General features: G+C 62.9%; 52 protein-coding genes. 24 read left to right on the top strand and 28 right to left on the bottom strand.

All coding sequences use genetic code 11. From position 1 onward, the window contains the following. Positions 1–502 precede the first annotated feature (502 nt). Positions 503–2,584, top strand: a complete 2,082-nt coding sequence (locus JQ600_RS34885; RefSeq protein ID WP_212490338.1) for a methyl-accepting chemotaxis protein — start codon at positions 503–505, stop codon at positions 2,582–2,584. A gap of 122 nt (positions 2,585–2,706) precedes the next feature. Beyond that, positions 2,707–3,354 (top strand): DapH/DapD/GlmU-related protein, encoded by a 648-nt coding sequence (locus JQ600_RS34890; RefSeq protein ID WP_212392013.1) that lies wholly within the window; start codon positions 2,707–2,709, stop codon positions 3,352–3,354. Here the strand turns inward: JQ600_RS34890 and JQ600_RS34895 are convergent. The 4 genes from JQ600_RS34895 to JQ600_RS34910 form a co-directional block, all read right to left on the bottom strand. Next, a complete protein-coding gene (locus JQ600_RS34895; protein WP_212392014.1) occupies positions 3,351–3,734 on the bottom strand; it encodes a cupin in 384 nt (127 codons plus the stop codon). The genes JQ600_RS34890 and JQ600_RS34895 overlap by 4 nt on opposite strands. An 84-nt stretch (positions 3,735–3,818) precedes the next feature. Beyond that, positions 3,819–4,694 carry an MBL fold metallo-hydrolase gene (locus JQ600_RS34900; protein WP_212467312.1) on the bottom strand — a complete coding sequence of 292 codons (876 nt, stop codon included), beginning with the start codon at positions 4,692–4,694 and terminating at the stop codon, positions 3,819–3,821. An 88-nt stretch (positions 4,695–4,782) separates the two neighbouring features. Continuing rightward, positions 4,783–6,405, bottom strand: coding sequence for an ABC-F family ATP-binding cassette domain-containing protein (locus JQ600_RS34905; RefSeq protein WP_212392016.1), 1,623 nt, complete (start codon positions 6,403–6,405; stop codon positions 4,783–4,785). Positions 6,406–6,544: 139 nt separating this feature from the next. Continuing rightward, positions 6,545–7,249: a hypothetical protein gene (locus JQ600_RS34910; protein ID WP_212392017.1), complete on the bottom strand. Its 705-nt coding sequence runs from the start codon at positions 7,247–7,249 to the stop codon at positions 6,545–6,547. A gap of 186 nt (positions 7,250–7,435) precedes the next feature. On the opposite strand from JQ600_RS34910, the gene JQ600_RS34915 reads away from it, so the two are divergent. After that, positions 7,436–7,888, top strand: a complete 453-nt coding sequence (locus tag JQ600_RS34915; RefSeq protein ID WP_212392018.1) for a hypothetical protein — start codon at positions 7,436–7,438, stop codon at positions 7,886–7,888. 28 nt (positions 7,889–7,916) lie between these two features. Here the strand turns inward: JQ600_RS34915 and JQ600_RS34920 are convergent, their stop codons facing one another. The 4 genes from JQ600_RS34920 to JQ600_RS34935 form a co-directional block, all read right to left on the bottom strand. Then, a complete protein-coding gene (locus JQ600_RS34920; protein WP_409363351.1) occupies positions 7,917–8,075 on the bottom strand; it encodes a hypothetical protein in 159 nt (52 codons plus the stop codon). Between the two features lie 48 nt (positions 8,076–8,123). Beyond that, entirely contained in the window at positions 8,124–8,810 is a 687-nt protein-coding gene (locus JQ600_RS34925) for a substrate-binding domain-containing protein (RefSeq protein WP_212392019.1), read from the bottom strand. A 4-nt stretch (positions 8,811–8,814) separates the two neighbouring features. Beyond that, positions 8,815–9,522: a GrlR family regulatory protein gene (locus JQ600_RS34930; protein WP_212262214.1), complete on the bottom strand. Its 708-nt coding sequence runs from the start codon at positions 9,520–9,522 to the stop codon at positions 8,815–8,817. 194 nt (positions 9,523–9,716) lie between these two features. Then, the gene (locus JQ600_RS34935) at positions 9,717–10,754 is read right to left on the bottom strand and encodes a glutamine synthetase beta-grasp domain-containing protein (RefSeq protein WP_212392020.1); all 1,038 of its coding nucleotides are present in this window, start codon (positions 10,752–10,754) and stop codon (positions 9,717–9,719) included. Positions 10,755–11,311: 557 nt separating this feature from the next. Here JQ600_RS34935 and JQ600_RS34940 point away from each other — a divergent pair. Continuing rightward, positions 11,312–11,509: a DUF2735 domain-containing protein gene (locus tag JQ600_RS34940; protein WP_212262220.1), complete on the top strand. Its 198-nt coding sequence runs from the start codon at positions 11,312–11,314 to the stop codon at positions 11,507–11,509. A 110-nt stretch (positions 11,510–11,619) separates the two neighbouring features. On the opposite strand, the gene JQ600_RS34945 is transcribed toward JQ600_RS34940, so the two are convergent. Next, complete coding sequence (locus JQ600_RS34945; protein ID WP_212392021.1) at positions 11,620–11,946, bottom strand: MliC family protein; 327 nt, start codon at positions 11,944–11,946, stop codon at positions 11,620–11,622. Between the two features lie 121 nt (positions 11,947–12,067). On the opposite strand from JQ600_RS34945, the gene JQ600_RS34950 reads away from it, so the two are divergent. Further along, entirely contained in the window at positions 12,068–12,814 is a 747-nt protein-coding gene (locus JQ600_RS34950; RefSeq protein ID WP_212262226.1) for a tyrosine-protein phosphatase, read from the top strand. Between the two features lie 75 nt (positions 12,815–12,889). On the opposite strand, the gene JQ600_RS34955 is transcribed toward JQ600_RS34950, so the two are convergent. Then, complete coding sequence (locus tag JQ600_RS34955) at positions 12,890–13,093, bottom strand: hypothetical protein (RefSeq protein WP_192733344.1); 204 nt, start codon at positions 13,091–13,093, stop codon at positions 12,890–12,892. A gap of 103 nt (positions 13,094–13,196) precedes the next feature. Continuing rightward, on the bottom strand, positions 13,197–13,880 hold the full coding sequence (locus tag JQ600_RS34960) for an SGNH/GDSL hydrolase family protein (RefSeq protein ID WP_212392022.1): 684 nt from the start codon (positions 13,878–13,880) through the stop codon (positions 13,197–13,199). A gap of 125 nt (positions 13,881–14,005) precedes the next feature. On the opposite strand from JQ600_RS34960, the gene fabG reads away from it, so the two are divergent. Then, positions 14,006–14,686, top strand: a complete 681-nt coding sequence (fabG, locus tag JQ600_RS34965) for a 3-oxoacyl-ACP reductase FabG (protein ID WP_212262232.1) — start codon at positions 14,006–14,008, stop codon at positions 14,684–14,686. 4 nt (positions 14,687–14,690) lie between these two features. On the opposite strand, the gene JQ600_RS34970 is transcribed toward fabG, so the two are convergent. After that, the gene (locus JQ600_RS34970; RefSeq protein WP_212392023.1) at positions 14,691–15,392 is read right to left on the bottom strand and encodes a hypothetical protein; all 702 of its coding nucleotides are present in this window, start codon (positions 15,390–15,392) and stop codon (positions 14,691–14,693) included. 70 nt (positions 15,393–15,462) lie between these two features. Continuing rightward, entirely contained in the window at positions 15,463–15,807 is a 345-nt protein-coding gene (locus JQ600_RS34975) for a GrlR family regulatory protein (RefSeq protein ID WP_212262237.1), read from the bottom strand. Positions 15,808–15,930: 123 nt separating this feature from the next. On the opposite strand from JQ600_RS34975, the gene JQ600_RS34980 reads away from it, so the two are divergent. From JQ600_RS34980 to JQ600_RS34990, 3 genes are all read left to right on the top strand, one after another. Then, a complete protein-coding gene (locus tag JQ600_RS34980; protein WP_212262240.1) occupies positions 15,931–16,605 on the top strand; it encodes a DUF2161 domain-containing phosphodiesterase in 675 nt (224 codons plus the stop codon). A 33-nt stretch (positions 16,606–16,638) separates the two neighbouring features. Continuing rightward, positions 16,639–16,938 carry a putative quinol monooxygenase gene (locus JQ600_RS34985; RefSeq protein WP_212262243.1) on the top strand — a complete coding sequence of 100 codons (300 nt, stop codon included), beginning with the start codon at positions 16,639–16,641 and terminating at the stop codon, positions 16,936–16,938. A gap of 86 nt (positions 16,939–17,024) precedes the next feature. Next, positions 17,025–17,327 carry a hypothetical protein gene (locus tag JQ600_RS34990; protein WP_212392024.1) on the top strand — a complete coding sequence of 101 codons (303 nt, stop codon included), beginning with the start codon at positions 17,025–17,027 and terminating at the stop codon, positions 17,325–17,327. Positions 17,328–17,521: 194 nt separating this feature from the next. Here JQ600_RS34990 and JQ600_RS34995 read toward each other — a convergent pair whose 3' ends face one another. Beyond that, positions 17,522–18,154 carry a GNAT family N-acetyltransferase gene (locus JQ600_RS34995; RefSeq protein ID WP_212392025.1) on the bottom strand — a complete coding sequence of 211 codons (633 nt, stop codon included), beginning with the start codon at positions 18,152–18,154 and terminating at the stop codon, positions 17,522–17,524. 232 nt (positions 18,155–18,386) lie between these two features. Between JQ600_RS34995 and JQ600_RS35000 the strand changes: the two genes are divergently transcribed. The 3 genes from JQ600_RS35000 (at position 18,387) to JQ600_RS35010 (ending at position 21,644) form a co-directional block, all read left to right on the top strand. Continuing rightward, positions 18,387–19,340: a helix-turn-helix domain-containing protein gene (locus JQ600_RS35000; RefSeq protein ID WP_312011155.1), complete on the top strand. Its 954-nt coding sequence runs from the start codon at positions 18,387–18,389 to the stop codon at positions 19,338–19,340. Positions 19,341–19,543: 203 nt separating this feature from the next. Next, entirely contained in the window at positions 19,544–20,557 is a 1,014-nt protein-coding gene (locus JQ600_RS35005; protein ID WP_212490339.1) for a carbon-nitrogen hydrolase family protein, read from the top strand. Positions 20,558–20,597: 40 nt separating this feature from the next. Continuing rightward, on the top strand, positions 20,598–21,644 hold the full coding sequence (locus tag JQ600_RS35010; RefSeq protein ID WP_212392027.1) for a phenylacetaldoxime dehydratase family protein: 1,047 nt from the start codon (positions 20,598–20,600) through the stop codon (positions 21,642–21,644). 18 nt (positions 21,645–21,662) lie between these two features. Here the strand turns inward: JQ600_RS35010 and JQ600_RS35015 are convergent, their stop codons facing one another. Then, complete coding sequence (locus JQ600_RS35015; RefSeq protein ID WP_212392028.1) at positions 21,663–22,061, bottom strand: PaaI family thioesterase; 399 nt, start codon at positions 22,059–22,061, stop codon at positions 21,663–21,665. A gap of 124 nt (positions 22,062–22,185) precedes the next feature. On the opposite strand from JQ600_RS35015, the gene JQ600_RS35020 reads away from it, so the two are divergent. Together JQ600_RS35020 and JQ600_RS35025 are read left to right on the top strand one after the other, a co-directional pair. Beyond that, a complete protein-coding gene (locus JQ600_RS35020) occupies positions 22,186–22,974 on the top strand; it encodes a cobalamin-binding protein (RefSeq protein ID WP_212392045.1) in 789 nt (262 codons plus the stop codon). Positions 22,975–23,084: 110 nt separating this feature from the next. Further along, on the top strand, positions 23,085–24,023 hold the full coding sequence (locus tag JQ600_RS35025) for a hypothetical protein (protein ID WP_212392029.1): 939 nt from the start codon (positions 23,085–23,087) through the stop codon (positions 24,021–24,023). 114 nt (positions 24,024–24,137) lie between these two features. On the opposite strand, the gene JQ600_RS35030 is transcribed toward JQ600_RS35025, so the two are convergent. Next, a complete protein-coding gene (locus JQ600_RS35030) occupies positions 24,138–25,415 on the bottom strand; it encodes an ArgE/DapE family deacylase (protein WP_212392030.1) in 1,278 nt (425 codons plus the stop codon). Between the two features lie 56 nt (positions 25,416–25,471). Next, positions 25,472–26,197: a pyridoxamine 5'-phosphate oxidase family protein gene (locus JQ600_RS35035; protein WP_212392031.1), complete on the bottom strand. Its 726-nt coding sequence runs from the start codon at positions 26,195–26,197 to the stop codon at positions 25,472–25,474. 74 nt (positions 26,198–26,271) lie between these two features. On the opposite strand from JQ600_RS35035, the gene JQ600_RS35040 reads away from it, so the two are divergent. From JQ600_RS35040 to JQ600_RS35050, 3 genes are all read left to right on the top strand, one after another. Next, positions 26,272–27,792, top strand: coding sequence for a PLP-dependent aminotransferase family protein (locus JQ600_RS35040; RefSeq protein WP_212490340.1), 1,521 nt, complete (start codon positions 26,272–26,274; stop codon positions 27,790–27,792). 71 nt (positions 27,793–27,863) lie between these two features. Next, entirely contained in the window at positions 27,864–28,016 is a 153-nt protein-coding gene (locus tag JQ600_RS35045; RefSeq protein WP_212392033.1) for a hypothetical protein, read from the top strand. Between the two features lie 20 nt (positions 28,017–28,036). Then, on the top strand, positions 28,037–28,297 hold the full coding sequence (locus JQ600_RS35050) for a DUF6719 family protein (RefSeq protein WP_212392046.1): 261 nt from the start codon (positions 28,037–28,039) through the stop codon (positions 28,295–28,297). Positions 28,298–28,331: 34 nt separating this feature from the next. Here JQ600_RS35050 and JQ600_RS35055 read toward each other — a convergent pair whose 3' ends face one another. The 7 genes from JQ600_RS35055 to JQ600_RS35085 all read right to left on the bottom strand — a co-directional run bounded on the left by JQ600_RS35055 (position 28,332) and on the right by JQ600_RS35085 (position 32,497). Continuing rightward, a complete protein-coding gene (locus JQ600_RS35055; RefSeq protein WP_212392034.1) occupies positions 28,332–29,297 on the bottom strand; it encodes a tetratricopeptide repeat protein in 966 nt (321 codons plus the stop codon). Between the two features lie 209 nt (positions 29,298–29,506). Beyond that, positions 29,507–29,752 carry a hypothetical protein gene (locus JQ600_RS35060; RefSeq protein ID WP_212392035.1) on the bottom strand — a complete coding sequence of 82 codons (246 nt, stop codon included), beginning with the start codon at positions 29,750–29,752 and terminating at the stop codon, positions 29,507–29,509. Then, the gene (locus JQ600_RS35065) at positions 29,753–29,935 is read right to left on the bottom strand and encodes a hypothetical protein (RefSeq protein ID WP_212262279.1); all 183 of its coding nucleotides are present in this window, start codon (positions 29,933–29,935) and stop codon (positions 29,753–29,755) included. Positions 29,936–30,049: 114 nt separating this feature from the next. Beyond that, complete coding sequence (locus tag JQ600_RS35070) at positions 30,050–31,303, bottom strand: serine hydrolase (protein ID WP_212392036.1); 1,254 nt, start codon at positions 31,301–31,303, stop codon at positions 30,050–30,052. 110 nt (positions 31,304–31,413) lie between these two features. Next, entirely contained in the window at positions 31,414–31,821 is a 408-nt protein-coding gene (locus JQ600_RS35075) for a hypothetical protein (RefSeq protein ID WP_212262285.1), read from the bottom strand. Positions 31,822–31,866: 45 nt separating this feature from the next. Continuing rightward, entirely contained in the window at positions 31,867–32,031 is a 165-nt protein-coding gene (locus JQ600_RS35080) for a hypothetical protein (RefSeq protein ID WP_192733364.1), read from the bottom strand. Positions 32,032–32,335: 304 nt separating this feature from the next. Further along, entirely contained in the window at positions 32,336–32,497 is a 162-nt protein-coding gene (locus JQ600_RS35085) for a hypothetical protein (RefSeq protein ID WP_212262287.1), read from the bottom strand. 234 nt (positions 32,498–32,731) lie between these two features. On the opposite strand from JQ600_RS35085, the gene JQ600_RS35090 reads away from it, so the two are divergent. Then, positions 32,732–32,959 (top strand): hypothetical protein, encoded by a 228-nt coding sequence (locus tag JQ600_RS35090; protein WP_312017276.1) that lies wholly within the window; start codon positions 32,732–32,734, stop codon positions 32,957–32,959. A 29-nt stretch (positions 32,960–32,988) separates the two neighbouring features. On the opposite strand, the gene JQ600_RS35095 is transcribed toward JQ600_RS35090, so the two are convergent. Beyond that, on the bottom strand, positions 32,989–33,549 hold the full coding sequence (locus JQ600_RS35095; protein ID WP_212392037.1) for a CreA family protein: 561 nt from the start codon (positions 33,547–33,549) through the stop codon (positions 32,989–32,991). A gap of 257 nt (positions 33,550–33,806) precedes the next feature. On the opposite strand from JQ600_RS35095, the gene JQ600_RS35100 reads away from it, so the two are divergent. From JQ600_RS35100 to JQ600_RS35115, 4 genes are all read left to right on the top strand, one after another. Beyond that, entirely contained in the window at positions 33,807–35,600 is a 1,794-nt protein-coding gene (locus tag JQ600_RS35100; protein WP_249136240.1) for a L,D-transpeptidase, read from the top strand. An 82-nt stretch (positions 35,601–35,682) separates the two neighbouring features. Then, positions 35,683–36,276, top strand: coding sequence for a glutathione peroxidase (locus tag JQ600_RS35105; protein ID WP_212262296.1), 594 nt, complete (start codon positions 35,683–35,685; stop codon positions 36,274–36,276). A gap of 198 nt (positions 36,277–36,474) precedes the next feature. Beyond that, positions 36,475–37,446, top strand: a complete 972-nt coding sequence (locus JQ600_RS35110) for a polysaccharide deacetylase family protein (RefSeq protein ID WP_212392039.1) — start codon at positions 36,475–36,477, stop codon at positions 37,444–37,446. A gap of 25 nt (positions 37,447–37,471) precedes the next feature. Beyond that, positions 37,472–38,026, top strand: a complete 555-nt coding sequence (locus JQ600_RS35115) for a dihydrofolate reductase (RefSeq protein ID WP_212392040.1) — start codon at positions 37,472–37,474, stop codon at positions 38,024–38,026. A 21-nt stretch (positions 38,027–38,047) separates the two neighbouring features. Here the strand turns inward: JQ600_RS35115 and JQ600_RS35120 are convergent, their stop codons facing one another. Together JQ600_RS35120 and JQ600_RS35125 are read right to left on the bottom strand one after the other, a co-directional pair. Then, positions 38,048–38,497, bottom strand: coding sequence for a DoxX family protein (locus JQ600_RS35120; protein WP_212262303.1), 450 nt, complete (start codon positions 38,495–38,497; stop codon positions 38,048–38,050). A 126-nt stretch (positions 38,498–38,623) separates the two neighbouring features. Beyond that, positions 38,624–40,933, bottom strand: coding sequence for an NADP-dependent malic enzyme (locus JQ600_RS35125; protein WP_212392041.1), 2,310 nt, complete (start codon positions 40,931–40,933; stop codon positions 38,624–38,626). Positions 40,934–41,195: 262 nt separating this feature from the next. Between JQ600_RS35125 and JQ600_RS35130 the strand changes: the two genes are divergently transcribed. Next, a complete protein-coding gene (locus JQ600_RS35130; protein ID WP_212392042.1) occupies positions 41,196–43,175 on the top strand; it encodes a hypothetical protein in 1,980 nt (659 codons plus the stop codon). Positions 43,176–43,182: 7 nt separating this feature from the next. Here the strand turns inward: JQ600_RS35130 and aspS are convergent, their stop codons facing one another. Beyond that, positions 43,183–44,958 (bottom strand): aspartate--tRNA ligase, encoded by a 1,776-nt coding sequence (gene aspS, locus JQ600_RS35135; protein WP_212392043.1) that lies wholly within the window; start codon positions 44,956–44,958, stop codon positions 43,183–43,185. Between the two features lie 216 nt (positions 44,959–45,174). On the opposite strand from aspS, the gene JQ600_RS35140 reads away from it, so the two are divergent. Further along, positions 45,175–46,650 carry a YdiU family protein gene (locus tag JQ600_RS35140; RefSeq protein ID WP_212392044.1) on the top strand — a complete coding sequence of 492 codons (1,476 nt, stop codon included), beginning with the start codon at positions 45,175–45,177 and terminating at the stop codon, positions 46,648–46,650. Positions 46,651–47,251: the final 601 nt, after the last annotated feature.

The raw sequence follows: 47,251 nt of genomic DNA on the forward strand, positions 1-47,251 counted from the left end.
GCGTACGGCGAAAGCGTGTGGTCCTGGCGCCCGTAACGGCGTCAAGTCTTTCGGGAGCTAACGCTTCCGAGGGACGACGGTGGCAATAGAGACCGTCTCACCGGGGAGAGCGCGCCATAAGCCGTAAAGCCATTGCGCAGGGAATGTCGGATGCTCTCCGCTGCCCTGTATGCTCGTGTGCACCATCTTGTTGCACAATCGCACACGAGACCGCGGGTGCAGCGCGCATCCGGCATTCCCTGCGCCCTCTAATTTTTCTGGGGGGCGGCGAGATTTGAACAACCCGGGCGAAATGAGCCGCGGGAATGCGCAAGTGTGTTTTCCCGCCGCGCGATGCCGGAACCGCTGCTCTTAAACGCGCTGGTTGCAGGCGTCAGGTAGTTCGCGCTGCGGATCGGCCACGACGGCTGGTGGATCGGCCAACTGCCCGCACCGTAACCCAAGATTAAGGCGCACCACTTAGGATGGAGGCCACCATACCATCGTGAATGGCCCAAATCCCATGAAAATCGGTACCCTCCTGACCGCCGCTATCGTCTCGCTTTCCGCCGTGGGCGGTGGCCTCGCCGTCTATGTGGCTGTCACGAAATACCAGACCATGGACAAGGTGTCCGTCGCCCAGAGCCGGCTTGAAGTGGTGCGGGCCGTCGGCGACATCCCGCGCTACATGAACCCCGAACGCGGCTTCTCCACCAACATCCTGTATGGGCCGGCGGTGGTGGAGCCGAAGATGCTCACCGACCTCGACAAGTACCGCAAGGATACCAACGGCGCGCTGGCGAAGATGAACGCAATCCGCAAGGCGCTGCCCGGCTCGCTCGACGATGGCGCGTTGGTCGGCAGCGGCATCGATGCGCTGAACGCGAAGTTCAATGCCTTGCGCGAATCCATCGACAAGGCGATCGCCGGCCCCGCCGATGCCCGCAAGGACGCCGCCAGAAAGATCGTCGCCGATAACGCAGCCTTCAACGCCGCCATCACCACGTTGCTCGAAGAACAGGTCCGCCGCATGGCGCTGCTCGACGGCGACGCTTACCGCCAGGCGACCTACGCCAACATCACCTGGGCGCTGCGCGATGTCGGCGGCTACAACGCCAGCCTGCACAAGAACCTGGTCGGCGCCAACCGCGTCGCGACCGACGCCGAGAAAATGGAACTGAGCCGCGCGCAAGGCCGCGCCGACCAGATCCTGATGTCGCTGCAGGATTTGCGCGGCAATCCCGCAACGCCAGCCAATGTGGCAGCCGCCCTCGGCAAGATGAACGAGGCCTATGTCGATCGGTTCGGCAAGGAGCTGAAGCTCGTCAAGGACGGCGCGATCAGCGGCAAATACGAGCACGACGTCGACGTGTTCTTCGCGGAATCGCAAAAGGGCCTCGGCGCGGTCATCACGCTGCGCGACGCGTTCTACGACAATGCCGAGGAGGTCCTGGGCGCCGCCTACTCCTCGGCGCGCCTCAGCTTCATCATCGCGCTCGCAGGCCTGATCGCCGTTGTCGGCGCCAGCGCCGGCCTGATCCTGATGGTCTATCGCCGCGTCTGCAAGCCGATCGTCCAGCTTACCGCCACCATGACGCGTCTTGCCAGCGGCAACGTTTCCGACGAAATCTCGGGCGCCGAGCGCGGCGACGAGATCGGCGCGATGGCGGCTGCCGTGCGCGTCTTCAAGGACAACATGATCGAGGCCGAACGCCTGTCGGCGGAAAAGGCCGCCGAGAACGACGTCAAGATGCGGCGCGTCCAGGTGCTCGACGAACTCACCCGCGGGTTTGAAGCCAAGGTGACCGAACTCGTCGGCGGGCTGTCCGCGGCGTCATCGGTGATGGAGGACACCGCGCAGTCGATGTCCTCGACCGCGGAAGCCACCAACCGTCAGGCCGGTATTGTGGCGGCCGCCTCCGAGCAGACCTCGAGCAACGTCCAGACCGTTGCGAGCGCCACGGAAGAACTCACCTCCTCGATTTCGGAGATCGGCCGCCAGGTCGCACAGTCCACCGAGATCGCGGCCCGTGCCGTCGACAACGCGCGCCGCACCGGCGACACCGCCCGTTCGCTGGCTGAGGGCGCGCAGAAGATCGGCGACGTCGTGACGCTGATCCAGAGCATCGCGGCCCAAACCAACCTGCTCGCCCTCAACGCCACCATCGAGGCCGCGCGCGCCGGCGATGCCGGACGCGGCTTTGCGGTCGTCGCTTCCGAGGTCAAATCGCTGGCCGGCCAGACCGCGAAGGCGACCACCGAGATCTCCGAACAGATCGCCGCCATTCAGGCCGCGAGCGACGAGACGGTGACGGCCATCCAGAACGTCGCCAATGTCATCGCCGAGATCGACCAGATCGGCATTGCGATTGCGTCCGCCATCGAGGAACAGGGTTCGGCCACGCAGGAGATTTCCCGCAGCGTCCAGGAAGCCGCGCGCGGCACCCAGGAAGTCAACGCCAACATCTCGGGCGTGCAACGGGCGGCCGACGAGACCGGTTCAGCCGCCACCCAGGTGCTGGGCGCTGCCGAGCAATTGTCGTCGCAGTCCAAGGACCTCGCCGGCCAGGTCAACCGCTTCCTCAGCGAGGTTCGCGCCGCCTGACGACGGGATCGCTGCAGCCAGCGCATGCTTGCCAGTTCGAACCTTTGCGCGCGGTCGTCTGCCAGCTGTGGTAGACGACATCAGCGGCACTGGGCCGCCTGATTGAGGACGAGCAAGTCGCTATGCACCAACCGGCACCGCCGCGCCCAAAACTCGCCGAAACCGTCGTTGAATCATCCGTCAAATTACGCGAAGTAAGCATCGGCGTTTGCTGCGAAATTCTCGGCGATACCGCCATCGAATACACCGAACTCGGCGATTACTCTTATCTCGGCCCGGGCTGCATGGTCGCCGACGCACAGATCGGAAAGTTTTGTGCGATCGCGGCGCAGGTGCGGATCGGGGCGCCGAACCATCCGCTCGACCGCCCGTCACAGCATCGCTTCACCTATTGCGCCGAATATTACACGGCGGATGCGCAGCGCGACCACGGCTTCTTCCGACAGCGCCGCGCCGACCGTGTCGTGATCGGGAACGATGTCTGGATCGGTCACGCCGTCATTGTGATGCCGGGCGTAACGGTGGGCGATGGCGCCGTGCTGGCCGCGGGCGCCGTCGTCACCCGCGATGTGGCACCCTACACGATTGTCGGCGGTGTTCCGGCAAAGCAGATCAGGGAGCGCTTCAACCGCGAAATCGCCGTGCAGCTCTCGCGGATTGCGTGGTGGAATTGGCCGGCGGAAACCATCTTTCATCGCCTGCCGGAATTTCAATCCGGCGACGTCGAGGCGTTCTGCGCGCGGTGGGCTCAATCTGCGGGTACCGCCTAGTAGAAAAACGATGTTTCAAGCAGCAAACAGCCTTCCGGACCTGCCTTGAAGGGGCCGTGTTTGGCATGCGGAGGGCGGCAGGCGAAAGCCGGAGCGTGGAACGCCTCGAAATGATGTGGCGGCTCCTGCGAGGCCACAAGGAGCGTTCCTTGGACAACCACGACCTCCTCGTAAAACTCGTGCACGCGCACAGCGTCGATCTCGGCATTCGGCGCCCAGCGAGCGAGGCGATTGAGATGCCCCTTGCCGGCAGCTTCATCGAGCGATCCAGCTAGCGTCTTCGCTTCGATACCCGGTGCGATCGTTTCCCAACCCGAGGAAAGATCTATGTTGAAGAACTCTCGGTGCTCCTTACCGGTCCTTGGGTCGCGCTGATCCATGATGCTGTCCTGTGTTGCTGGTCTAGTCGTCGAACCCGACATAGCGCACGAAGTCGCCATTCGGTGAGCGATCAGTCAATAGCGCTAATCCCGTTTGAAACGATAATCGAAGCGATCGCCATCGGCCGTGATCAGGCCGACCGTCGGATTCGGGAAATGAACCGGCAGGATCAGCGTATCGGTGCCGGCAACGGAGGCAAAGAACGTGCGGCGCGACACCGCCGACTGTTTTGGGTCCCAGTCGACACCCGGCGACCAGTCGGGCTCGCGGCACTGGATCGCATGATGCATCAAGTCGCCGGCCACCACGGCGTGCTGACCTTTCGAGAAGATGTTGACGCAGCAATGGCAGGGCGAATGCCCGGGCGTCGGTGTCAGCGTGACGGTATCGTCGAGTGCGTAGTCGTCGTCGACCAGCAGCGCCTGCCCGGCCTCCACGATCGGCAGGCAATTGTCGCGAAACACCTTGCCGGGCGGCTCGGCTCCCCTGGCGTATTCGGCTTCCCACACCGCGTATTCCTTTTTGTGGAATATGTACTTCGCATTCGGGAAAGTCGGCACCCAGCGCCCGTCGCGCAGCATGGTGTTCCAGCCGGTATGGTCAATGTGCAGATGGGTGCAGAACACGTAATCGACCTGCTCGAAGCCGACGCCGAGCGCGAACAGCTCGTTGCGCCAGCGCGCCTTGCCGGGGAAATCGAACGGCGGCGGATGCCCCTTGTCCTCGCCGGTGCAGGTGTCGACCAGGATGGTATGGCGCGGCGTGCGGACCACAAACGTCTGGTAGGTGATGAACATCTTGCCGGACGCCGCGTCGAAGAATTCCGGCTCCATCTTTGGCAGATGCTGCTTGAAGACCGCGTCGTCATAGGCCGGGAAGAAATCCTGCGGCCGCCGCCACGGCCCCTCGCGCTCGATCACCGCGTCGATAGTGATGTCGCCGATCCTGATCTGCCGCATCGTTTCCCCCGATTTTGCAAGAAGCGTATCGGGCAGATCATGATGGCTCAAGCAGCCCGCGGCGCGTGCCCCATGTGCGTCCCGCGCATCAGCTCCGCAGGCCCGGCGCCTCGTGGCCGGTGCGCGCGACGTATTCCGTATAGCCGCCGCCGAACTGGTGGATGCCCTCGGGCGTCAATTCCAGCACGCGGTTGGAAAGCGCCGCCAGGAAATGACGATCATGCGAGACGAACAGCATGGTGCCCTCGAATTCGGAGAGCGCGTTGATCAGCATCTCCTTGGTCGCGAGATCCAGATGGTTGGTCGGCTCGTCCAGCACCAGAAAATTCGGCGGGTCGAACAGCATCTGCGCCATCACCAGACGCGCCTTCTCGCCGCCCGACAGCACCCGGCATTTTTTTTCGACATCGTCGCCGGAAAATCCGAAGCAGCCGGCCAGCGCGCGCAATGAGCCCTGGCCTGCCTGCGGGAAGCAATCTTCCAGCCACTGGAAGACGGTGCGTTCGCCGTCGAGCAAATCCATCGCGTGCTGGGCGAAATAGCCCATCTTGACGCTGCCGCCGACCACGACGGCGCCGTCATCAGGCTCGGTCGAGCCCGCCACCAGTTTCAGCAACGTCGACTTGCCGGCGCCGTTGATGCCCATCACGCACCAACGCTCGCGGCGGCGGATCATGAAGTCGAGCCCTTCATAGATGCTGCGGCTGCCGTAACCCTTGTGGACGTTCTTCAGGCTGACGACGTCCTCGCCGGAACGCGGCGCCGGCAGGAAGTCGAACGCGACCGTCTGGCGCCGCTTCGGCGGCTCGACGCGCTCGATCTTGTCGAGCTTCTTCACGCGGCTCTGCACCTGGGCCGCGTGCGAGGCACGCGCCTTGAAGCGCTCGATGAACTTGATCTCCTTGGCCAGCATCGCCTGCTGGCGCTCGAACTGCGCCTGCTGCTGCTTCTCGTTCAGCGCACGCTGCTGTTCGTAGAATTCGTAGTTGCCGGAAAAGGTCGTCAGCGTGCCGCCGTCGATCTCGACCACCTTGTTGATGATGCGGTTGATGAACTCGCGGTCATGCGAGGTCATCAGCAGCGCGCCTTCATAGCCTCGCAAAAACTGCTCCAGCCAGATCAGGCTTTCCAGATCAAGATGGTTGCTCGGTTCGTCCAGCAGCATCACGTCCGGCCGCATCAGCAGGATGCGCGCCAGCGCCACGCGCATCTTCCAGCCGCCCGACAGCGCGCCAACGTCGCCATCCATCATTTCCTGGCTGAACCCGAGGCCCGAAAGCGCCTCGCGTGCCCGGCCGTCCAGCGCATAGCCGTCGAGTTCCTCAAAGCGGTGCTGGACCTCGCCATAGCGGGCGATGATGTCTTCCATCTCATCCGCCTGGTCCGGATCGGCCATCGCGGCCTCGAGCGCCCTGAGTTCGGCCGCCACGACGCTGACGGGGCCGGCGCCGTCCATCACCTCGGCAACCGCGCTGCGGCCTGCCATCTCGCCGACATCCTGGCTGAAATAGCCGATGGTAATGCCGCGATCGAGCGACACCTGCCCCTCGTCGGGCAGTTCCTGGCCTGAGATCATCCGGAAAAGCGTGGTCTTTCCAGCCCCGTTCGGGCCGACAAGGCCGATCTTCTCGCCCTTTTGCAGGGCTGCCGAAGCTTCGATGAAGAGGATCTGGTGGCCGACTTGCTTACTGACGTTATCGAGACGGATCATTGTTGCCCAAACATGAAAATTGTTGGCCGCTCTTATTCCATGTGGGGCGCAGGGGAAAGCCTATTCCGGGGGCTAGGCATAGCGTTTTCGAGCGAAGCGGGCACCGGTTCGCGTCAAGAAAACGCGTCAAATAAAAAGATTATGCGGCCCGCATCAGCTTCAAGGTGGCGACCAGCCGCAGGCTGCGCTTTCCCGCCAGCGCGATGGCTTCCAGTTCCGCGCCCTCGTCGGCGCAGGTGCCAGCAAAGCCGATGCCGACCTCATGGCCGCCAAACACCAGATTTTCGCCCTTCGCCGGCGTGTGCTCCTGGTTGAGGATCTCGCCTTTCCAGCGGCCATCGGCCGAGTTGTAGGAGCCGAGGTAATAGAAGAACGCGTCGCCGCCGAGGATGCGGCCATTCATCAGCAGCATAACGCCGGACAGGCCGGCATCGACGCCGTCGAGCGCGCGGATGTGAATGGAATAGAGCCCGTTCACGATGCCCCCTGGCCCGACTTCACCGACAGGCGGCAAGGCCTCGTCGTCGAGCCGGGTCAGATTGGCCCAGAACAGCGCACCCGGCCGCTGCGCGGCGCTGCCCTCGAAGCGCAGCATGTTGCCGTTGACCCGGCCAATCACGCTGGCTGAGGCGACGTCGGTGTCCATCAGCGGCTTGTAATGGGGATCATGATTGTGACGCTGGGTGATGAGCTCGGCGAGGATCTCCTCGCCGCTCTCCTGATAGGTCCCCAGATGCGCGAAAGCGGAATTGCCGCCCAGCAGCTTGCCCTCATGCATGCACATGATGCTGCGACCGAACGCGTCGTTCACGCCGTACTCAGCCTTGTAAAGCCCGTCCAGCAAGGAAGATTTCCAGCTTTATTGAACCATCTCGCGGCGGCATAGCACCAGCGGGGAAGCAGTACCAGCGGTCGTTTCAGCGCAGGTTTTGGACGTTCCGTGTCATACCTCACGCAACCGGTGCCGGCGACGTGAACCGGCTGGCCACGGCAGCCGACCAATGGGCGATTTCCATTGCGGGTGATACCGATGACCGAAGATGAAGAGACCATTGCCCGAACCATCGCCGAGGCCAGCGAGCTGCCGTTGAAGGACGCAGCCTATTTGCTGTGGCGGGAGTGCTCCAAGCTCGACTTGCTCGCGTGGCGCGCGATGCCGCCGAACGTGCGTGACGTGTTCCGGTCGCGGCCGTCGGGAGAAAATTCCATCGAGGTCAAATTCGAGCACGATCATCCCGAAGACGGTCTGACCTTCGACCGCTTGCAACTCACCCATCCCGGTATGGATGAAGCGGAAGTGAAGCAGGCCATCATTGCCGCGGTGAGATTCGACGATGCCTGTTTTGGTTACTTCGACAAGATCAAGGGCGAGTTCGGCGCACGCTACAAGCGCGCGGTCGAACTGGCGGCAAGAGATTATCCCGGATATCTGGAACTGACCTATCAGCGGGCGCGATACTACATCAGCTATTACATGAAGTGATGGCGGCCTGAACGACGCGCCCCTCACCTCAAAAGCACAGATTGGTCACGTCGGCCGGCTTGTCGAGATCGGACGGATCGGCGGCGACGCGGTCGCAGAGCACGAGATCGGCCGATTGCGCGCGCGCCGGAACGGGCAACACCAACACACCCATCGCAACCGCGACCCCGTGAAACAGCGTCCTCATGGGGCGACAGGTTGCGTCGACCGGCAGGCAAATTCAAGGCTCGCAAATTCAAGGCTCAAGCCCGCTCTCGCGCAGCACCGGCGCAACCTCGCGCGAGGCGAGAAACCGCAACAGCCGGTCCGCTTGAGCAGCCTTGCCAGAGGCCGCCACGCGGCCGGCGGAAAACACCGCGGGCGTTTGCAGCTCGCGAGGAATCGGGCCAATAACCTCGATACCCCCGACCTGCTTCAACTCGCTAATCTGCTGCACGGCCAGATCGGCCTCTCCGGTGACCAGCCGCTCGGCCGTGAAACCCGACGGGATGATGCACGCTCTCGCATTGATCTCGGATGCAATACCCAAGCGCTCGATCAACTGCGCGAACAAAATGCCGCTGGCGCCGATCCGCGAATAGGCCACCGAACGGGCGGCAAGCAGCGCCGCGCGCAGCGCGGGCTCGGTTGCGATGTCGGGATGGGCAAAGCCCGCTTTCACCGCTAGGCCGACATAGGACCGCGCGAGATCCACGCAGCTATCCGCCACCACGCGCCCCTCGCGGGCCATGTCGTCGAGCCCCTCGCGGGTCAGGATAACGACGTCGGCGCCCTCGCCGCCGCGCAGGCGATCCAGCAGCGCCAATGTCGGCGCGAAGTCGGCATCGATGCGCACACCGCCGGCTGCCTCATAATGCCCAGCCAGATTGTGAACCGCGCCCTTCAGGGCCAGTGTCGAGAGCACGCGCACGGCATTGTCCATGGCGTTACGCCCGATGCATCAGCTTGAGCACGGCCGTCAGGCGGAGGCTACGCTTGCCCGCAAGCGCGGTGGCCTCCAGCAGCGCGCCCTGGTCGTCGCAGGTGCCGGCAAAGCCAATGCCGACCTCATGGCCGCCGAACACCGGGTTCTCGCCCCTTGCCGGCGTGTGCTCCTGATTGAGGATCTGGCCCTTCCAGCGGCCCTTCTCCGAGGTGTAGCTGCCGATGTAGTAGAACGACGCGTCGCCGCCGAGGATACGGCCCTCATTGAGCAGCATCACGCCAGTCAGGCCGCCGTCGACGCCGTCGAGCATGCGGATGTGAATGGAATAGAGGCCATTGACGATACCATCCTGGCCGACGCCTCCGGCGATCGGGATCTCCTCCTCCCCGATCGGCGTCATGACTGAGCTGAATTTCGCACCCGGCAATTCCTTGAGGCCGCCTTCAAACCGGTAAAGATTGCCATCCGGCTTGCCCCGCGCCAGCAGGGTGGCGTCGTCGGTGCCGGCCATCGCGCGGTAATTCGGGTCGGGATTATGGCGAACGGTCTTGATCTCGATGGCAAGCTCGCCATCGGCTTCTTCCCGGTAGGTGCCGATATGCGCAAAGGCGGAATTGCCGCCGAGCATCTTGCCGGCGCGCACATACATCACGCTGCGGCCGACCGCGTCGTTGAGCTGAAACCGGATCTTGTAGAAACCCTCGAGCAATGGCCGTGTCCCCGGCAAGCGCATCCGCTATCTAGCGCGGTTCATAACGCAGGGGAACGGCTTGAATCGGGCAAAGGGCTTGAATCGATTCATTTGAGGCAACGTCATCGCAATGCAATGACCCGCCAAAGCGGGCACGCTTTGGCGGGTCAGGGTTGTAATCCGGACGCCCCCGTCCGGGTCTGCGGCGTGGTTTAGGCCGCGGCCGACTTGGCAGCCGTCGGAACTTCGGCGATCGTCTTCAGGATCTGCGAAGCGATGGCGTAGGGGTCGCCTTGCGAGTTCGGGCGGCGGTCTTCGAGATAGCCCTTGTAGTCGTTCTTCATGAACGAGTGCGGCACGCGGATCGAGGCGCCGCGGTCAGCCACGCCGTAGCTGAACTTGTTCCAGGGAGCGGTCTCGTGCTTGCCGGTCAGACGCTTGTCGTTATCCGGCCCGTAGACGGCAATGTGGTCCATGAGGTTCTTCTCAAAGGCCGCCATCAGCGCCTCGAAATAGGCCTTGCCGCCGGTCTCGCGCATAAGTTTGGTCGAGAAGTTGGCGTGCATGCCCGAGCCGTTCCAGTCGGTGTCGCCGAGCGGCTTGCAGTGATACTCAATGTCGATGCCGTAAGTTTCAGTCAGGCGCTGCAACAGGTAGCGAGCCATCCACATTTCGTCGGCGGCCTTTTTGGAGCCCTTGCCGAAGATCTGGAATTCCCACTGGCCTTTCGCCACTTCGGCGTTGATGCCCTCGTGGTTGATGCCGGCGGCAAGACAGAGCTCGAGATGCTTCTCGACGATCTCACGCGCGACCGAACCGACATTGCTGTAACCGACGCCGGTGTAATACGGGCCCTGCGGCGCAGGATAACCCGAGGTCGGGAACCCGAGCGGCCGGCCGTCCTTGTACATGAAGTATTCCTGCTCGAAGCCGAACCACGCGCCTTCGTCGTCAAGAATGGTGGCGCGCCGGTTGGTCGCGTGCGGGGTGACGCCATCCGGCATCATGACTTCGCACATCACCAGGACGCCGTCCTTGCGCGCGCCGTCGGGATAAACCGCAACCGGCTTGAGCACGCAATCCGAGCTTCTGCCTTCGGCCTGCATGGTCGATGAGCCATCGAAGCCCCACAGCGGGAGCTGATCGAGCGTCGGGAACGAAGCGAATTCCTTGATCTGTGTTTTGCCGCGCAGATTCGGTGTCGGCGTATACCCGTCGAGCCAGATATACTCGAGCTTGTACTTGGTCATTGAGCCTCTCTTGAGTTTAATGCTGCTAGGTGCGGAAGCCTCGGACTTTGGAGGTTAGAAGCCCTGCAGTCCCCGCACACGTGTACCCGGCCACGTCAGGCCGCTTCTTACCAAGCAATTAAAGTGCCAATCGCTGCAGCGCGGCACCGGACGGCTTTGGGATGTCCACCCTCGTGCGTGCATTTTTTGATGCGACATAGAAGCGCGCCTGACATGCGCGGCGGGCGGCCAAAAGGCGCTTTCGCGCCCGTCTGACGCCCGATTCTACGGCAGTTTCGGCCCGCAACTCCCGGCCCGATTAAAGCTGCAGCAGCCTCTTGCGCCATTCGGCGGGAGGTTCGGTCGCGGCCGGCAACCATCTCCCCGGCTCAAGCGTTAGTCACCTGCCCATTGCCTCACACGAAGCAAAACAGGAAATGCCTACAAAATGCACAGCAGCTGACTTTTTTTGAGCAATTTGCATTCCGGGAGGGCGCGAACGATATCGCAGTCTCGGTAACTAACGGAGAACGAGTCGGGCGCACCATGGTGGTTCGCTCGATCCAGGAGAGACCAGGATGATCAATACAGGTGTGAATGAGGGATCTGCCAAGATCTATCAATTCCCAGCCGGGGGCCGGTCGGCCTTGGCGGGACGTCGCTTTGGCGAGACCAAGCCCGACTTTGCCGCGCCGACGGTCGATGTCGCGGACTGCAGCGGCAGCTGGTACCACGCAGCGGCCATCGAGGAAACCAAGCCTGGGCGTGACCACTGATGCCAGCCCAATGTTCGGCAAATCCGCGTCAAAGAGTTCAGGCGCGGTCGGTGAAGTAGAAAAGGGTCGGAACGAAATCGTTTCGGCCCTTTTTCATGCAAACCCTGTTTTTACGTCACTTCGCATGCCGTTACCGGCCGTTTGGCGTGCTTGAGCGTGGTGAGCCCGGCCTTTGTGACTTTCAGAGTAATCCCGCGGCCCGAATAGCGCGCCCCCGACAACGCCACAGCCTTTTTCAGCGTCACCGCCTTGCCATCGAGCTGCAGATGGGCGCGTGAATCGTACCGAAAAAACCCGGCGATGAATTGCGTGCCGTCGGCGCAACGATAGTTTTTGAAGGTCGCCTGTGCCAACGCGGCCGTCGAGCCGCCCGCTCCCAAAAACATCGTTCCCAGAAGCAACGCCGCCGCGAAACCAGCGATCTTGCGATTATTCATATTCTCCTCCTGACGGCCCGAGTATAGACCAGAGGGCAAGACGCGACACACCCCGGCTCGATCGCCACACAAGAATTGCATCTCCCAAGAATTCTACCAAGAATTCCGCAAGGCAGCCCCGATGTCAGATTCCCCTGCCCGTCATCTCAATCTTGCTGGCGCCAGCAATTTCCGCGACCTCGGCGGTTATCTCACCCGGGACGGCCGCACGGTACGCTGGCGGCAGATGTTCCGGTCCAACCACCTCGGCCATCTCACCGATGATGACGCTGCGGTCTTGCGCTCGCTTGGCGTCAAGCGCGCGTTCGATTTTCGAGGCACGACGGAGCGCGCCGAGGCGGTGTGCGGCCTGGCCGATATCACCGTGCATTCGCTGCCGGTCGAGCCAACGGTGGTCGCCGCACTTCGTGCCATCGCCGCCAGCGGTACGGCGCTGTCGACTGACCACGCCGTCGAGGTGATGCGCGATTCCTACCGCAGCTATGTGCAACAGAACACGCCGCGCTTCCGGGCGCTGTTTGCGCATCTGCTGGAGGACCGCGCGCCACTGGTAATCCATTGCACCGCCGGCAAGGATCGCACCGGCTTCGCCTGTGCGCTGATCCTGCATACGCTCGGCGTTCCCGACGAGGTGATTGCGGAAGATTATCTGTTGACGAACCAGTTCTACCGCAGGGATCCCGCTGCCAGCAGCGACCTGCCTGATCACGTCAAGCAGGTGCTGGGTTCGGTGCAGCCCGCGTTCCTCAGCGCTGCGTTCGAAGCCATTGACGCCGACTATGGCAGTCTCGAAGCTTATCTCCGCGACGGCATCGGTCTTGGCGAAAAGGAGCGCGCGGCGCTCGCGGCGCGCTATCTGCAATCCTGATCTAATCGGGTTCACCCGCCGCATCGAAGCGATCCGCGCGGCCGACTTTCGGGCGCGAGCGTGTCTCGCGATCGCTCAGGCCGCGGCTTCCATTTCCATTTCAGCATCGAGATCGGCGATGACGTCCTCGAACGCCTGGATCGCCTGCTGGATCGCCGCAATCTGCATCAGCTCCCAGTCCTTGATCGGACCGTTGCGGTTTTGCAGCGCGACCACCAAGTCCCGCCGCTGCTCCTTAAGCTGAACAAGCGGTAAACCGTGATCGGGTAGAGATCCCATCGTGATGCCCCTGCCAGGATTGGACTCCCCTTGTAGGGAACGGAACCTGCAATCGACTTGCGCAACTCAGGCAAATTTTAGCTATCGGCCTTGATCCGTATTCTTACGTAGTACCCGCCGCCTTCACGGCCCGCTCGATCGCATCGCTCAGGGCTTCTGCCAAGCAACCGGTCGCCCACTCGCTAATGTGAAGATGATTGTCGGCACCGTCTTCCAGGGCACTGATCGGGATCTTGTCATCGACCCAGCGTCGCATCAGGGCGAAGCGTTGAAAGACGTTGACCTTCGCGATCTCAGCGGCTGCGGCGATGAACGCCACCATTTCTTCCGATGCCTTGAGCTTGTCGGTCATCGCCCTGGTGTATTGCAGGTCCATCAGGATCACATCCGCCGACAAGTCGGCGAGTTGTCTTAACCCGCTCTCGATGGCTCTGGCGACCTCCCTGCGATCCATGTCATGAAAGATTGCGTTGGTACCCACCTGCCAGATTACCAGAGCGGGCGCCTCATCGAACACGTCGGATCGAAACCGCTCTAACTCTTTCGGCGCCTCTTCGCCGCTGATACCGCGGTTGACCACATCGATCGTGCGCCGCGCAAGTTTCTGCCGCAACAGCATTTCCAGACGAGGCGGATAAGGTGCGACCGGCGCAACGCCCGCCGTCGATGACGAGCCGATCGCCACGATCTTGACCTTTTCCGGACGCTGGAGCGCCGCCGTCAGATACGGCAGTTTGTATTTGAAGTTGGCGACGTCCGGATCGCCGGTACGTGACACGTCGTTCATTTCATCACCCTCAACGGGAATATTTTGTTCGACACCCGCATTTGGATGCGAAATTCGCCGCATTGCAAATGAAAAACTGCCGGCGCTAGTGTGTGCTCCCTTTTATCGGCCCGCGGAGGCCCATTATGGATGGAAAAGTCATTGTCGTGACCGGCGCCCTCGGCGCGCTCGGCAGCGTCGTCGTTGACCAGGCGCTGGCGGCCGGTGCCAGGGTCGCAAGCGTGGACCACGCGCCGACGCAGGTGCCGGCGACGTCAAACCAGTTCGAACTCGGCGGCGTCGACCTGACCGATGCGGCGGCGGCGAAGAAGGCCATCGATGCCGCGGTGTCGCACTTCGGCAAGCTCGACGCGCTGATCAACATCGCCGGCGGTTTTGCGTTCGAGACGGTCATCGAGGGCGATCCGAAGACGTGGCAGCGCATGTACGCGCTCAACGTCACGACCGCGCTCAACGCCTCGCGTGCGGCGATCCCGTATCTGACCGCGTCCGGTGCCGGACGGATCGTCAATGTCGGCGCGCTTGGCGCGCTGCAGGCGAGCGCCGGCATGGGCGCCTATGCCGCGTCCAAGGCCGGCGTGCATCGCCTGACCGAAGCGCTCGCCGCCGAATACAAGGGCAGGATCACGGTGAACGCCGTGCTGCCGTCGATCATCGACACCGCGGCCAATCGCGCCAGCATGCCGAAAGCCGATTTCAGCAAATGGGTAAGACCAACAGAGCTGGCCGACGTGATCCTGTTCCTCGCCAGCGACGCCGCCTCCGCCGTCACCGGCGCGCTGCTGCCGGTAAGCGGGCGGGTTTAAGTCCTCAATCTGCAAGCCAGCGCAGCACCGCCTTGAAGCGGATGCTGCGCTTGCCGGCCAGGGCGGTGGCTTCGCCTTCCGCGCCATCCTCGTCGTAGGTGCCGGAAAAGCCGATGCCGACCTCACGGTCGCCGAACAGCGGACGTTGGCCCATCGTCGGCGTATGCGTGTGGTTGATCAATTCGCCCTTCCACCGCCCCTGCGCGCTGCTGTAGGCGCCGACATAGTCGAAATGGGCGTCGCCGCCGCGAATGGTGCCGTCATGCAGCACCATCAGGCCGGTATTGCCGGAGTCGATGCCGTCGAGCATGCGGATGTTGAGCGAATAGAGTCCGTTCCGGACGCCGTCCGGCGCGTTCGCGCCCGCCGGCGGCGCCGCCTCCTCGCTGATGGCGGTTACGTCAGCCGTGCATGGCCCGCCCGCGAGCAGCGCGGTGCCATCCTCAAATATGTATCGGTCACCCCCTCTGCGCGTTCCCCGCAGCGTGATGTTATCGGCACCCGATACCCGCTTGAAACCCAGATTGTCGTTGCGCTGGACCGTCGTGATGTCGACCGCGATATCGTGACCGGATTCGAGGTAGCGGCCGGCGAACGCAAAGGCGGCATTGCCGCCGAACAAACGCCCGTCGCGCGCCACCATCACGCCGCGGCCGGAGCCACCATGCGTGGTGTGAATCTCGACCTTGTAAAGTCCCTTGAGCATGACCGCTCCGGCTGCAGCCGGTCCTTGTTGTTTTTCTGAATCCAGACGGTGGAGATGTCGCCGTGCGCGTTCAGTCCGGGATCAATATCCGCAGCATCGACTTGAAGCGGATGCTCTGCTTGCCGGCGAGCGCGATACCGTCGCTCTCGGCGGTGTCGTCTGTATAGGTTCCGGTAAATCCGATGGTGACGATCTTGCGTTCCCAGACCGGCCGCTCGCCATAGGTCGGCGAATGCTCCTGGTTGGTCAGTTCGCCTTTCCACTTGCCGTTCGCTGCCGTGTAGGTGCCGTAGGCATAGAAGAACGAGTCGCCACCCCGCAACTGGCCATCACGCACGACCATGACGCCCTGGTTGCCGCCGTGGACGCTGTCCAGCATTTCCACGGTAATGTGATAGAGGCCGTTCCTGATCATGGATTGGATCGCGCCCGTTTGCCTGTCCCGCCGGCCAAGATAGCCACTTACGCGCGATTTGGCCAAATCCGGGCTAAACTCGTGACACTGAGTCGCGGCCGCTTTTGCCGCCGGAGCCTGTCGTTGGAAACCGCGCTTTATCTGCCCGTCAAACGCTTCCTTGAAAAGCTCGGCTTCACGGTCAAGGGCGAGATCGGCGGCTGTGACCTGGTGGCGCTGAGCGGCGACGATCCGCCGGTCGTGGTGATCGGGGAATTGAAGCTCACATTCAATCTCGAACTGATCCTGCAGGCGGTCGATCGCGCCGGCGCCTGTGACGAGGTGTGGCTCGCGGCCAAATTGTCGGCACGCGGCAAGGGCCGCGAAAGTGACGCCCGCTATCGCAACCTCTGTCGGCGGCTCGGCTTTGGCATGCTCGCGGTCACCAACACCGGCGACGTCGAGGTGATCGTCAAACCCGCCACGACAGCCCCTCGCCGCAATCCCAAGAAACGCTCGCGGCTGATCAGGGAGCATGAGCGACGCAAGGGCGATCCGGCGATGGGCGGCAGCACGCGCGCGCCGATCATGACGGCCTACCGCCAGCAGGCGCTGGCCTGTGCAGCGGCACTTTCGGGTGGCCCGCGGCGCGTGAAGGATTTGCGGATCGAGATGCCGGACGCCGGCAAGATTCTACTGCACAATGTCTATGGCTGGTTCGATCGCGCCGAGCGCGGCATTTACGTCCTGACCGATGCCGGACACGCCGCGCTGAAACGCTGGCCTCAACAACCGCTGGATCTGACCGCCGCCGAATAGTCCCGACAAGGACGGTGAAACCGGGAGGACAACATGATCGTGGTTACCGGCAGTGTGACGGCACGCCAGGACAGTTTCGACGAGGTCCGCCGCCTGAGCCTCGAGCACGTCCATCGTTCGCGCAGCGAACCCGGGTGCATCTCGCACGCCGTGCATGTCGATTGCGAAAACCCGCTGCGGCTGGTGTTTTTCGAGCAATGGGCCGACCGCGCGGCGCTGCTTAACCATTTCGCGGTCCCCGCTTCGCGCGATTTCGTCAAGTCGCTGCAGTCGCTGGCCGCGGCCGCCACGTCCATCGAACTGTACGACGCTACCAGACTGGAGAAATTGTAGGTGCATGGCTGTAATGCCACGCCAAATTCATATTGCAATGCAACATAAGGGCACTTAGGTATCTCCGCATCAGATGCGAGGCCCCGATGAGCGAAGACTGGAACACGAAATACGGCACCCGGCGCGTGCGACGCGATCCGCCGACGCTGGAAGAAGCGATCTTCGCCGCCGTCGGCATTACCGACGATCAGCAGCAGCAGGCGGAAATCGCCGCAGCGCTGATGGGGCTGCCGTACGAAGAAGTGCTGGCTGAGGTGAAGAAGACCGGCCGCGCCGTTGCGCGATCCGCCACCCGCGTCATCACGGGCGAGCAAGGCGCCCAGCGCTCGGTTGTGGTCGAACGCAAGGTGATCAGGCGCTTCGGTAACGACAAGCGCACCGGTACCTGAAGTCCATTCCTGAAGATCATGGTGTTAAAGGCCCCCCGGGCAATTCGCGTGATCCAGGAGATCCGCGAATTGCCGCTAAAGCGTTTTTCAAGCGAAGTGGGCACCGGTTCGCGTCAAGAAAACGCGTCAAATCAAAAAATACAGAGCCCCGTTCCGATGCAAGCGGAACGGGGCTCTGTCGATGGGCCTTCCGGTCAGGCCGTCCGGCCCCAGCCAGACATTCTCAGCATCATGGCCCAATAAGCGCGATTGAAGTTCGTAATCGCCCGTGCGGCCTCGAGCGTCGTCGCCATTGCGGACGGCGCCCCTTCCGGCAGGTTCTGCTTGGCCAGATCGATGCTGCCGGTGGATTCGCCGTAGCGGAACGTCAGGTGTGCGCCAAACTTGTTGGCGAGCGCCCGCATCGCTTCATTCTGCGCGCCGGTGGTGATCCGCAGGCTTTTATATGCTTTGGCCCGCGCCTCCGCGATCAGCTTCCTGAACAGGATGCTGCCGACGCCCTTGCGCCGTACCGAACTCTCCACGCTGAAGGCGATCTCCGGCAGTGCGTCAGGCGATTGCTCCGGCGGATGCAATTCGGCGGCACCGCGCACCACGCCATCCTCGAAATAGCCAATGATCACCGTGCCGTCGTTGGCGCATTTTTCGGCGTAGCGTTCGATGAAACTGTCGTCCATGAAGCCATGAAAGCGATCATGGCGGCTGGTGCGGTCGAGCCGCAAAAGGTGATCGCGCAGAAGCGGCAATTCCTCTTGCTGGCTTAGAATCCGAACGGTGCCCTTGACCGTACTCTTGGCGCGGCTCGGAACGGTAGTCTGGTAGTTCATAGTCATAACTCCTCGTGGTGGCCCTCGAGGAGGCGTCGAATCCCTAGACCACCTATATTGTGCATCGCAACATGAAGTTCAACCCCTTCAAATGCCTAATAAAAAGCCATTCTCTGCTTAACAATTCGGTAACCAAATCGACGCCAGTCGCGGCGCTCGGCAAGCTATTTTCACACACTGGATTTGAGCCGGGCTTTGGCCCACACTTATCCCGGTTCCCGGAGGTCCCATCGTGGCTGTCGTGCTCGACACGAGTTCTTCAGTTCCAGATCGACGCCTTGCGGTCTGGCAGGACATCGTCTGCGATACCTTTGTCGGTCTCGATTGCCACTCCGATATGCGGGAGGGGTTTTGGGGCGCGGTTTCGCAATCCGCGGTCGGCCGCGCGACGTTTACCCGCGTCGATTCCTGCGCCCAGCGGGTGTTCCGCACGCCATCCCGGATCGCACGCGCCAGCGAGGATTACGTGCTGCTGGCGCTGGGCAACCGCGGCGTCAACGGCGTGTATCAGGACGGCCGCGATGCCGTCGTCTGCGCGGGACAGTTCGTCATTTACGACACCACCCGCCCCTACGAGCTGCGCTTCGATGACAGTTTTTCACAAACGATCCTGCAGATGCCGCGAAAACTTCTGCAGCAACGCATCGGCGCCTTCGACGCGCTGACCGCGACCACCTTCTGCAGCAGTCGGCCCCTGGAAGGCCTGGCCTACGAGTTTCTGGTTAGCACCAGCAAGGTCGTCGACCACGTCGATCCCGCCACAGCATCCCGCCTCTTGGATCAGGGACTGGATCTCATTGCCATGGCCTTCGCCGATCGGATGCATGCGCGTTCGTCGGATCAGTCGTTTCACCGCTCTGCGCTGCTTTATCGGCTCAAGAATTACATCCTGACGCACCTGAGCGATCCCGACCTGTCGATCTCGCAGGTTGCCGCGGCCACCGGAATCTCGCCGCGCTATGCCAGCGACCTGATGGCCGACGAGCAGCACTCGTTCCGCAGCTACGTCCAGATGCAGCGCCTGGAGCGATGCAAGCGCGATCTGTCGGACCCGGCGCATGCGGCCCGGCACATCAGCGACATCGCATTCGCGTGGGGCTTCAACGACCTCGCCCATTTCAGCCGGATCTTCAAGCAGAGGTACGGTGCCTCGCCGCGCGAATGGCGAGACCACCCGACGCAATAAATTCTCCTCGATCGCTCTGGCCTCCCGCGGCGGCACAACGCCCGCCTGCGGACGCGCCGGGTTCTCCGCCGTCACGGCTGACAATTGCAAGTTAAAACAAGTTTTCGTTCTGCCACGGACAAGCGCCGCAGCCAGGGGCGGCGGTAGGCTTTCGACCCAGCGATTGCCTTTGCCTTATCTCCCAACGCAGAAGGATGATTTCAATGGGTCTCGTGCACCAGAAGTACAAGGTAGCGGTGGTTCAGGCTGCGCCGGTCTTTCTCGATCTCGATGCGACTGTGGACAAGACGATCGCGCTGATCGAACAGGCCGCCGCCCAAGGCGCCAAACTGATCGCGTTTCCCGAAACCTTCATACCCGGATATCCATGGCAGATCTGGCTCGGCGCCCCCGCCTGGGCGATCGGCCGCGGTTTTGTGCAGCGCTATTTCGACAACTCGCTGGCCTATGACAGCCCGCAGGCCGAAAAAATTCGCAACGCCGTGAAGCGTGCCAAGCTGACCGCGGTCCTCGGCCTCTCCGAACGGGCCGGCGGCAGCCTCTACATCGCGCAATGGCTGATCGGGCCCGACGGCGAGACCATCGCCAGGCGCCGCAAGCTGCGGCCGACCCATGCCGAACGCACCGTGTTCGGCGAAGGCGACGGCAGCGACCTCGCCGTCCACGACCGCGCCGATGTCGGCCGGCTCGGAGCCTTGTGCTGCTGGGAACATCTGCAGCCGCTGTCGAAATACGCGATGTACGCCCAGAACGAGCAGGTTCATGTCGGCGCCTGGCCGAGCTTCTCGCTGTACGACCCGTTCGCGCATGCCCTCGGCCATGAGGTCAACAACGCCGCGAGCAAGATCTACGCTGTCGAGGGCTCATGCTTCGTCCTCGCTCCCTGCGCCGTGGTCTCGCAGGCCATGATCGAAGAGCTCTGCGACTCCCCCGAGAAGCACGCGTTCCTGCATGCAGGTGGCGGTCACGCTGTCATCTACGGACCGGACGGCAGTTCGCTGGCCGAAAAACTGCCGCCCGATCAGGAAGGCATTCTCTATGCCGATATCGATCTCGGCATGATCGGCGTGGCGAAGAACGCAGCCGATCCCGCCGGGCATTATTCCCGGCCCGACGTCACGCGCCTGCTGCTCAACACGTCCCGCGCCAACCGCGTCGAACATTTTACCTTACCGGTCGATGCCGAGGTCATGAGCGAAATCAGGCTGCAGGCCTGAGAGCTTTAGAAGGTTCTGCCAGCTGACGAGGAGCGAGCCCATGGAATCCGCGATCCCGGACCATCTGCGAAGCGCGCGCACACGCCACCGTCGCGTCCCGGACGACTACGCACCGCCCTACCCATCGTTCGTCGCGCGCCACAAGCCCGCCGTGGTGCGGGTGGTGATGGCCTATTTCGGTGTCCAGACCCGTGGCGAGCCGTCAGAAGCCGCCGAGCAAGCGCTGGCGTGGATCGTCGCCGCTTTCGGGCAGAATGGCGGCCCAACGCATTGGGACCGGGCGCGCTATATTGACGAAGCCGGTTTCACCAGTGTCGTCACGGTGGCCTATTGGGACGATCGCGCCAGGTTCGACGGCTGGTTCCCGGCGGCGCGCGAGGGCTGGACCGGCGAGCGACGAAACGCCGGCGGTGTGGGCACGTTCATCGAGGTGCTGCATCCCAGCGTGGAAGGCTATGAGACCCTGTTCTCGTCCCTCGGAAGACCCGAAGGCGTCGCGGTTCTCGCCGACGGCATGAGCGGCGAGATTCAGGAGCACGCCTATTGGGGCGGCATGCGTGATCGCATTCCAAAATCCCAGACCAGCGACATGGCGCCATCAGGAACGATCACCGCTGTCCGTGATGGCGCCCGCATCAGAGTCATCCCTTCAGACAATGTCTGCCTGATCCGCTCGGGCCAGGATTGGGGCGATACCGAAGCCTCCGAACGCAAGATGTACCTGGAGGATGTCGAGCCGGTGTTGCTGGAAGGCATGGACTTCCTGCGCGATGACGGCCGCTCGATCGGCTGTTACGCCAACCGATATATGACCGTCGTCGCGCCCGACGGCACACGCACCGAAAAATCCTACGGCATGAGCTGGTGGAAGAGCCTCGCCGCCCTGGAGCGATGGGCGGAATCGCATCCGACCCATGTCCGGATTTTTGGCGCCGCGATGAAATATCTGTCGACCTTGGGTCCTGCCGCGAAGCTGCGGCTCTATCACGAGGTCACGGTGGCGCGGGCCGACGAAGCCTTCTTTGAATATCTGGATTGTCACCCGCAAACCGGGATGCTGAACGCCCTGCCGACGGACGCTGCGTAGCGGGCACTGTCCGCGCGCCTACAGCACCATCTGGGTCTGGGTGACGATCGCGACCAGCTTGCCGTCCTCGGTCTCGAGCCGGGTCTGCCAGACCTGGGTGCGTCGTCCCCGGTGAACCGGGGTCGCGGTCGCAATCACCGTGCTGCCTTCCTTGGCCCCGCCGATGAAATTGGTCTTGCTCTCGATCGTGGTGGTGCCCTTGGCATCTTCAGGCAGATTGATGACGGTCGCGGCCGCCCCAACCGAATCCGCAAATGCCATCACTGCGCCACCGTGAATCGTGCTGCGCAAGGTGCAGAGCTCGGGGCGCACCAGCATCTTCGCGACCACACGGTCCTTCTCGGCCTCGACAAAGGTCACGCCTTTCAATTCCGCAAACGGCATCTTCATCGATTGGATTTTTTCCAGCGGCGTCATGAGGCCCTCCCGTAATTCTTTCAATCGATTCCGCAGGAAGCATGGAGGAGCCAGGTAAATCAGGCAATGACCTCGGAGGTAATGGCGCCGTGACAAGAGGCCGGTAATTCTGCATATGTCCCCCATGCGCCAGTTCCCGCCCCGCCGGATCGTCTGCCTCACCGAAGAGACCGTGGAGACGCTGTATTTGCTCGGCGAGCAGGACCGTATCGTCGGCGTCTCCGGCTATGCGGTGCGGCCGCCGCAGGTGCGCCGCGAGAAGCCGCGGGTATCGGCCTTCATCTCGGCGGACATTCCGAAGATCCTGGCGCTACAGCCGGATCTGGTGCTCGCCTTCTCCGACCTGCAGGCCGACATCGTCGCCGACCTCGTGCGCGCCGGCGTCGCCATCCATGTCTTCAACCAGCGCGACGTCGCGGGGATACTCGCGATGATCCGCACGCTCGGTGCGCTGGTCGGAGCTGGGGAGCGCGCCGAGCAGCTTGCCACCAGCTTTGAGCAGCGCCTTGCCAGCATCGCTGCGACACCCCGCCCCTCACCCAAACCAAAAGTCTATTTCGAGGAGTGGGACGATCCCATCATCAGCGGCATCGGCTGGGTGTCCGAACTGATCGAGATTGCCGGCGGCGAAGACGTTTTGCCAAAGCTGCGGTTTCAGCAGGCCGCCAAGGACCGGATCATTTCGGCGGATACGGTGCGTGACACCGCGCCCGACGTGATCCTGGCCTCATGGTGCGGAAAGAAAGTCGTGCCCGAGCGGATCAGGCAACGGCCGGGCTGGAGCGATATCCCGGCGGTGCGCAACAACCGCATCGTCGAGATCAAATCACCGCTGATCCTGCAGCCGGGCCCCGCCGCATTGACGGACGGGCTGGATGCGATCGTGAAGGCGCTCTGGCCACAGCGAGACTGACAGCCGACACTGAACCCGCGCGGTCACTTGAGAAACAAACCATCTCAGGATTATCGCGGTGAATGAGACGTATAGAGGGCTGTGCAAGCATGTGGCGACTATCGATAGGGATGCGACTTCTTGCTGTCGGCGTGGCTCTCGCCGGCGGCCTCTCCGCCGGCCTCGCCCACGCTGCCGATCCGGTTACGCCACCGGGCAGCCGCATCAGTCTCGCGCCGCCGAAGGGCTTTGTCGTCGCCACCACATTCACAGGCTTTCAGGATCAGGCGCACCATGCATCGATCTTGTTGGCGGAGTTCCCTCCGGTCGCGTTCACACAGTTCCGCAACGGCCTCACAGCGGATGCGATGGCCAAGCGTGGCATGCGGCTGCTGTCGACGGAGACGATCGAGGGGGTGCCCTACGAGCAGATCACCGTGCGTGCAGAGCAACGCGCCGGCAATCAGGTTTTTGACAAATGGCTGATGGTCATCAACGGCCCCGACATGACCGGAATGTTGACCGTCTCGATCGCAAAGCCTGCGCCAAAGCAGCTGTCGGATGCCGTGATCCGCGCCGCACTTGCCAGCGTCCGGATCAATGCGACGGCCTCGGGCGATCCGATCGCTGCGCTACCGTTCTCGATCGAGCCGACAGCGCGCTTTGCGTATCGCAAGCCGCTGGCCGGCAGGGGACTGTTGCTGAAGGAAACGCCGCCTCCGCCGGAGGGGAAGCTGGACGACGTCGGCTTCATCGTCAGTCTCGCCACCGAAGCCACCATTGCGCCCTCTGATCAGCAGCGCTTCGGCGAGCAGCAATTTCTGGCGTCGAGAACAATCAGCGACCAGAAAATCCTGAGCACCAAACCGTTGACGACGTCGAACACGGCCGGCTTCGAATATCTTGGCGAGGGCAAAGGGGCCGGTGGCCGCCCGCTCCGCTACCTCGTCGTTGCCCTCTATCCGTCGGGACGCCCCTTTGTCCTGCTGGGCATGGCGCCGCCGGAGCGGTTTGACGAGGCTTTGCCGGAATTTCGAGCGATGGTCGAAAGCTTCAAAGCAAAGCCGTAGAGCGTTTTCGAGCGACGTGGATACCGGCTCGCACAGCAATCAAGTTTACGCAGATTGCGTAGACTTATCTGCGGTAGAAAACGCGTCAAAATAAGCGTCTAGCTCTAGGCACGGTTACAGCTTCTCCACCCCGCACCATTCCGCGATGAACAACGCGGTGGCCTTGGTCGATTTGCGCAGCGAATCCAGATCGACATATTCATTGAAGCCGTGGATCGCCGCGCCGCTGGCGCCGAAGCACAGGCTCGGGATGTTGTAGTTCAGGCCGTAGAACCGCGTATCGGTCAGGGCCGTGAAGACGAGGTCCTCGACCTTGCCGCCATAGACGGCGCCAAACGCCTTGCCGAAGGCCGCTTCCGGTGCGGCGGAGTCCTTCAGCTCGTAGCCTTCCGACAGGAAGCCCGACCATTGCACCTCGGGCGGATTGTTGGAGAGGAAGCGGTGATCGCGCGAGGCCGCGGAGACGCATGCCAAAATCTCCTTCTGGCAATCCTTGATCGACCAGCCCGGCAGCACGGCAATACGGCAATCGACGTCGCACCACGCCGGCACGCTGGAGGCCCAGTCGCCACCCTTGATGATGCCGGGGTTGAAGTTGATCGGATGCGTCAGCGTCTTGAAATGCGGATCGGCCTTGGCGCGCTCGTTCCATTCGGCCTCGAGCTTGCCGATCGCGTGAACGAGATGATAGGCCGCCATGATCGCATTCGAGCCGGAGCCCGCGTAAGCCACATGCACGGGAACGCCGCGCACCCTCAACCGAAACCAGATCACGCCGACCTGCGAACGCACCATCTTGCCGCCCGTCGGCTCCGGAATGAAGCAGGCGTCGGCACGGTAGCCGCGCTGCAGGGTCGAGAGCGCGCCGACGCCGGTACTCTCCTCCTCGATCACGGACTGAAAGTGAATCCGCGCGGTCGGCCGCAGGCCGGCGGCCTTGATCGCATCGAGCGCATAGAGCGCGCCGATGGTGCCCGACTTCATGTCGCAGGCGCCGCGGCCATACATCTTGCCGTCCTTGATCACGGGCGAGAACGGCGGCGTCTCCCACATGTCGAGCGGGCCGGCCGGCACCACGTCGCAGTGCCCCTGCAGGATCAGCGATTTGCCGCCATTGGTCGGCGGACGGTAGGTGCCGACCACGGTGCGCGCCTTGGAGAAATCATGCTCGATCGGCCCGAAGCCGCGCAGGTCCTTCAAATCCTCGACCTCGATATGCCAGTCGTCGACCTCGTAGCCCCGCGCGCGCAGGAGATCGCCGATCATGTCCTGGCACGGCCCCTCGGCGCCGCGGGTCGAGGGGATCGCGACAAAGTCGCGGGTCGTCGCAAGCTGCGCATCAAAGCCGGCATCGACGGCGTCGAGAATCCTTTGTTGCGTATCGGTGGTCATGCGGCGGCTCCAATCGAAGATTGCAGGTCACGAGAACGAGCCACCCTAGCCCGATCTCAGCCGCCGGGGTAATGCAGAAGATGGGCCTCCCGCAAGGCATCATCGAGCAGACGACCTTCCGAATAGACGCCCAGCGATTCCGGGCGCTCGACACCGTCGAGAAGCCGCGGGCAAGGTTCCGGCGCGCCGATCACGGTGCGTACCGGAATGCGTTCGGCATAGACAGGCAATGCATAGTCCTCGTCATCGTCGGCGACGCCCTTGCTGCGGACCTTGGCCGACGCCTGCTCGATCTCCATCGCGATTACAGCGCTTGCCTTGATTTCCTGCTTGGTGCTTTGCCGCAAGGAAGCGGTGCGGTCGGGAAAGAACCGGTCGACCATCGCAACCAGCGCGCGCGCTTTCTCGTCCGGGTCGGTGACGATGTAGGCGGTGCCGAAGGCCATCACGGCGCGGTAGTCGGCCGAATGGTTGAAGCCGCACCGTGCGAGCACCAGGCTGTCGAGATGCGCGACCGTCAGGCACACCTTCTGCCCGTCCGACTGGTTCTCCAGCATGCGGCTGGCGCTGCTGCCGTGCCAGTACAACTTGCTCCCTTCCCGCCAGAAGAACGTCGGCGTGCAATAGGGCTGGCCGTCGATCACGTAGGAGACGTGACACAGCATCGACGCGTCCAGCAGGCTGTGGACCGTCGCGTGATCGTAGCGGCCGCGCTCATGGAGGCGCTTGACCCGGTTGCGCGGCGACACGGGATAAGAATCGGCGGTTTCGACTTCGGTCACGGCAGTTCCTGTCAAATCAATCAATGATGACAAGAGTTGTAGCGGCGAATTTGGTCTGCGATAGTGCCAATTCCATGCGAAAAATTCCGACCAATTCTCCTGTGCCGCCGCGAAAGACCGAGCTGCCGCTCGACCTTTCCGGACCGCATGTGACGCCGCGGGCCTCTTCGCCGCACCGGCTCTATCAGGCGCTTTGCCACGCCATCGTCAGCGGCATCGTGAAGCCCGGCGAACCGTTGCCGCCTTCGCGCACCCTGGCAAGCCAGACCGGTTTTCGCCGCAACGCGGTTACGACGGCCTATGAGCGGCTGATCGCAGACGGGTTTGCGGTCGCGATTGTCGGCTCGGGCACCTTCGTCGCCGCGCGCATCCCCGCGCAGGTGAGCGGCGCCGGCAAGGCCAGGATCGTCATCGAGACGCCGCCACAAGGCACCCTGTCGCTTGGCTGCACGCATATCGACGACCGGGCCCTGCAGCGCTTCCGGTCCTTTGTCGGGCGGCGGATGCGCGCCTTCGGCACCGACCACCTGCACTACGGCGATCCCCGCGGCAGCCGCGAACTTCGCACCGCCATCGGCGATCATCTGTTGTCGGCACGCGGGCTGCGCTGCGATCCGGACCAGATCATGCTGGCCTCGGGAACCCAGCACGCCCTGCGGATCGTGCTCAGCGCCATTCTCAAGCCGGCCGATCAGGTCTGGTGCGAGGACCCCGGCTATCCCGCCGCGCGGCGCGCCATCGAGCATTGCGGCTACCGCCCGGCCCCGGTTCCAGTCGACGCATCAGGTTTGATCGTCGCCAAAGGCCGCACGTCAGCGCCATTGGCGCGCGCGGCCTATGTGACGCCCTCGCACCAGTTTCCACTCGGCGTGCAGATGTCGATGAGCCGCCGCCTGGAACTGCTCGATTGGGCCAGGGATGCCGATGCCTTCGTGCTGGAAGACGATTACGACAGCGAGTTCAGGTATGACGGCGCGCCATTGCTGTCGCTTGCCGGCATCGATCATTTGCAGCGCGTGATCTACATGGGCACGTTTTCAAAGACGCTGTTTCCCGGCTTGCGCATCGGCTATTGCGCGCTGCCCGAGAAGTTGATCGGGCCGGTGACGACGGCGCGCGCCGCGCTCGACCGCTTTCCCGGCACGCTGCTGGAAGGCGCTGTCGCTGATATGCTGAACTCCGGCGCGTTCGCTGCCAATCTGCGCAGGGTGCGCGGGCTCTACCGCGAGGCCCGCGACGTGCTGGCCTCGACACTGTCGTCGGCTTCGGAAGGCCGCCTCTCCGTGCCGGTGCCGTCGCAAGGCCTGCATCTGGTGGCGCGGTTCGATCCGTCGGTCGACGCGCAGGTTGCAGCCCACGCCAAATCCGCGGCCGGCGTCGAAGGCTGGCTGCTGGCGGACACCTATGCGCGCGCGCGGCCGCTGCCGGGATTTGTGCTGGGATTTGCCGGCCACCCGCTTCCGCAACTGAAAGCGTCGGCCGAGAAACTGGCCAAGGCATCGCTGGCGGCGATGCGGGACAACCGGAAGCCGGACATCGGCGGAACCGGCAAATCGCGAAGGCCGGCGTCGGCGCGATCCCGATCGGCGCGCTAACTTAGCACCCTAGGAGAATCGCCGCCGCATCCGCTAAATGCATTGCATAGTCGTCACGATGGAGAAACCCGATGCTTGGCAATCGCAACGTCATGTACCTGATCATCGGTGTGCTGGTCGTTGCCGTCGGCGTGCTCGGCTACAATCTCTATCAGGCCAAGAAACAGCCCGAGGGCGTGCAGATCAATCTCGGCCCCGACGGGTTGAAGATCCAGAGCAAGTGAGGGAGGCCAATTTGGCGATCATGAAGGCCGTGACGGCCGCGGCTCTTGCACTTCCCGCCGGCCTTGCCCTGTGCCTGCTCGCCTCACCGGCCGCCGCGCAGCAGGTCGTCCCCAATGAGCGCAACATCTTGGATCTGCGGCTGGGTCAGCGCATCCTTGTCGACGACGGAACATGCCCGGCTGGACAGATCAAGGAAGTCTCGGGCTCGCAGATGACGACGTCGGGCGTGCTGCGCGTCCGCAAATGCATTGCGCGCCTGGGGACGAAGCAGAGGCGGTAGGGCGTGCACTCATTAAACCGCGATAGTCGCTATCTCAGGTAGGCGAGCCTGCCTTCGCGCGAATGGCCATCGACCGCTTGAAAAGCGCGTTGGCATCGGCGTAGCGGCTCTGATACTTGTAGAGACGGGCCAGGTTTTCCAGGACATCCGCGAGGTCCGGATGGTTTGGGCCGACCGTCTTTTCGAAGGTGGCCACCGACCGCTTGTAAAGCCGCTCGGCGTCGGCGTTACGGCCCTGTCGCCCATAAACAGCGGCCAGATTGTTCAGCGCCTGCGCAACATCAAGATGGTCGCGACCGAACGCTTTCTCGGTCACGGCTATCGACCGCTTGAGCAGCCGCTCGGCATCGGCATAACGATGCCGGTTGGTGTAGACATCGGCCAGGTTATTCATCAAAACCGTGGCGTTCGGATCGCTCGGACCGTGCGACCTCTGGAGAACGGCCAGCCCGCGCTTGAACAGCCGCTCGGCCTGGTCGTATCGACCCTGATTGCTATAGAGAGCGGCCAGGTTGCTCAGCGCCAGCACGATGTCCGGATCGTCAGGACCGACCGTTTTCTCACGAATGGCGATCGACCGCTTGAGGAGCGGCTCCGCCTCGGCAAAACGCTCTGTCGTGCGGTAGAGTTCGCCGAGATTATTCAGCACGCTTGCGACTTCGGCATGGTCCGGACCGAGTGTCTTCTCCTTGATAGCCAATGAGCGCTTGTACAGTGGCTCGGCAACGGCGTATTGACCCAGATTGTAGTGGATCGTGCCCAGGTCATTCAGCGGCATCGCGACCATTGCATCATCGGTACCAAACTCCTTCTCGCGAATGGCCAGCAACTGCTGGGCCAGCGGAAGCGCTGCCGCGTACTTTCCGACCCGATAAAGTTCCTTGGATTCCTGGTTGAGACGGCTTGCCTCATCCTGCTCGGCGTAGGATGGCACGATGACTGACAGGCTCAGGGCCAGCGCGGTGACCGCAATGCGGATAGATGCTTTCATGGCCTTCATCACATATGCCTCCGTCGCGGTTCTTCCGCGACATACGCGCCTTTTGTGTCTTCAGAGGCCAGAGAGGTTCATACTGACGGGTCACCGCGCAGTTGTCGCCATACTGAAACCGACGACGGCAACAGGAGCACGGGCCTGCTTTCAGGCTATTGCGTTTGCACGCCTCGCCGTCCAGCGAAGCTTGAATCAGGAAATTGTAAGCGACTTGTTTACGTGGCAGCGGCTCGGTTGAAAGACTTGAGAACGAAGAAGGCGCCCGCGCCGTAGACGACTGCATTCACAACCCACGCAACAGCGACGCCCCAGGCAGACTCCCCTACTATTCCCCAGAAAACGATCGCTGCGGTCAGGCCTGCAAGTCCTAAGCCTGACCAGCCGCTTGTGCTTGGTATGGCCAGAAGTACCGACGAGATAACCGCGCCGATCGCCATTGCGATGATAAGCTTCTTCTTCATTCAGACGCCTAGCAATCCGGAAACAATTGCAACGAAGAAAATTGATGCAAGCCCGAGTACCATGCCTATGGCGACCTTCACCGTAGGCCCGTCGATTTTCTTATCGAGCCAGGTGCCCACCTTCATGAACACGGAATGTGCCCCCGCCCACAGGAGGTCTTTTATGAATTCGGACAGCAACATGTCACTTAGTCGCGCCGGCCCTGCCGGGGTTCAACTGCCGCCGTCGTAAGCATTCCTGTTGCAAGTTCCCATACGCGACCATCGATTCGCGCCGTCTCGCCAGCCCGCCGAACCTTACCAACTGCCGTATTTGCCGACGATTCCACGCCAAAGGGCGTCGCGCTCGCGAGCAAATGATTCTTTTCCGACACTGGCGTTCTTGGCCACGGCGGTGATCACCATCACGAGCTTGAGCTCGGGGTCGACAAAGATCGACTGGCCGTAAACGCCCAGCAAGGCAAACCTTCGCTTATCGCCGGGGTAAAGCCAGAACTGATAGCCGTATCCGAAATACGGCGTGGCCTTTGCCGGCGCGAACGCCTGGGGTTGCCGGTGCCAGTCGGTCGCATCCAGCAGATAATCTTTCGGCACGATCTGCTTGCCGCCAATCGCGCCATCATTGGCGAGCAGCATTCCGAGGCGTCCGTAGTCGCGCAGGGTCGCATTGAAACTGCCCGAGCCGGTTTCGGTGCCGTCGGTGGTCCGCACCCACGTCGCATCGGCCTCTGCGCCCATCGGCTGCCACAGCCGCGCGGTCAGATATTCGCTGAGCGTGGTGCCGGTCACCGCGCGAAGCAGCACGGCCAGGATGACGGTCTCGCTGGAGGCATAGTGAAAGCGCGTGCCCTGCACCGCTTCGCGGGTCTGGAATTGGCGCAGCGCTGATATCGAGCCCTCGCGGTTACGGGCAATCGTGAACCGCGTCAGATCGTCATTGCCGTCGTAGGCTTCCTTGAACTGCACGCCGGACGACATTCGCAGAACATTGCGTATGGTAGTCTCGCCATAGGGACTGCCCGCGAGCTTTGGCACGTATTTCGAAACCAGATCGTCCAACGAACCGATCCTGCCTTCGGCAAGCGCCATCCCGACCGCGAGGCTGACGATGGATTTCGCCATCGAATGCGAAACGAAGCGGTCCGCCGGTTTTCGATCGTATTGGTAGCGCTCGAACAGGATGGTGCGGTCCTTGATGACAAGCAATCCGGTGACGCGCTGGTGGCTGAGAAAATCGTCTAGCGTCCGGCTCTGGTTTTCGAACCGATAGCCGAGCTTTGCATCGCCGCCGGCTGCGGCAAGCGGCAGCGGAGACACGGCTTTGCTCAGCCTATTATGCGGCAATATCTCGTCGAGATGGCTGAACGATCCAACCCGCACGCCTTCATCGAAGAACCAGTTGGCGCGGGTGCCGAGCGGGTAATTCCTGGCCTTACCCAGCAGTTCCTCATCAGGTGCGGCAAAGGCAGGACTTGCCAGCACCACGAGAAGGCATGACAGCAGAATTCGTCCCGGCTGCATCGACTGGCTCACGCGCGCGGGTGAACGCAATCGCGTGCATCCCGGGAATCATCGAACAACCATTGCCTTAACAATCGCTGCCACCGATCTGGCAACGGCTTCGATTCTTGGGAGGTACCGGGGATGAGCGTCCGAGGATATTAGTTCGACGACGGCTCGAACATGCATTGCAGCGTCGGCTTGGCGATCTTGGTGAAGGTCGGGCCGATTTCGGACTGCTTCGACGCCGGCACCCAGGCGGTCTCGATCGTGGGCACGCCGGTCTCGCTGATGCCACGCAGCAACGCTTCGCGCAGGTCGTTGTCCTCGACGGTCGCGGCTGCATGATCGTGCAAGCAAGTGCAAACGGTTTCGGGATGCGCCCAGCGTCCCACCATGTGGGGTGCGCATTGCCGTACGAACTCACCGCGGGGATCGGGGAGCTTGAACATCGAGCCGATCGGCCCCTGCTGGAACCGCATCTGCGCCGTTAACTGGGTTTGGGCCTGGGCTGAAGCGCCCAGCAGGCAGGAAACCAAAATCGCAGCGGCACCAAAACGTACAAACATACTGAGCCTTTACCGGCAAATTCTCTTGCGAGCTGTTAGCTGCGCTTAGTTGACAGCTGCGACAACGATCGACTGCGGAGCCGAGGTCGTCACCGGCGCGCCGTTGTAGGAGAAGGTGCCGATGCCGGGCAAGCCCTGATCCGAGGAACCAGCGATCGAGGGACCGGCAAGGATGAAGGCGAAGGCGAGGATGAAGCTGATGGTCCGCATTTGACTATCTCCGGTTTGGGTGCCGGCGTCCCCGCCGTTTCGTTGGCAGAGTGATAACCAACGGCTGTTTCCAGATATCTGCGCCAGAAGCGGAAAATGGTTTCATCGCGGGGGTGAATTGTTTCGTCGGCCCGCCGGGACGAAACATTGGCGAGAAAAATCCAATAATTTCAATATAGTGATCAATGGCTGGACAGAGGTACAGGTCACCTGAGAGCCGGGACCATTCTACTTTGCATGGGGTTGTTTTCGCGATTTTGAGTCTGGGCCCTGCCGCGTACCGCCGAAGAGAGGCGAAACTGCCTCACTCGCTGTCGACGGCGCTCAAATCGGGTGCGGGTGTCACCACCGGCGAACCGCAATAGGTGAACGTCCCCACCCCAGGCATGTCGCGATCAGCGCTGCCGGCCAGCGACGGGCCGGTCAGGACGACAACCAGGGCAATTATGCAGCTGAGGGCGCGCATCGGGTGTGTCTCCATTCACCATCTGGCGATGAGACGCCCCTAACGGTCGGCGGGTTCGACGCCGTCGCAAGTTCTTCATCCAAGTTCTTAATCATTGTCTGGTGAATAGGCCGCAGCGCAGCAAACTCAACTGTGAACCGAAGCGTCGGTCCGACCGACTCACGCAACACCCGTGCAACTTTTCCCGTTGGTTCGGCGTTGTTCTCGTTCATCATCCAACAAAGGATAGCCGTCGTGGGCAATGGCAACATCAGTGTTGGCAATCAATCCTCGCCCCGCAAATCCGGCCAGCAACAGATGGCTGGTGCGATGTCGCAGCAGGGCGCACCGATCATGGGCGACAATCAGTGCTCGCCACAAAAATTCGTGCGGCTGGTCGGCTGCCACGAGCCCAAGGCCAGGGGCCCTGAAAACAAGGACTGCTCAGAGGTCCGCCCACATCCCAATCCGGTGAAACGGTAAGCTCCGGGATAGCTGCCTAGCCCGGACCACTAATGGACGAACTCGCCACATTTCTGCACCGCGGCGTCGGCGGCTCCCCAGGGCATGATCGGCACCGAGGACGTCGAGTTCTTCGGTGACCCCTCGATCAGCCGGTCCGAATATACCATGTAGACCAGCACGTTCCGCTTGGGGTCGCAGCCGCGGACAATCTGCATTTTCTTGAAGAACAGCGAACGGCGCTGGCGAAACATGTCGTCGCCCTGGGACATCTTGCCCTTGAACCGGATCGGCCCGATCTGGCGGCAAGCCAGTGAAATATCTGAAACTTCCTCGGCAAGCCCGAGCCAGCCCTTGTAACCGCCCTTCTCCGGTACCGTAAAATGGCAGGCCACTCCGTCGACCTCGGGATCGTCGACGCCGTAGGTCGCAAGCTTGTCATTTGGGCTCAGCCATTTGAACACGGTGGAGCGGCGAAAAATCAGGTCCGGCTCGTCGGCGGCAAAGGCCGGGCCGGCATGCCACACCACCGCGGCCAACACCGCCAACGACACGCCCAAGGCCAGATTTCTCCATGACTTGTCACACTTACCGATGGCCTTGAATGTCATTTCTATCTCCGCTGAAGGACCCACCGATTATGTAATGTGCAAATGCCGCACAGGAAGGCTGAGGAACGGAGCGGGGGAGCTCGCGTTTAACGGAATGTGAGGCTTTTTTGCTACGCTTGCGGCGAAAAGCGCAGGTTTAGAGGGCTTAAGCTGGTGAACGCTTTTCGCGTCTGCAACAACAAATGATCATCGGAACATCGGATTCGAACGATCTGGACTCAGGGAATTTGGGCGTGAGCGGGCATCGGCTTTTTGGGTTGAATAGTACGAGCGTAAGCAGTGCGAACCAGCGATTTTGGCAAATAGCTATTCTGGTTGCCGCAGGCACCATCGGCGCCTCCTCCCATGCCGACGCCGCCCTGTATTATTGGCAGGACTCCGACCCCAGCTTCTACCGGCCGGCACCGTCAGCCCAGCCGCGCAAGCAGCGCGCCCGCAAGCCCTCGAAGGCTATGATGGCCGCCGAAAAGGAAATCAGCGCCAAGCCGCAGGGCCCCCTGATCATCGCGATCTCGATCAACCAGCAAAAGGTCAGGGTCTACGACGCCAACGGAATCTTCGCGGAAAGTCCGGTGTCGACTGGCACGAAAAGCCATCCGACCCCGATGGGCGTGTTCAGCATCATCCAGAAGCACAAGATGCACCACTCCAACATCTACAGCGGCGCGCCGATGCCCTTTATGCAGCGCATCACCTGGTCGGGTGTCGCGATGCATGCCGGCGCCCTGCCCGGCTATCCGGCGTCGCACGGCTGCATCCGTTTGCCGATGGCCTTTGCCGCGAAGATGTGGAACTGGACCAAGATGGGCGCGCGGGTCATCGTCACGCCCGGCGAAATGACGCCTTCGAGTTTCTCGCACCCGCTATTGGTGGCGCAGAAGGTCGTGGCGCAACCTGTGGCCGCCGACGAGCCGATGTCGGACGCGCCGGCGGTGAAATCGGACAAGGGCGCGGACGCTGGATCGGCAATCAAGCCCGCGCAGTCCGAAGCGAGCCTGGAATTGCGTTCGACCGTCGGTCACGGCAGCCCCGATCGGACGCCGTTGCGCGAACGAACCCACACTGCAGATGCCAGCGGAGCCATGCCGGCGGCCAATGCCGCTACGATGTCCGATGCTTCGTCCTCGGCGAGCAGACTGCCGGTGTCCGGCGATGCTGCGAAGTCCGAGCAGGTGAAATCGGACGCTGAGGCAGAGCCCGCCAAAAGCGCCGACGGCGCGTCCACCGACAGGAAGCCGGCCGAAGTGACATCGTCCGAGTCCAAACCGTCGGATGCTGCAACGGCCGAGGTCAAATCGTTTGAGACAGGCGACACGACCAAGAGCGAAATCTCCGCCAGCGACACCCCGGTCGAGGCCAAATCGGCTGACGTGAAACCGGATGAGGCGAAGTCGGACGAGGTGAAAACCGGGACGCTCAAGGTGGACGCGCCCAAGGTCGATACAACGAAAACTGAAGCACCAAAGGCAGCGGGGAAACCGGCAGAGCCCGTCAAGGCGATCGCCGATGCACCTGCCGTCGCGCGCGATGTGAAGAAGGATCCGTCGCGCCTGCCAGGCGTCGAGAAGGCCGCGGCGAAGCCGGAACCGAAGCGCACCGGGCAGATCGCCGTGTTTGTCAGCCGCAAGGATGGCAAGCTTTACGTGCGGCAGAATTTCACGCCGCTGTTCGACGTGCCCGTGACGATCGCGCCAAGCGAGCGGATGCTGGGCACGCATGTGTTCACGGCGGAAGTCGACAAGAACGATCCCAATCTCCTGCGCTGGTCGGTGGTGTCACTGCCGGTGACCGCCCGCAACGCGGCCCTCAAGGAAGAAGACGAGCGCGCCTCGCGGCGGCGCAAGGTCGCCGGCGGAGCCCCGGCCGAGGCCAAGCCGGCACCGGCGTCGAACAGCCCGGCCGAAGCACTGGACCGCATCAGCGTGCCACCGGAAGCGATGGCGCGCATCACCGAGGCCCTGACGACGGGCGGCTCGATCGTGGTGTCCGATCACGGCATCAATACAGGCGAAACCGGCGAAGGCACCGACTTCATCGTTCCCTTGCGCTAACTCGCCATAACAGCTTGTTGAGCGGCGCCGGTTCACCGGCTCTGCTATGCTTTGCGCCGATGAATTTCGCGCGAGGCCGTCCATGATCGACCGCAGAACCATGATGACGGCAACGCTGGCCGCCATTGCGGGCATCGGCTCGGCCCGGATCGCCAACGCGCAGGCCGGCATGAGCCGGATCACTGCCTACGCGTTTTCGTTTGGCGGATTGGCCGGCGGCGATATCAGGCTTTCGGAATATGCCGGCCGTCCGCTCCTGATCGTCAACACCGCCTCGCTTTGTGGCTTCACGCCGCAATATAAGGGGCTGCAGGAATTGTGGACGCAGTTCAGCGACCGCGGCCTGATGATCGTCGGCGTTCCCTCCAACGATTTCGGCGGCCAGGAACCCGGCGGCGCGACCGAAATCGCAGCGACCGCACAGCACCATTACGGCGTGACCTTCCCGATATCGGCCAAGGCCATCGTCAAAGGGCCGAATGCGCATCCGTTCTACAAATGGGCAGCAGAAGCACGGCCAAAGGATGTTCCGCGCTGGAACTTTCACAAATATCTAATCGGCCGCGACGGCTATATCGCCGAAGTCTTCCCGGAATCCGTCGACCCCTCGGATACGCGGGTGAAGACCGCGATTGCGCGGTCGCTCGCACAAGGTGTTTCCGAACGAAGCGGCTAACGGGTCGCTTGCGGGCAATGCGTGGAAACAGCGGGAATAATCCCCTGAATTAACCGGTTCGGCGACAAATCGGCGGCCCTGTGTGACCGCCGTTGCCTTGGCGAGGCCGCTGCAACTAGGCTATTGTGCGTTGGGGCGGGAAGCGGCCGGACGACGGCAAAGCCGGCATCGGACGCGGGATCATTTAAGGAAAACAAGATGCGTATTGCGGCAGGGTTGATCTTTGCAGGCGCGGTTTCGTTGTTGACCTCGAGCGCGGCCTGGTCGCAAACGCCGCCAGCCAAGGGCGCCGCTGCGCCCCCGGCGGCCGCTCCAGCACCCGCTGCCGCAGCACCCCAGCCAGCGCCTGCCCCGAAGGCCGCGGCCGCTCCGGCCCGGCCTCCTTGCACCAACCCGAACGCACTCGGCGTCGGCCGCACCGTCGAGATCGACACAACAGGCGGCCCCGGCTTCGGCTTCGAGCATTTCAAGGATCTGGATTTCCTGCGCGACAAGGAAGTCGTCTTGACGTTCGACGACGGCCCGTGGCCGGTGAATACGCCCTCGGTGCTGAAGACGCTCGCCGAGGAATGCACCACCGGCATCTTCTTCCCGATCGGCAAGCACGCCACCTATTATCCGGAAATTCTCAAGCAGGTCTACGCGGCCGGCCACGCGGTCGGTTCGCACACCTGGTCGCACGCCGCCCTGGTCAACAAGAAGCTAAGCGAGGATCAGCGCAAGGAAGAGATTGAGAAAGGTTTTAGCGCCGTCAAGTGGGCATTGGGCGGCACCTCGCCGGCGCCGTTCTTCCGCTTTCCGGCGCTGCAGCACCCGCCGGAAATCGTCACCTATCTCGGCACGCGCAACATCGCGATTTTCTCCTGCGATCTCGACTCCTTCGATTTCAAGGCAAGCAAGCCGGAGAAAATCATCGAGACGGTGATGCGCAAGGTCGACAAGCTCGGCAAGGGCATCATCCTGATGCACGACTTCCAGAAACACACCGCGGAAGCCCTGCCCGAGCTCCTGAAGAAGCTGAAGGCTGGCGGCTACAAGGTGGTGGCGATGCGCGCCAAGGCGCCAATACAGACCCTCCCGCAATTTGACGAGAGTCTACTGAAAGAGGCCAAACTGCCGACCGTAAGCTCCCGCCCGGTTTCCAGCGTCGTGCAGACGATCTCGGAATAATCGGCTTCGACTCGGCGACAAGTCCATGCCGGCGCTGCGCATCGAAGGCTACGTTATCGTCTCGGCGGACGGCATGCTGGCGAACGCCAGCAATGTCATGCCTGACGATTTGAAATTCGAGGGCGACAAGCAGTTCTTCTCGGCCGCCCTCGACCGCGCCGACCTGATCCTGCACGGCCGCAATTCCTTCGAAGACCAGCCGAACTCGCCGCGGCGCAAGCGGCTGATCCTGACGCGAAAGGTTCGCACGATTGCGCCCGATCCATCCAATGCCAACGCCACGCTGTGGAATCCGGCTGGCGCCTCCTTTGAGGCCGTCTGCGAGCAGACCGGAATACGCGCCGGCACGGTCGCCGTGATCGGCGGCCCCTACGTGTTCGGCATGTTCATGGACCTCTACGACGTGTTCTGGCTGTCACAGGCCCCGCACGTGCGGCTGCCGGACGGCGAGCCCTGCTTCCCCGGGGTGCCCGCGCGCTCGCCGCAGCAGGTGTTGGCGTCGCACGGATTACGCGCCGGACAACCGCAAATACTCGACCCGGCGGCTGACGTCACCGTCACGCCGTGGCGGCGGACCTGAATACACGTCCGCCGCTCTAGTCTAGACGTCGTAAGCAGGTTCCGACGATCGCGGCCCGCGGCCGTAGCCCGCGATCATGAACAGGGCACCGACGATCGACAGATTCTTCAACGCATCGATCAGCGTCTTGGCGTTCTCGGGCGAGGCTTGATTCCAGAAATCGTGGAAATAGAAGGTGGCGGTCAGCACGAAGAAGATCAAAAGGATCGCAAAGAACCGTGCGCCGAAATTAACCGCGATCATCAGCCCGGCGATGATCTCGAACCCGCCAATCGAAAGCGCCAGCAATTGCGGCGTCGGCATGCCCGTGATGGTTTCGAGCTGCGAGGTATAGGGCGCGAGCAGCGTGGGAATGGTCACCTTGGACGCGATAAAATCCGCCGTCTGCTGGATGCCGAAGAGCTTGGTTGCTCCGGTGTAGATGAAGAGCACGGCAAACAAAACTCGCCCGAAAGTAAAGAACGCTGGCATGGGTCGGCCTCACTGGATGGCAAATGCAATGTCACAAGCGGTCGCGCGAGGCGAGTATGAGCGTTTCGCCTCTGCTTTTCAAACGATCAAATCGAAACCATCCGCGTTAGAACCTGTGGAGATCAACTAGCCGAACAGGCTCGGTTGCGCACGGCCGGCACGCTCCTGGGCCTCGACGGCGGCAACCGCCGTCATGTTGAGAATGCCGCGCGCGGTCACCCCCGGGGTAAGGATATGCGCCGGGCGCGCCGGGCCGATAAGGATCGGCCCTACCGGCAGCGCATCCGCCAGCGTCTTGATCATCTGGTAGGCGACGTTGGCGGTATCGAGATTCGGCATGATCAGGATGTTGGCATCGCCTTCCAGCTTCGAATGCGGCAGCACGAGCTTGCGCGCAGCCGCCGATAGCGCGGTATCGCCCTGCATTTCACCATCTGCCTCGATCTCAGGGTGCTTTGCCTGCAGCAATGCGGTGGCGAGACGCATCTTGCGCGACGACTCGGTATCATAGCTGCCAAAGTCCGAATGTGACACGAAGGCAACGCGGGGCTTCATGTTGAAGCGCTGCACGTGGATCGCCGCCAGCGACGCCACCTCGGCCAATTCCTCGGCGCTCGGATTGGGCCTCACCTGCGTGTCGGCTATGAAATAGGAGCCCTTGCTGGTGATCATCATCGACAATGCCGCAAAATCGCTGACGCCCGGCAGGAAGCCGACGATTTCCCGGACATGGCGCAGATGGCTCATATAGCGGCCCTCGACGCCGCAGATCATGGCGTCGGCCTCGCCGCGAACCACCGCCAGTGCTGCGATGACGGTGGCGTTGGTGCGAACCACGGTGCGCGCGGCCTCAGGCGTGACGCCGCGCCTTCCGGCGACATCGATATAGGTCTGGACGTAGGAGCGGTAGCGCGGATCGTCCTCAGGATTGACGAGGTCGAAGTCCTGCCCGGCCTTGATCGAAAGCCCGAACCGCTTGATCCGGGCTTCGACCACCGAAGGCCGCCCGACCAGGATCGGCCGCGCCAGTTTCTCTTCGAGCACGACCTGGGTGGCGCGAAGCACGCGCTCATCCTCGCCCTCGGCGTAGATCACCCGCACCGGCTGGGACTTCGCCTTGGCGAATACCGGCTTCATGACGAGGCCGGAGCGGAACGCAAAGCGCTCCAACAGCATGGTGTACTCGTCGAAATTCTTGATTGGCCGTGTCGCCACGCCGGAATCCATTGCGGCCTTGGCGACCGCCGGCGCGATGCGCAGGATCAGGCGCGGATCGAACGGGCTCGGGATCAGCGAGCCCGGTCCAAAGCCCTGGGTTTCGCTGCTGTCAAAGCCCTGCGCCACCGCGTCCGACGGCGGATCGCGGGCGAGCTGTGCGATCGCGTCCACCGCGGCGTGCTTCATTTCCTCGTTGATGCCGGTGGCGCCGACGTCGAGCGCGCCGCGGAAGATGAACGGGAAGCACAGGACGTTGTTGACCTGGTTCGGAAAGTCGCTTCGCCCGGTGCAGATCATCGCGTCGGGGCGGGCTTTGCGTGCTTCGTCCGGCATGATTTCCGGATTCGGATTGGCCAGCGCCATGACCAGCGGCTGATCCGCCATCGCCTTGACCATTTCCGGCTTCAGCACGTTGGGCGCGGATAGGCCGAGGAAAATATCGGCGCCGCCGATCACGTCGGCTAGCACGCGCGCGCTGGTCTTCTGCGCATAAACCGCCTTCCAGCGGTCCATCAGCGTGTTGCGGCCCTCGTGCACGACGCCGTCGATATCGCAGACCCAGATGTTCTTGTGTTGCGCGCCGAGCGACACCAGAAGATTGAGGCAGGCGATCGCGGCTGCACCGGCGCCTGAGCAAACGATCTTGACGTCGGCGAGCTTCTTGCCGTTCAGCAGCAGCGCGTTGGTGATCGCCGCAGCGACGATGATGGCGGTGCCATGCTGGTCGTCGTGAAACACCGGGATCTTCATGCGCGCCTTGAGCTGCGCCTCGATCTCAAAGCACTCCGGCCCCTTGATGTCTTCCAGGTTGATGCCGCCGAAGGTCGGCTCCAGCGCCGCCACCGTCTCGACCACGCGCTCGATCGTGTCGGCGGCGATCTCGATGTCGAAGACGTCGATCCCGGCGAATTTCTTGAACAGGACCGCCTTGCCTTCCATGACCGGCTTCGACGCCAGCGGGCCGATATTGCCGAGGCCGAGCACGGCCGTCCCGTTGGAGACCACGGCGACCAGGTTGGCGCGGGCAGTCAGGGTCGCCGCTTCAGCCGGATTGTTGGCGATTTCGGTACAGGCGGCCGCAACGCCCGGCGAATAGGCCAGTGCCAGGTCGCGCTGGTTGGCGAGCGGCTTGGTGGCCTGGATTTCCAGCTTACCGGGCCGCGGCAGCCGATGGTACGCCAGTGCCGCGGAATGGAGATCTTCAGAATAAGACGACATGCATACTCCCGCGTTTCCGGTCCCGATCTTTTGTTTCTTCGCCACGTCCGGACGAGGTCAGATTGCCGGCAGATTGAGCCGGATGTGAAGCACGCGCAACCGCTTGGATGCAACAGCTGATGGCGCCCCCATCAACAGGGCGCAGGGGCTGGCGGATCGACGCAAACGATCGAACCCGGTACCATGACCCCTCCCCATCCCCGGTCATTCGACCGACAACGGCAAATTGCCCTCCGCCCAACCGGCAACCGGAGCTGCCCGAATGGTAAAGGTTCTGAGCGGCCTGGTTGCCGCAATCGTGATCGCGGTGGGAGGTTTCTTCGGCTTTCAGTTCTATACCCAGCATCGGATAGCCAGCGAGGTCGACGCCGCGCTTGAACAGATTCGCGCGGCGGGAGGCAAGGCGAGCCGCGGCAAGGTCTCGTTCGACCTGCTGAGCCGTACGGTCACGATCGCCGAGATCGCGGCTCAATCGGCGGCGCAACACCCGACCAGCGTCAAGATCGGCAGCCTCACGGCCTCTGGCGTCAGCCAGCCGGACGCGGCGCGCTTCTCCGCCGAGAACATCGACATCACCGATGTCGAGGTCGGCGCGGCCATGGCCCCGCAGGCGGCTCTGAGCCTCGCCTACAAGGTGCCGCGGATCATTGTGAAGGACTATTCCGGCCCCGCCAGCCTCCAGCGGCTGCCGGCTTCGTCGTCTTTTGCCGACGTCTACCGGTCCGTACTCGAGCAGTTCGCAGGCGTCACGGCGGCGTCGATCACGGCCCCCAGCCTGACCGGAACCATCAACTCCGGCCTTGCCACGCCGGGCGGTGGCGAGGTCGCGTATACGGGCCTTGCGATGCAGGACATCAAGGACGGCAAGGTCGCCAGCGCCAAGATCGATGGTGCGGTGTTCACCGTCAACGCCCAAGGCGCGGGGGGCAAGCCCGACAAGCTCACCGGCAACCTCGCCAATATCGCGGGCTACGACATCGACAGCCGCGCGGTGGCCGCGATGTTCGATCCGCAGAAGGCCAGCGACGACCAATATTACCGCGCCTACCGCCAGATCACGACAGGGCCCTATGTCGTCACCTCCGCGCAAGGCCTCAACATGCGGATCGATGGCATCACGATCGATGATCTGGGCTTGCGGCCCTCGCGCATGCAAGTGCCGGATCTGCTGGCGATGATACCTGCGCCCGGCGCCGCGCCGCCAACGCCGGCGCAGGCGCGCGCGCTGATCGAGAAGGTGGCCAAGCTGTACGAGGGCATGCGGATCGGCAATGCCGAGATGCGCGGGTTCTCGGTGGAGACCCCGCAGGGCCCCATCAAGCTGTCGGCGATGCGGCTCGATCTGGACAATGGCAAGGTCAACGAATTCGCGATCGAAGGCGTCGATGGCCGCGCTCCCGAAGGGCCGGTCAAGCTTGGTCGCTTTGCCCTCAAATCCCTCGACGTCGCCAATCTGCTGCGGTTGTCGGCGCAGTTCGCCGGTTCGCCGCCGCCGCCCGACAAGGCGCTCGACATGATTCCGCTGATCGGGGGCGCTGAACTCAGGGGACTGGTGGCCCCCTTCAAGAACACCGGCAAGCAGGTCAGCATCGAACAGTTCAGCCTGGACTGGGGGCAGTTTGTCGGCCCGATCCCGACCAAGGTCCGCATGACCACCAGGATGACGACGCCTCTCGACGCCTCCGATCCAATGCTGAAGGCGCTGATCGCGGCTGGCCTCGACAAGGCAGTCATCGATAATGACGTCGGCGCTGTTTGGACGGAGGCGACGAAGACGTTCGCACTTGAGCCGGTGTCGCTCGAACTGGGCGGGCTCCTCAAGGCAAATGCGCGGCTGTCGCTCACCAACGTGCCTCGCGGGGTGTTCACGCTCAACCCGGTGCAGGCGGCGGTAATGGCCGAGCAGATCGAGGCCGGCCCGCTCGAGTTCGTGCTGCGCGACACCGGCGCGGTCGACATCGCGGTTGCCCAATATGCCCGCCTTCAGGACGTGAGCCGCGAGGCGGCGCGGAGCGCTATCGTCGACATGATCCGGTCGGCCCGCGAACCGGCCGCGGGCTATCCCGACGTGCTCGCGGCGCTGGACGCCGTCGCTCGCTTTGTCGAGACGCCGCGGCAAACGTTGAATGTCAAACTCACGCCGCGCGGCAAGCTGCCGCTCCGGCAGCTCAACCAGCACATGAACGCCGACCCGTTGCTGGCGCTGGCGCAATTCCGGATCGAGGCTTCGACGGGACTCTAACCCTGCGCTAGCCCTTGTCCGGCAGGTTGAGCCGGATGTGCAGTTCGCGCAGCTGCTTGATCGCGACGTCAGACGGCGCGCCCATCAGCAGGTCGACGGCCTGCTGGTTCATCGGGAACAGCGAGATTTCGCGCAGGTTCGTGGTGCCGCAGAGCAGCATCACGATGCGATCGACGCCGGCCGCCATGCCTCCATGCGGAGGGGCGCCGTACTGGAACGCGCGGTACATGCCGCCGAACCGCTCGACGACGTCCTTCTCGCCATAGCCCGCGATCTCGAACGCCTTCACCATCGCCTCGGGCTTGTGGTTGCGGATGCCGCCGGAGGCGATCTCGTAGCCGTTGCAGACGATGTCGTACTGGAACGCCTTGATGGTCAGCGGGTCCTGCCCGTTGAGCGCATCGAGGCCGCCTTGCGGCATCGAGAACGGGTTGTGCGAGAAGTCGACCTTTTTCTCAGTCTCGTCATACTCGTACATCGGGAAGTCGACGATCCAGGCGAGCTCGAACCGGTCCTTGTCGATCAGGTTCAACTCCTCGCCGACTTTCGTGCGCGCGAGACCTGAGAACTTCCAGAATTTTTCCGGATCACCGGCGACGAAGAAGGCTGCATCGCCCTCCTTCAGCCCGAGCTGGCTGCGGACCGCGGCGGTGCGTTCCGGGCCGATGTTGTTCGCCAGCGGCCCCGCGCCCTCGCCGCCCTCGCGCCACATGATGTAGCCGAGGCCGGGCTGGCCCTCGCCTTGCGCCCAGGAGTTCATCCGGTCGCAGAACGCGCGTGACCCACCGCCGGGTCCGGGGATCGCCCAGACCTGGTTCTTCGGGTCTTCCAGCATCCGCGCGAACACCTTGAAGCCGGAGCCGCGGAAGTGCTCGGAGACATCCTGCATCTCGATCGAATTGCGCAGATCCGGCTTGTCGCTGCCGTATTTCTTCAGGGCTTCGGCGAACGGAATCCGCCGCCAGCCTTTTGTCACCGGCTTGCCTTTTGCAAACTCCTCGAACACGCCGGTAATCACCGGCTCCATCGACGCGAACACGTCTTCCTGCTCGACAAAGCTCATCTCGACGTCGAGCTGGTAGAACTCGCCCGGCAGGCGGTCGGCGCGTGGATCCTCGTCGCGGAAGCATGGCGCGATCTGGAAGTAGCGGTCGAAGCCCGACATCATCAGGAGCTGCTTGTACTGCTGCGGCGCCTGCGGCAGCGCGTAGAATTTTCCCGGATGAATCCGCGACGGCACCAGGAAGTCCCGCGCCCCTTCCGGCGAGGACGCCGTCAGGATCGGGGTCTGGAACTCGAAGAAGCCCTGCTCCTTCATCCGCTTGCGCATGGAATCGACGATCGCGCCGCGGGTCATGATGTTCTGATGCAGCTTCTCGCGACGCAGGTCGAGGAAACGGTACTTAAGCCTTATGTCTTCAGGATATTCCTGCTCGCCAGCCACCGGCAGCGGCAGCTCGCCGGCAGGCCCCAGCACTTCGACCGCGCTGACATAGATCTCGATCTTGCCGGTCGGCAATTCGGCATTGACAGTGCCTTCGGGACGATGGCGCACCTTGCCGTCGATCCGCACCACCCACTCCGAGCGGAACTTTTCGACTTCAGCAAACGCCGGCGAGTCCTTGTCGGCCACGCACTGGGTGATGCCGTAATGGTCGCGCAGGTCGATGAACAGCACGCCGCCATGGTCGCGGATGACGTGGCACCAGCCCGAGAGGCGAACGGTTTCGCCGATGTGGCTGTCGCGGAGCGCGCCGCATGTATGTGACCGGTAGCGATGCATGGAAATCCCAAAAACTGATATTGGAGGTCGAATCGAGGGCCAAGAATCAAGACAAGAATCGGGGAACAAGGCCTGCCCGAGCTGCGGCAGGGTTTACCCGACGAGGTCAGGCGCGGCAACCAGTGGCGGCCCCTGTTTTGGCCCAAAAAGCGGCATTTCGAACCTATCGGGCGTGAGCCCTTTGCCTATCCCCCGGGCGCGCCTATCTTTGTGGTCATGACCGTCCATTTCCCGTTCCAGAACACCTATGCGGCGCTGCCGGCGAACTTTTTCGCCCGCGTGGCCCCCACCCCTGTGGCGGCCCCCCGGCTGATCAAGCTGAACCGGGCGCTGGCCGTCCATCTCGGCCTCGATCCGGAGGTGCTTTCCGGCCCTGAGGGCGCCGAGATCCTGGCTGGCAAACGCGTCCCCGACGGCGCCGATCCGATCGCGATGGCCTATGCCGGCCACCAGTTCGGGCATTTCGTCCCGCAGCTCGGCGACGGAAGGGCCATCCTGCTCGGCGAAGTCATCGACGCCGACGGCGTCCGCCGCGACATCCAGCTCAAGGGGAGCGGCCCGACGCCGTTTTCCCGCCGCGGCGACGGCCGCGCCGCGCTTGGCCCGGTGCTGCGGGAGTACATCGTCAGCGAAGCGATGTTCGCGCTCGGCATTCCGACGACGCGCTCGCTCGCGGCCGTCATCACCGGCGAGCGCGTGCAGCGCGAGACCATGTTGCCCGGCGCGGTGCTGACCCGCGTCGCCGCGAGCCATATCCGGGTCGGCACCTTCCAGTTCTTCGCCGCGCGCGGCGACACCGACGGCGTGCGCCAGCTCGCCGACCACGCGATTGCGCGCCACTATCCGGAGGCCGCCAAGGCTGAGCGCCCCTATCACGCGCTGCTGGAAGGCGTGGTGGCGCGGCAGGCCGAACTGGTGGCGCGCTGGCTTCTGGTCGGCTTCATCCATGGCGTCATGAACACCGACAATTCCTCGATCTCGGGCGAGACCATCGACTACGGCCCGTGCGCGTTCATGGACCATTACGACCCCGCGCAGGTGTTCTCCTCGATCGACGAGATGGGCCGCTACGCCTACGCCAACCAGCCGCAGATCGCGCTGTGGAATTTGACACGGCTCGCCGAATGCCTGCTGCCGCTGTTGTCCGACGACAAGGACAAGGCGATCGAACAGGCGCAATTCATCCTCGGCGAATTCGCCGAACAATTCACCAGCGCCTATCAGGCCGGACTGCGCGCCAAGATCGGCCTGTTCGATCAGCGTGACGGTGACGAGGCGCTGGTGCAGGACCTGCTCGATGCGATGGCCAAGAACCAGGCCGACTTCACCCTCACCTTCCGCCGCCTCGCCGACGCCGCGCTTGATGCGAACGACGACAGCGTCAGGGCCCAGTTCCTCGATCCCGCGGCGTTCGATGAGTGGGCGGCGCGCTGGCGGCAGCGTATTGCCGACGAACCGCAATCGGCGGCGGAACGACATGCCGCGATGCGCAAGGTCAACCCGGCCTTCATCCCGCGCAACCATCGCGTCGAAGCCGTGATCCAGGCCGCGATGAATAACAACGATTACGCACCGTTCGAGGAATTGCTGGGCGTGCTGGCAAAGCCGTTCGAGGACCAGCCGGAGTTTGCCGGCTATGCCGATCCGCCACAGCCGGAGCAGCGCGTGCTGCAGACGTTCTGCGGGACGTAAGGGTGTTGATTCCATAACCGCTTCGACGTCATTCGAGCGAGGCAGCAATTAGTCTCTCGTCGTCCCGGCGAAGGCCGGGACCCATACCGCGTGATCTCTCGATGAAGCCTCGGTAGCAGAGACCATTCGCAAAACTTCTCGCCGGGGTTATGGGTCCCGGCCTTCGCCGGGACGACGTGGACATAGCTTCGCGATCTCGCGGCGCATTGCGCCCGAGCTTTGCCAGAAATTCCTTGCCCTCCAGTGAGAGGGCGCAGGGAAGACCGGGTGCGCGCTGCACCCGCGGTCTCGTGTGCGAATAGTGCAAAGAAAGCTGCACACGAGCATACAGGGCAGCGGAGAACACCCGGCCTTCCCTGCGCAATGGCTTTACGGCTTATGCCGTGATCTCCCCGGAGACGAGTTCTTGGTTGACTCCGTCGCTGCCGTTCCCGCTTGCGCTTCTCCAACAGCTTGACGCCTGCAACGGGCGCCAGGACCACACGGTTTTGCCGTACGCTTAGTCCGCGCCGTCGTCTCAGCGCAAACCAGCGTCCACCGCAACCCGCCCAACGTCCGTGACGACGGCCGACGCCCTTCTGAGTAGGACGGGATGGGCAAA

Origin of the sequence: Bradyrhizobium sp. AUGA SZCCT0176, assembly GCF_018130145.1 — a bacterium.
Lineage (GTDB): Bacteria > Pseudomonadota > Alphaproteobacteria > Rhizobiales > Xanthobacteraceae > Bradyrhizobium.

Excerpts from the sequence above, each read along its gene's own strand:
- JQ600_RS35045 (WP_212392033.1), top strand. The coding sequence starts at position 27,864 with ATGCTTGGCAATCGCAACGTCATGTACCTGATCATCGGTGTGCTGGTC.
- JQ600_RS34945 (WP_212392021.1), bottom strand. The coding sequence starts at position 11,946 with ATGAATAATCGCAAGATCGCTGGTTTCGCGGCGGCGTTGCTTCTGGGA.
- JQ600_RS34900 (WP_212467312.1), bottom strand. The coding sequence starts at position 4,694 with ATGCGGCAGATCAGGATCGGCGACATCACTATCGACGCGGTGATCGAG.
- JQ600_RS35005 (WP_212490339.1), top strand. The coding sequence starts at position 19,544 with ATGGGTCTCGTGCACCAGAAGTACAAGGTAGCGGTGGTTCAGGCTGCG.
- JQ600_RS34960 (WP_212392022.1), bottom strand. The coding sequence starts at position 13,880 with ATGAACGACGTGTCACGTACCGGCGATCCGGACGTCGCCAACTTCAAA.
- JQ600_RS35015 (WP_212392028.1), bottom strand. The coding sequence starts at position 22,061 with ATGACGCCGCTGGAAAAAATCCAATCGATGAAGATGCCGTTTGCGGAA.
- JQ600_RS35085 (WP_212262287.1), bottom strand. The coding sequence starts at position 32,497 with ATGCGCGCCCTCAGCTGCATAATTGCCCTGGTTGTCGTCCTGACCGGC.
- JQ600_RS35020 (WP_212392045.1), top strand. The coding sequence starts at position 22,186 with ATGCGCCAGTTCCCGCCCCGCCGGATCGTCTGCCTCACCGAAGAGACC.
- JQ600_RS35030 (WP_212392030.1), bottom strand. The coding sequence starts at position 25,415 with ATGACCACCGATACGCAACAAAGGATTCTCGACGCCGTCGATGCCGGC.
- JQ600_RS34975 (WP_212262237.1), bottom strand. The coding sequence starts at position 15,807 with ATGATCAGGAACGGCCTCTATCACATTACCGTGGAAATGCTGGACAGC.
- JQ600_RS35040 (WP_212490340.1), top strand. The coding sequence starts at position 26,272 with ATGCGAAAAATTCCGACCAATTCTCCTGTGCCGCCGCGAAAGACCGAG.
- JQ600_RS35115 (WP_212392040.1), top strand. The coding sequence starts at position 37,472 with ATGCCGGCGCTGCGCATCGAAGGCTACGTTATCGTCTCGGCGGACGGC.
- JQ600_RS34895 (WP_212392014.1), bottom strand. The coding sequence starts at position 3,734 with ATGGATCAGCGCGACCCAAGGACCGGTAAGGAGCACCGAGAGTTCTTC.
- JQ600_RS35060 (WP_212392035.1), bottom strand. The coding sequence starts at position 29,752 with ATGAAGAAGAAGCTTATCATCGCAATGGCGATCGGCGCGGTTATCTCG.
- JQ600_RS34915 (WP_212392018.1), top strand. The coding sequence starts at position 7,436 with ATGACCGAAGATGAAGAGACCATTGCCCGAACCATCGCCGAGGCCAGC.
- JQ600_RS34920 (WP_409363351.1), bottom strand. The coding sequence starts at position 8,075 with ATGAGGACGCTGTTTCACGGGGTCGCGGTTGCGATGGGTGTGTTGGTG.
- JQ600_RS35105 (WP_212262296.1), top strand. The coding sequence starts at position 35,683 with ATGATCGACCGCAGAACCATGATGACGGCAACGCTGGCCGCCATTGCG.
- fabG (WP_212262232.1), top strand. The coding sequence starts at position 14,006 with ATGGATGGAAAAGTCATTGTCGTGACCGGCGCCCTCGGCGCGCTCGGC.
- JQ600_RS34905 (WP_212392016.1), bottom strand. The coding sequence starts at position 6,405 with ATGATCCGTCTCGATAACGTCAGTAAGCAAGTCGGCCACCAGATCCTC.
- JQ600_RS35055 (WP_212392034.1), bottom strand. The coding sequence starts at position 29,297 with ATGAAGGCCATGAAAGCATCTATCCGCATTGCGGTCACCGCGCTGGCC.
- JQ600_RS35095 (WP_212392037.1), bottom strand. The coding sequence starts at position 33,549 with ATGACATTCAAGGCCATCGGTAAGTGTGACAAGTCATGGAGAAATCTG.
- JQ600_RS34990 (WP_212392024.1), top strand. The coding sequence starts at position 17,025 with ATGAGCGAAGACTGGAACACGAAATACGGCACCCGGCGCGTGCGACGC.
- JQ600_RS35010 (WP_212392027.1), top strand. The coding sequence starts at position 20,598 with ATGGAATCCGCGATCCCGGACCATCTGCGAAGCGCGCGCACACGCCAC.
- JQ600_RS35025 (WP_212392029.1), top strand. The coding sequence starts at position 23,085 with ATGCGACTTCTTGCTGTCGGCGTGGCTCTCGCCGGCGGCCTCTCCGCC.
- JQ600_RS35120 (WP_212262303.1), bottom strand. The coding sequence starts at position 38,497 with ATGCCAGCGTTCTTTACTTTCGGGCGAGTTTTGTTTGCCGTGCTCTTC.
- JQ600_RS34890 (WP_212392013.1), top strand. The coding sequence starts at position 2,707 with ATGCACCAACCGGCACCGCCGCGCCCAAAACTCGCCGAAACCGTCGTT.
- JQ600_RS35065 (WP_212262279.1), bottom strand. The coding sequence starts at position 29,935 with ATGTTGCTGTCCGAATTCATAAAAGACCTCCTGTGGGCGGGGGCACAT.
- JQ600_RS35075 (WP_212262285.1), bottom strand. The coding sequence starts at position 31,821 with ATGTTTGTACGTTTTGGTGCCGCTGCGATTTTGGTTTCCTGCCTGCTG.
- JQ600_RS34995 (WP_212392025.1), bottom strand. The coding sequence starts at position 18,154 with ATGAACTACCAGACTACCGTTCCGAGCCGCGCCAAGAGTACGGTCAAG.
- JQ600_RS35110 (WP_212392039.1), top strand. The coding sequence starts at position 36,475 with ATGCGTATTGCGGCAGGGTTGATCTTTGCAGGCGCGGTTTCGTTGTTG.
- JQ600_RS35080 (WP_192733364.1), bottom strand. The coding sequence starts at position 32,031 with ATGCGGACCATCAGCTTCATCCTCGCCTTCGCCTTCATCCTTGCCGGT.
- JQ600_RS34940 (WP_212262220.1), top strand. The coding sequence starts at position 11,312 with ATGATCAATACAGGTGTGAATGAGGGATCTGCCAAGATCTATCAATTC.
- JQ600_RS34970 (WP_212392023.1), bottom strand. The coding sequence starts at position 15,392 with ATGCTCAAGGGACTTTACAAGGTCGAGATTCACACCACGCATGGTGGC.
- JQ600_RS34985 (WP_212262243.1), top strand. The coding sequence starts at position 16,639 with ATGATCGTGGTTACCGGCAGTGTGACGGCACGCCAGGACAGTTTCGAC.
- JQ600_RS34925 (WP_212392019.1), bottom strand. The coding sequence starts at position 8,810 with ATGGACAATGCCGTGCGCGTGCTCTCGACACTGGCCCTGAAGGGCGCG.
- aspS (WP_212392043.1), bottom strand. The coding sequence starts at position 44,958 with ATGCATCGCTACCGGTCACATACATGCGGCGCGCTCCGCGACAGCCAC.
- JQ600_RS35140 (WP_212392044.1), top strand. The coding sequence starts at position 45,175 with ATGACCGTCCATTTCCCGTTCCAGAACACCTATGCGGCGCTGCCGGCG.
- JQ600_RS34950 (WP_212262226.1), top strand. The coding sequence starts at position 12,068 with ATGTCAGATTCCCCTGCCCGTCATCTCAATCTTGCTGGCGCCAGCAAT.
- JQ600_RS34885 (WP_212490338.1), top strand. The coding sequence starts at position 503 with ATGAAAATCGGTACCCTCCTGACCGCCGCTATCGTCTCGCTTTCCGCC.
- JQ600_RS34955 (WP_192733344.1), bottom strand. The coding sequence starts at position 13,093 with ATGGGATCTCTACCCGATCACGGTTTACCGCTTGTTCAGCTTAAGGAG.
- JQ600_RS35125 (WP_212392041.1), bottom strand. The coding sequence starts at position 40,933 with ATGTCGTCTTATTCTGAAGATCTCCATTCCGCGGCACTGGCGTACCAT.
- JQ600_RS35130 (WP_212392042.1), top strand. The coding sequence starts at position 41,196 with ATGGTAAAGGTTCTGAGCGGCCTGGTTGCCGCAATCGTGATCGCGGTG.
- JQ600_RS34935 (WP_212392020.1), bottom strand. The coding sequence starts at position 10,754 with ATGACCAAGTACAAGCTCGAGTATATCTGGCTCGACGGGTATACGCCG.
- JQ600_RS35050 (WP_212392046.1), top strand. The coding sequence starts at position 28,037 with ATGAAGGCCGTGACGGCCGCGGCTCTTGCACTTCCCGCCGGCCTTGCC.